This window comes from Roseovarius mucosus DSM 17069 (assembly GCF_000768555.3).
Lineage (GTDB): Bacteria > Pseudomonadota > Alphaproteobacteria > Rhodobacterales > Rhodobacteraceae > Roseovarius > Roseovarius mucosus.
In genome coordinates this window covers 228,506-284,017 of record NZ_KN293978.2, presented here as the reverse complement: position 1 = coordinate 284,017, position 55,512 = coordinate 228,506, and the positions used below count along the sequence as shown (strand labels likewise).

The 55,512-nt window shown below is 62.3% G+C and carries 59 protein-coding genes (2 of these 59 only partly in view); 10 read left to right on the top strand and 49 right to left on the bottom strand.

The window, feature by feature from the left end; all coding sequences use genetic code 11:
* From ROSMUC_RS08405 to ROSMUC_RS08395, 4 genes are all read right to left on the bottom strand, one after another.
* A protein-coding gene (locus ROSMUC_RS08405) for an OmpH/Skp family outer membrane protein (protein WP_037271659.1) crosses the window boundary here: on the bottom strand, window positions 1-63 show its beginning. The gene continues 513 nt to the left of window position 1, outside the view; 63 of the gene's 576 nt are visible here — the first part of the coding sequence; its start codon is at window positions 61-63; its stop codon lies beyond the left edge, outside the window.
* A 2-nt stretch (window positions 64-65) separates the two neighbouring features.
* Window positions 66-2,402: an outer membrane protein assembly factor BamA gene (gene bamA / locus ROSMUC_RS08400; protein ID WP_037271657.1), complete on the bottom strand. Its 2,337-nt coding sequence runs from the start codon at window positions 2,400-2,402 to the stop codon at window positions 66-68.
* Window positions 2,403-2,496: 94 nt separating this feature from the next.
* Complete coding sequence (locus ROSMUC_RS21555) at window positions 2,497-2,622, bottom strand: hypothetical protein (protein ID WP_281256589.1); 126 nt, start codon at window positions 2,620-2,622, stop codon at window positions 2,497-2,499.
* 115 nt (window positions 2,623-2,737) lie between these two features.
* Window positions 2,738-3,904, bottom strand: coding sequence for a pyridoxal phosphate-dependent aminotransferase (locus ROSMUC_RS08395; RefSeq protein ID WP_037271655.1), 1,167 nt, complete (start codon window positions 3,902-3,904; stop codon window positions 2,738-2,740).
* A gap of 62 nt (window positions 3,905-3,966) precedes the next feature.
* On the opposite strand from ROSMUC_RS08395, the gene ROSMUC_RS08390 reads away from it, so the two are divergent.
* The 3 genes from ROSMUC_RS08390 to ROSMUC_RS08380 are packed head-to-tail and all read left to right on the top strand — an operon-like array spanning window position 3,967 to window position 6,565.
* The gene (locus ROSMUC_RS08390) at window positions 3,967-5,289 is read left to right on the top strand and encodes a M48 family metalloprotease (RefSeq protein WP_037271654.1); all 1,323 of its coding nucleotides are present in this window, start codon (window positions 3,967-3,969) and stop codon (window positions 5,287-5,289) included.
* A complete protein-coding gene (locus ROSMUC_RS08385) occupies window positions 5,286-6,050 on the top strand; it encodes a DsbA family protein (protein WP_206018434.1) in 765 nt (254 codons plus the stop codon). The genes ROSMUC_RS08390 and ROSMUC_RS08385 overlap by 4 nt, the downstream gene beginning before the upstream one ends.
* A gap of 2 nt (window positions 6,051-6,052) precedes the next feature.
* Entirely contained in the window at window positions 6,053-6,565 is a 513-nt protein-coding gene (locus ROSMUC_RS08380; RefSeq protein ID WP_037271652.1) for a thioredoxin domain-containing protein, read from the top strand.
* A 54-nt stretch (window positions 6,566-6,619) separates the two neighbouring features.
* Here ROSMUC_RS08380 and nuoN read toward each other — a convergent pair whose 3' ends face one another.
* The 30 genes from nuoN to ROSMUC_RS08230 form a co-directional block, all read right to left on the bottom strand.
* Window positions 6,620-8,053 carry an NADH-quinone oxidoreductase subunit NuoN gene (nuoN, locus tag ROSMUC_RS08375; protein ID WP_037271650.1) on the bottom strand — a complete coding sequence of 478 codons (1,434 nt, stop codon included), beginning with the start codon at window positions 8,051-8,053 and terminating at the stop codon, window positions 6,620-6,622.
* Between the two features lie 17 nt (window positions 8,054-8,070).
* Complete coding sequence (locus ROSMUC_RS08370) at window positions 8,071-9,618, bottom strand: NADH-quinone oxidoreductase subunit M (RefSeq protein WP_037271648.1); 1,548 nt, start codon at window positions 9,616-9,618, stop codon at window positions 8,071-8,073.
* Window positions 9,618-11,723 (bottom strand): NADH-quinone oxidoreductase subunit L, encoded by a 2,106-nt coding sequence (gene nuoL / locus ROSMUC_RS08365; protein WP_037271646.1) that lies wholly within the window; start codon window positions 11,721-11,723, stop codon window positions 9,618-9,620. The genes ROSMUC_RS08370 and nuoL overlap by 1 nt, the downstream gene beginning before the upstream one ends.
* A gap of 4 nt (window positions 11,724-11,727) precedes the next feature.
* Entirely contained in the window at window positions 11,728-12,033 is a 306-nt protein-coding gene (nuoK, locus tag ROSMUC_RS08360) for an NADH-quinone oxidoreductase subunit NuoK (RefSeq protein WP_037271644.1), read from the bottom strand.
* Window positions 12,034-12,171: 138 nt separating this feature from the next.
* Complete coding sequence (locus ROSMUC_RS08355; protein ID WP_037271642.1) at window positions 12,172-12,780, bottom strand: NADH-quinone oxidoreductase subunit J; 609 nt, start codon at window positions 12,778-12,780, stop codon at window positions 12,172-12,174.
* Window positions 12,777-13,190, bottom strand: coding sequence for a carboxymuconolactone decarboxylase family protein (locus ROSMUC_RS08350; RefSeq protein WP_037271640.1), 414 nt, complete (start codon window positions 13,188-13,190; stop codon window positions 12,777-12,779). Before ROSMUC_RS08350 ends, ROSMUC_RS08355 begins: the two co-directional genes overlap by 4 nt.
* A complete protein-coding gene (gene nuoI / locus ROSMUC_RS08345; protein WP_037271638.1) occupies window positions 13,187-13,681 on the bottom strand; it encodes an NADH-quinone oxidoreductase subunit NuoI in 495 nt (164 codons plus the stop codon). Before nuoI ends, ROSMUC_RS08350 begins: the two co-directional genes overlap by 4 nt.
* Window positions 13,682-13,684: 3 nt before the next feature.
* Window positions 13,685-14,722, bottom strand: a complete 1,038-nt coding sequence (nuoH, locus tag ROSMUC_RS08340) for an NADH-quinone oxidoreductase subunit NuoH (protein WP_037271635.1) — start codon at window positions 14,720-14,722, stop codon at window positions 13,685-13,687.
* A 7-nt stretch (window positions 14,723-14,729) separates the two neighbouring features.
* A complete protein-coding gene (locus ROSMUC_RS08335; protein WP_037271633.1) occupies window positions 14,730-15,113 on the bottom strand; it encodes a lipoprotein in 384 nt (127 codons plus the stop codon).
* 2 nt (window positions 15,114-15,115) lie between these two features.
* Window positions 15,116-17,104: an NADH-quinone oxidoreductase subunit NuoG gene (gene nuoG, locus ROSMUC_RS08330; protein WP_037271630.1), complete on the bottom strand. Its 1,989-nt coding sequence runs from the start codon at window positions 17,102-17,104 to the stop codon at window positions 15,116-15,118.
* Window positions 17,105-17,110: 6 nt separating this feature from the next.
* A complete protein-coding gene (locus ROSMUC_RS08325) occupies window positions 17,111-17,521 on the bottom strand; it encodes a DUF5333 domain-containing protein (protein WP_037271627.1) in 411 nt (136 codons plus the stop codon).
* A 124-nt stretch (window positions 17,522-17,645) separates the two neighbouring features.
* The gene (locus tag ROSMUC_RS08320; protein ID WP_037271625.1) at window positions 17,646-17,999 is read right to left on the bottom strand and encodes a hypothetical protein; all 354 of its coding nucleotides are present in this window, start codon (window positions 17,997-17,999) and stop codon (window positions 17,646-17,648) included.
* Window positions 17,996-19,291, bottom strand: coding sequence for an NADH-quinone oxidoreductase subunit NuoF (gene nuoF, locus ROSMUC_RS08315; protein WP_037271622.1), 1,296 nt, complete (start codon window positions 19,289-19,291; stop codon window positions 17,996-17,998). The genes ROSMUC_RS08320 and nuoF overlap by 4 nt, the downstream gene beginning before the upstream one ends.
* Before the next feature lie 4 nt (window positions 19,292-19,295).
* Window positions 19,296-19,535, bottom strand: coding sequence for a DUF5337 domain-containing protein (locus ROSMUC_RS08310; protein ID WP_037271609.1), 240 nt, complete (start codon window positions 19,533-19,535; stop codon window positions 19,296-19,298).
* Entirely contained in the window at window positions 19,532-20,206 is a 675-nt protein-coding gene (locus tag ROSMUC_RS08305; protein ID WP_037271606.1) for an NADH-quinone oxidoreductase subunit E, read from the bottom strand. The genes ROSMUC_RS08310 and ROSMUC_RS08305 overlap by 4 nt, the downstream gene beginning before the upstream one ends.
* A gap of 35 nt (window positions 20,207-20,241) precedes the next feature.
* On the bottom strand, window positions 20,242-21,432 hold the full coding sequence (locus tag ROSMUC_RS08300) for an NADH-quinone oxidoreductase subunit E (protein ID WP_037271604.1): 1,191 nt from the start codon (window positions 21,430-21,432) through the stop codon (window positions 20,242-20,244).
* Window positions 21,433-21,434: 2 nt separating this feature from the next.
* Window positions 21,435-21,716, bottom strand: coding sequence for a hypothetical protein (locus ROSMUC_RS08295; protein ID WP_037271601.1), 282 nt, complete (start codon window positions 21,714-21,716; stop codon window positions 21,435-21,437).
* Window positions 21,713-22,465 (bottom strand): hypothetical protein, encoded by a 753-nt coding sequence (locus ROSMUC_RS08290; RefSeq protein WP_102105899.1) that lies wholly within the window; start codon window positions 22,463-22,465, stop codon window positions 21,713-21,715. Before ROSMUC_RS08290 ends, ROSMUC_RS08295 begins: the two co-directional genes overlap by 4 nt.
* Window positions 22,462-22,824, bottom strand: coding sequence for a hypothetical protein (locus tag ROSMUC_RS08285; protein WP_037271596.1), 363 nt, complete (start codon window positions 22,822-22,824; stop codon window positions 22,462-22,464). The genes ROSMUC_RS08290 and ROSMUC_RS08285 overlap by 4 nt, the downstream gene beginning before the upstream one ends.
* The gene (locus ROSMUC_RS08280; RefSeq protein ID WP_037271595.1) at window positions 22,824-24,044 is read right to left on the bottom strand and encodes an NADH-quinone oxidoreductase subunit D; all 1,221 of its coding nucleotides are present in this window, start codon (window positions 24,042-24,044) and stop codon (window positions 22,824-22,826) included. Before ROSMUC_RS08280 ends, ROSMUC_RS08285 begins: the two co-directional genes overlap by 1 nt.
* Window positions 24,044-24,646 (bottom strand): NADH-quinone oxidoreductase subunit C, encoded by a 603-nt coding sequence (locus ROSMUC_RS08275; protein ID WP_037271594.1) that lies wholly within the window; start codon window positions 24,644-24,646, stop codon window positions 24,044-24,046. Before ROSMUC_RS08275 ends, ROSMUC_RS08280 begins: the two co-directional genes overlap by 1 nt.
* Complete coding sequence (locus ROSMUC_RS08270) at window positions 24,643-25,176, bottom strand: NuoB/complex I 20 kDa subunit family protein (RefSeq protein ID WP_008281002.1); 534 nt, start codon at window positions 25,174-25,176, stop codon at window positions 24,643-24,645. Before ROSMUC_RS08270 ends, ROSMUC_RS08275 begins: the two co-directional genes overlap by 4 nt.
* Window positions 25,167-25,532, bottom strand: a complete 366-nt coding sequence (locus tag ROSMUC_RS08265; RefSeq protein WP_037271593.1) for an NADH-quinone oxidoreductase subunit A — start codon at window positions 25,530-25,532, stop codon at window positions 25,167-25,169. Before ROSMUC_RS08265 ends, ROSMUC_RS08270 begins: the two co-directional genes overlap by 10 nt.
* 231 nt (window positions 25,533-25,763) lie before the next feature.
* A complete protein-coding gene (locus tag ROSMUC_RS08260) occupies window positions 25,764-26,546 on the bottom strand; it encodes a crotonase/enoyl-CoA hydratase family protein (protein WP_037271592.1) in 783 nt (260 codons plus the stop codon).
* Complete coding sequence (locus ROSMUC_RS08255; protein WP_037271590.1) at window positions 26,539-27,042, bottom strand: DUF6653 family protein; 504 nt, start codon at window positions 27,040-27,042, stop codon at window positions 26,539-26,541. Before ROSMUC_RS08255 ends, ROSMUC_RS08260 begins: the two co-directional genes overlap by 8 nt.
* Window positions 27,039-27,890, bottom strand: a complete 852-nt coding sequence (locus tag ROSMUC_RS08250) for a hydroxymethylglutaryl-CoA lyase (RefSeq protein WP_037271588.1) — start codon at window positions 27,888-27,890, stop codon at window positions 27,039-27,041. The genes ROSMUC_RS08255 and ROSMUC_RS08250 overlap by 4 nt, the downstream gene beginning before the upstream one ends.
* A complete protein-coding gene (locus ROSMUC_RS08245; protein ID WP_037271586.1) occupies window positions 27,890-28,549 on the bottom strand; it encodes a glutathione S-transferase family protein in 660 nt (219 codons plus the stop codon). Before ROSMUC_RS08245 ends, ROSMUC_RS08250 begins: the two co-directional genes overlap by 1 nt.
* A complete protein-coding gene (locus tag ROSMUC_RS08240; RefSeq protein WP_037271583.1) occupies window positions 28,546-30,486 on the bottom strand; it encodes an acetyl/propionyl/methylcrotonyl-CoA carboxylase subunit alpha in 1,941 nt (646 codons plus the stop codon). Before ROSMUC_RS08240 ends, ROSMUC_RS08245 begins: the two co-directional genes overlap by 4 nt.
* Window positions 30,487-30,555: 69 nt before the next feature.
* Complete coding sequence (locus tag ROSMUC_RS08235) at window positions 30,556-31,023, bottom strand: thermonuclease family protein (RefSeq protein WP_052115291.1); 468 nt, start codon at window positions 31,021-31,023, stop codon at window positions 30,556-30,558.
* A gap of 136 nt (window positions 31,024-31,159) precedes the next feature.
* Window positions 31,160-32,764: a carboxyl transferase domain-containing protein gene (locus ROSMUC_RS08230; protein ID WP_037271992.1), complete on the bottom strand. Its 1,605-nt coding sequence runs from the start codon at window positions 32,762-32,764 to the stop codon at window positions 31,160-31,162.
* 137 nt (window positions 32,765-32,901) lie between these two features.
* Between ROSMUC_RS08230 and ROSMUC_RS08225 the strand changes: the two genes are divergently transcribed.
* Window positions 32,902-33,513: an OmpW/AlkL family protein gene (locus ROSMUC_RS08225; RefSeq protein WP_037271580.1), complete on the top strand. Its 612-nt coding sequence runs from the start codon at window positions 32,902-32,904 to the stop codon at window positions 33,511-33,513.
* Between the two features lie 71 nt (window positions 33,514-33,584).
* On the opposite strand, the gene ROSMUC_RS08220 is transcribed toward ROSMUC_RS08225, so the two are convergent.
* The 4 genes from ROSMUC_RS08220 to ROSMUC_RS08205 are packed head-to-tail and all read right to left on the bottom strand — an operon-like array spanning window position 33,585 to window position 37,090.
* A complete protein-coding gene (locus ROSMUC_RS08220; protein WP_037271578.1) occupies window positions 33,585-35,162 on the bottom strand; it encodes an AMP-binding protein in 1,578 nt (525 codons plus the stop codon).
* A complete protein-coding gene (locus ROSMUC_RS08215) occupies window positions 35,159-35,449 on the bottom strand; it encodes a hypothetical protein (RefSeq protein ID WP_037271576.1) in 291 nt (96 codons plus the stop codon). The genes ROSMUC_RS08220 and ROSMUC_RS08215 overlap by 4 nt, the downstream gene beginning before the upstream one ends.
* Window positions 35,450-35,453: 4 nt before the next feature.
* Window positions 35,454-35,930 carry a lysozyme inhibitor LprI family protein gene (locus ROSMUC_RS08210; RefSeq protein ID WP_037271573.1) on the bottom strand — a complete coding sequence of 159 codons (477 nt, stop codon included), beginning with the start codon at window positions 35,928-35,930 and terminating at the stop codon, window positions 35,454-35,456.
* Window positions 35,927-37,090, bottom strand: coding sequence for an isovaleryl-CoA dehydrogenase (locus ROSMUC_RS08205; RefSeq protein ID WP_037271571.1), 1,164 nt, complete (start codon window positions 37,088-37,090; stop codon window positions 35,927-35,929). The genes ROSMUC_RS08210 and ROSMUC_RS08205 overlap by 4 nt, the downstream gene beginning before the upstream one ends.
* A gap of 206 nt (window positions 37,091-37,296) precedes the next feature.
* Between ROSMUC_RS08205 and ROSMUC_RS08200 the strand changes: the two genes are divergently transcribed.
* Entirely contained in the window at window positions 37,297-38,103 is an 807-nt protein-coding gene (locus tag ROSMUC_RS08200) for an AraC family transcriptional regulator (RefSeq protein ID WP_037271570.1), read from the top strand.
* 93 nt (window positions 38,104-38,196) lie between these two features.
* The gene (locus ROSMUC_RS08195) at window positions 38,197-39,858 is read left to right on the top strand and encodes an ABC transporter substrate-binding protein (protein WP_037271568.1); all 1,662 of its coding nucleotides are present in this window, start codon (window positions 38,197-38,199) and stop codon (window positions 39,856-39,858) included.
* A 12-nt stretch (window positions 39,859-39,870) separates the two neighbouring features.
* Here the strand turns inward: ROSMUC_RS08195 and ROSMUC_RS08190 are convergent, their stop codons facing one another.
* Window positions 39,871-40,461 (bottom strand): lytic transglycosylase domain-containing protein, encoded by a 591-nt coding sequence (locus tag ROSMUC_RS08190; protein ID WP_037271566.1) that lies wholly within the window; start codon window positions 40,459-40,461, stop codon window positions 39,871-39,873.
* A gap of 193 nt (window positions 40,462-40,654) precedes the next feature.
* On the opposite strand from ROSMUC_RS08190, the gene ROSMUC_RS08185 reads away from it, so the two are divergent.
* The 3 genes from ROSMUC_RS08185 (at window position 40,655) to typA (ending at window position 44,060) form a co-directional block, all read left to right on the top strand.
* A complete protein-coding gene (locus tag ROSMUC_RS08185) occupies window positions 40,655-41,170 on the top strand; it encodes a single-stranded DNA-binding protein (RefSeq protein ID WP_037271564.1) in 516 nt (171 codons plus the stop codon).
* Between the two features lie 50 nt (window positions 41,171-41,220).
* On the top strand, window positions 41,221-42,153 hold the full coding sequence (locus ROSMUC_RS08180; RefSeq protein ID WP_102105898.1) for a GNAT family N-acetyltransferase: 933 nt from the start codon (window positions 41,221-41,223) through the stop codon (window positions 42,151-42,153).
* 86 nt (window positions 42,154-42,239) lie between these two features.
* The gene (gene typA, locus ROSMUC_RS08175; protein WP_037271560.1) at window positions 42,240-44,060 is read left to right on the top strand and encodes a translational GTPase TypA; all 1,821 of its coding nucleotides are present in this window, start codon (window positions 42,240-42,242) and stop codon (window positions 44,058-44,060) included.
* A 38-nt stretch (window positions 44,061-44,098) separates the two neighbouring features.
* Here typA and ROSMUC_RS08170 read toward each other — a convergent pair whose 3' ends face one another.
* From ROSMUC_RS08170 to recA, 5 genes are all read right to left on the bottom strand, one after another.
* On the bottom strand, window positions 44,099-44,644 hold the full coding sequence (locus tag ROSMUC_RS08170) for a histidine phosphatase family protein (protein WP_037271558.1): 546 nt from the start codon (window positions 44,642-44,644) through the stop codon (window positions 44,099-44,101).
* Between the two features lie 53 nt (window positions 44,645-44,697).
* Entirely contained in the window at window positions 44,698-44,985 is a 288-nt protein-coding gene (locus tag ROSMUC_RS08165; protein WP_037271555.1) for a DUF1330 domain-containing protein, read from the bottom strand.
* Between the two features lie 24 nt (window positions 44,986-45,009).
* A complete protein-coding gene (locus tag ROSMUC_RS08160; RefSeq protein ID WP_037271553.1) occupies window positions 45,010-45,294 on the bottom strand; it encodes a DUF1330 domain-containing protein in 285 nt (94 codons plus the stop codon).
* 10 nt (window positions 45,295-45,304) lie between these two features.
* Entirely contained in the window at window positions 45,305-47,980 is a 2,676-nt protein-coding gene (gene alaS, locus ROSMUC_RS08155; RefSeq protein WP_037271990.1) for an alanine--tRNA ligase, read from the bottom strand.
* Between the two features lie 137 nt (window positions 47,981-48,117).
* A complete protein-coding gene (recA, locus tag ROSMUC_RS08150; protein WP_037271551.1) occupies window positions 48,118-49,191 on the bottom strand; it encodes a recombinase RecA in 1,074 nt (357 codons plus the stop codon).
* Between the two features lie 191 nt (window positions 49,192-49,382).
* Here recA and ROSMUC_RS08145 point away from each other — a divergent pair, with 191 nt between their 5' ends.
* A complete protein-coding gene (locus tag ROSMUC_RS08145; RefSeq protein WP_037271548.1) occupies window positions 49,383-50,036 on the top strand; it encodes a hypothetical protein in 654 nt (217 codons plus the stop codon).
* 31 nt (window positions 50,037-50,067) lie between these two features.
* On the opposite strand, the gene ROSMUC_RS08140 is transcribed toward ROSMUC_RS08145, so the two are convergent.
* The 5 genes from ROSMUC_RS08140 to rnpA form a co-directional block, all read right to left on the bottom strand.
* Window positions 50,068-52,377: an ATP-binding protein gene (locus ROSMUC_RS08140; RefSeq protein WP_037271546.1), complete on the bottom strand. Its 2,310-nt coding sequence runs from the start codon at window positions 52,375-52,377 to the stop codon at window positions 50,068-50,070.
* 99 nt (window positions 52,378-52,476) lie between these two features.
* Window positions 52,477-53,628, bottom strand: a complete 1,152-nt coding sequence (locus tag ROSMUC_RS08135) for an RsmB/NOP family class I SAM-dependent RNA methyltransferase (RefSeq protein ID WP_037271544.1) — start codon at window positions 53,626-53,628, stop codon at window positions 52,477-52,479.
* A 39-nt stretch (window positions 53,629-53,667) separates the two neighbouring features.
* Window positions 53,668-55,116 (bottom strand): IMP dehydrogenase, encoded by a 1,449-nt coding sequence (gene guaB / locus ROSMUC_RS08130; protein WP_037271542.1) that lies wholly within the window; start codon window positions 55,114-55,116, stop codon window positions 53,668-53,670.
* 78 nt (window positions 55,117-55,194) lie between these two features.
* Window positions 55,195-55,443: a membrane protein insertion efficiency factor YidD gene (yidD, locus tag ROSMUC_RS08125; RefSeq protein ID WP_037271540.1), complete on the bottom strand. Its 249-nt coding sequence runs from the start codon at window positions 55,441-55,443 to the stop codon at window positions 55,195-55,197.
* A protein-coding gene (rnpA, locus tag ROSMUC_RS08120; protein ID WP_037271537.1) for a ribonuclease P protein component crosses the window boundary here: on the bottom strand, window positions 55,440-55,512 show its end. The gene runs 353 nt beyond the window's last position; only the last 73 of its 426 coding nucleotides appear in the window; its start codon lies beyond the right edge, outside the window; it ends in the stop codon at window positions 55,440-55,442. The genes yidD and rnpA overlap by 4 nt, the downstream gene beginning before the upstream one ends.

The following is a 55,512-nucleotide window of genomic DNA, read 5'->3' as shown; positions in this document are numbered from 1 at the left end:
AGGAAAGGCCGCGCCAAGGGACAACCCAAGGCACAGCCCCACCCCGGCAAGCGCCGCACGCATGCCTAGAATTCCGTGCGGACGGTCAGGTCGAACTGCTGTTCGATGTCACCGGGTTCCTTCTCCAGCGCCTTGGAGAAATTCATCCGGATCGGACCAAAGGGCGATGACCAAAACACCGAAAAGCCGATCACGTGCCGCGCCTTGAACCCGGTCGAGGACAGCGTGTTGCCCGGCGCAACGGAACCCCGGTTGCCAATCCCCCAGATCGAGCCGATATCGTAAAAGGCCCCCCCGGTGATGCCATATTCATCAGGCAGACCAAGCGGGAACTCCGCCTCGAACTTGAGCGCCGCAAAAAAATCACCGCCCAACAATTCGTTACCCTCGATTGGACCCATGCCATTCGGCTCGAACCCACGTATCACCTGAGATCCAAAGCGATTGAGGAACCGACTATCACGACTACCCGAGAAATTGAGCGCGCCACCTTCAAGGATTGCGCGGATCGTAACGTCCTCATTCAAGATCGCCGTCTGCCCCACCAGTCGCGCCGTGGTCTTGATGAAATCGTTGTCCCCGCCAAGCCCAGCAAATTCCTGACCAAAAGATAGGAGAATGCCAGCTTTTGGATTCAGACCACCCGCCCTCGTGTCATAGCTGAAATTATAGCCCACCGAACTGGTCCATAGCCCGCCTTGTGCAATCTCGTTCTGCAGAATGCCGGACGTGCCCTGATAATCCGTCATATCCTCGTAACTGACGTTGTAATAGAGGTTCAGGCGCGTATTCTCGCCGGTCGGAAAGGTCAGGCTGGGCCGGAATGTACCGATGGCCGTATCGAACAGGCTGTTGTCGCTTTCCGTTTCCTGAAAAGAGAAATCAAGCCCAAGCGCCACATCTCGCCCGAGAAACGCCGGCTCAACAAAACCCAAGTTGTAGTTGATGTTATCCGCCGTCGCCAGAATCTGCGCGGTCAATTGCTGACCACGACCGATGAAGTTGCGCTCAGAAAAGCCAAGCGAAATGCCAAGACCCGAGTTTGTCGAGAAACTTGCCCCGACCGACACAGTGCCGGTGGTGGTCTCCTCGACATCAGTTTCAATCACAACCTGATCGGGGCGCGACCCCTCGCGGGCGTTGACATCGACATCCTTGAAATAGCCCAAGGCGCGAATGCGGTCAGCGGCCTGTTGAATCGAGCGGGGATTGAACGGATCACCCTCGGCCTGATCAAACTGACGCCGGATGACCCGGTCGAGCGTGGTGGTGTTGCCCTCAATGTCGATCCGCTCGACAAAGATGCGCGGGCCGCGTTGGAGAACGAACTCAACATCCAGGGTCAGATCGCGGTCATTGCGGGTGATCCGCGGCTCGACACGCATGAAATCGACACCATTCTTGATCGCCAATCGCTCCATCCGGGCGATGGAACTTTCGACCAGCGTCGGCGAGTAGACCACGCCCGGCTTGATCTTGAGTGTGTCGTCATAGATCTCGGCCTCGACCCCGTTCATCTCGCTGACGGTCGTGATCTCACCAAAGCGGAACTGCTGACCTTCCTGAACGTTGAAGGTAATGAAATACGCATCCCGTTCACGTGCCAGTTCAGCGTTGGTGCCGGTCACGCGGAAATCGACAAAACCGCGCGAATTGTAGAAATCGGTCAACACCTGCCGGTCGAAATTGACCCTATCCTCAACGAAAGTATCCCGTTCGATCAATGCGCGCAGAATTCCGGTCTGCTTGCTCTCGACCACACGCCGCAGACGCCTGTCGGAAAATGCCTTGTTCCCGACAAACCCGATACGTTGAACCTCGATCTTGCGGCCTTCAAAGATTTCGAACACAAGATCAACGCGGTTGTCGCTCCGGCGGATCACCTTGGGCGTTACCCGTGCCGCGATGCGGCCGTTCTGACTATACGCTTCCGAGATGATTCCCGCGTCCCGCTCAGCCTGTGTCGGGCTGAACACCTGACGCGGCTTGCTCTGGATGAAACCAGCAAGGTCGTCATCCTTGATCTTGTCATTACCCTCGAAGGCGATCTGGTTGATCGTCGGAAACTCGACCACACGAATCAAGAGATTGCTTCCCTGCGGCACCAGTTCGACATCTTCGAAGAGGCCCGAGCCAAGGATCTTTTGATAGGCGTCATTCAACTGTCCCGCCGAGACAGTCTCATTGCGCGCGATACCCGCATAGGACAGAATCGTTCCCGTTTCGATCCGCTGGTTTCCCTCGATCGCAACAGAAGAAAAGCGGTAGGATTGCGCCTCAGCGCGCTGGCCCGTCCCGATCAGGAAAGCAACGAAAAAGAGCGCGAAGACAACACCCGCGCCTATCCGCGCCGCAAGAGAAAGAATACGGCTCTTCGGCCGGTCCACGTCGCGATCATTCATTGCTCAAACCCAGTCAGACATCCCATTAACGATGTCAGTAACCCGTCTGTCTGGCCTTGTCAAAATGCGAGTGCGGGCCTTGTTATGTCCGGGCCTAAAGCGTGCCGATATAGGCTGCTGCCAACAGAGCCGCCCCAAGGGTTGCGACAAAAAGCAGGAAATCCGCGTTCACGTGCAACAGCACGCGCGCCCCGTGATAACCATTTCTGATCTGTTGCATGTCCTGCCTCGGTATCGAAAGTTGTGGAACGCCACGAAAGTGGCACTGACATTCGGCGGTATCACGACCAGAATGTGGCAAAATTCTGACAAGCGGCCTCGGCGCGTGAAAAGTCTCAGGTATCTTGCGCTCCAGCCGGGCCACGTGCGGCCATAAAACGCCGCAGGCGCGCCAATCCTTCTTCAATATCCGCAGTGGCACGGGCATAGGAGAACCGCAGCGTGCCCGCCCCGCGTATCGGATCGAAATCCAGCCCCGGCGTTACCGCCACCCCCACCGCGTCCAGAATCTCCGCCGCAAAGGCCCGGCTGTCTTCGGTCAGATGGCTGACATCGGCATAGACGTAAAACGCCCCATCCGGCGGCGCGATACGGTCAAAACCAGCCTTGGGCAGCCCCTCCAGAATCAGCGCACGATTGCGCCGGTAGACCGCCATATTCGCCTCCAGTTCCTCGGAACAGTCCATCGCCGCAAGTGCCGCCACCTGACTGACATGGGGTGGGCAGATAAAGAGGTTCTGCGCCAGACGCTCGATGACGCGCACATGATCTTCGGGCACGACCATCCAGCCGATCCGCCAGCCGGTCATCGAGAAATACTTGGAAAAGGAGTTGATCACGTAACAGTCGTCGGTGATCTCCAAGGCCGATACCGCTCGGCGCTCGTATTCGATGCCGTGATAAATTTCATCGCTGATAAAGGCCGCCCCCTGCCCCTCTGCCGCCGCGATCAGCCCACCAAGCGCCGCGCGGTCCAGCATCGTGCCTGAAGGATTCGCAGGGCTCGCCACAAGAAGCCCCTTGAGGTCCCGCCCCGTCAGATCGTCCGGCACCGGCTGCAAGCGATTTTCCGCCGCCGTCTGAATATCCACCGGCACAAGATCAAGCGCACGCAAAATCTGCCGGTAGCTGGGATAGCCAGGTGCGCCGATCCCGACCCGGTCGCCCGCGTCAAAAAGCGCGGTAAAGGCAAGAATGAATCCACCAGAAGAACCGGGCGTGATCACCACGCGCTCGGGGTTCAGATCGACATCGTACCACTCTCCGTAGAGCTTCGCGATCCGCGCCCTGAGCGCCGGCAACCCAAGTGCCACGGTATAGCCCATGGCCTCTGTCGCCATGGTCCGGGCAAGGGCCGCTCGCGCGCCTTCCGGCGCGGGCGTGCCGGGCTGGCCCACTTCCATGTGAATAATATGACGCCCCTCGGCCTCGGCGCGGCGGGCGGCCTCCATCACATCCATCACGATAAAGGGATCAACTTGGCTCCGGGTTGAGTTCCGCACTGGTTTTCTCCTAGACTGACCCCACATGTGACCCGTCTCACTGGAAAAGGCCGCCAAGGTCAATGCTGCTTCTCCGTCTCGCCCTGCTCTCGCTCCTTCTGTCGCTGGCCCTGCCGGCGCGTGCCGTGACGTTGCTGCGCGATCCCGACATCGAACAGGCCCTGCGCGCTCTTGCAACGCCGGTCCTTCGGGCTGCGGGGCTCAGCCCTGCGCGCGTTGATATCCTGTTGATTGACGATTCGAGCATGAATGCCTTTGTCATCGACGCCGACAGTATCTTCATCCACTCCGGATTGATCCTGCGTATGGACACACCAGCCATGCTCCAATCGGTCATCGCCCATGAGGCCGCGCATATCGCCAATGGGCATCTGATGCGCCGCCCGATCAATGCCCGCAACGCCCGCACAGCGGCGGCCCTTGGAACCGCGCTTGCGGCAGTTGCGGGGGCAGCGGCGGGCAGCGGTGAATTCGCGGCGGGTGCCGCCGCCGGGCTTCAAGGGGCCGCGATACGCAGCTTCTTTTCACACACCCGCGCCGAAGAAAACGCCGCAGACGCCAGCGGTATGCGCTTTTTGTTGACCGCAGGCATCGACTTGCGCGGCGCGGTGCAGGTGATGGAGCTTTTCCAGGGGCAAGAGGCGCTTTCGGTCAGCCGCCAGGATGCCTATGCCCGCACTCACCCCCTCTCGCGTGACCGCTTTCGCCGGATCGCCCAATTGGCCGAAGCGCAGGGCAAAACCGTCGCCCCTGACCCCGAGGCGACCTATTGGTTTGCCCGCGCCAAGAGCAAGCTGTCGGCCTTTCAACGCTCGCCCAAATGGACCCTGACTCGCGCTGGCGAATATGGTTATCAAGACGTCAAACTGATGCGGCAGGCCATCGCCTATCACCGGCAGGCCGACCTGCGCCGCGCCCTGACGGCCATTGACGGGGCCGTAGCGCTGCGGCCCAACGATCCCTACCTGCACGAATTGCGCGGCCAGATCCTGATGGAAAGCCGTCAGATCAAACCCGCCGTCGCCGCCTATGCCCGCGCAGCCAACCTCGCCCCCAACAACGCGCTCATCCTTGGGGCCTATGGCCGCGCCCTCCTCGCGGACAATCAGACACAAAAAGCCGTGAAATTTCTCGAAACCGCCCGCAGCCGCGATGGCCGCGACATCCGTATCCTGCGTGATCTGGCCCAGGCCAATGCCAAGCTGGGCAACAACGGAATGGCCTCGGTGCTGACCGCCGAACGATATGCCATCGCAGGGAAGTTCAAAGATGCTAAGATCCACGCCGAACGCGCGTCTAATCTCTTGCCCCGTGGCTCTGCCGCGTGGCAAAGAGCGCAGGATGTGCTTTTCGCCGCAGAAGCCGAAGAAAAACGGAGAAAATGATCCCGATGCCACGCTCGATCCTGACCGCCGCCAGTCTTGGCCTCTGCTTAGCCCTCGCGCAGCCCGCCGCAGCCCTCGATCTAGAGAGCCTGACCGATGCCGAGCGCACGCTCTTGCGCGCCGAAATCCGCGACTACCTGCTCGCAAACCCCGAGGTGATCATGGAAGCGGTCGCCGTATTGGAACAGCGCGAGGCGCAGACCCAGGCACAGGCCGACAGTGATCTGGTCAAGGTCAATGCCGAAGCACTGTTCAACGATCCCAGCTCCTGGGTCGGTGGCAACCCGGAGGGCGACCTGACACTGGTTGAATTCATGGATTATCGGTGCAGCTATTGCCGCCGCGCCTTTGATGACGTCAAGGGTCTCTTGGCCGCCGATGGCAATATCCGCTTTATCATCAAGGAATTCCCGATCCTCGGCGAGGAATCGGTGCTGGCCTCACGCTTTGCCATCGCCACCCGTCAGGTTGCAGGGGACGAGGCCTATAAATCCGTGCACGATGCGCTGATGACCTATTCTGGCAGCATGAACGAAACCGGCTTTTCGCGGCTGGCCGACACCTTGGGCCTCGATGCCACGGCGATCCTCGCCGAGATGAACAGCGACGCGGTGACACAAGTGATTGCGGCAAACCATGCCCTTGGCCAGCGGATGCAGATCAGCGGCACGCCCTCTTTCGTTCTGGGCGACCAGATGCTGCGCGGCTACCTGCCGCAAGACGCCATGCAGCGCATCGCCGACGAGATCCGCGCGCAATAACCATGCGCAACCTGCCTCTATTGACCGCCCTCCTGCTGGGGGCGGCCACCTCTGCCTTTGCACAGGATCTGCCGCAGCAATCGCGCACAACCCTGGGCGAGGCGATCCGCGCGGTCTTGATCGACACGCCCAGCCTGCTTGCGCCGATCACGGACCCCGCGCCAATCACCGGCGCTGATCTCTATGCCGATGAGGCGACGCGCGATCTGGACCTGCTCGCGCAGGCTGCCCCGCGCCTCTTTGCCCCCGGCCTGCCCGGTTTCGGAGCGGAGGGAGCGACCCCGTCTATCGCCTTTTTCACTCAGACCGACTGTCCCGACTGCGCCACGGCCGAGGCCGAGTTGCGGGAGCTCGCGGCGCGCTTGGGCCTGCGGGTGAATGTCTTTGACCTGACCGAGAACACGCCCCTTGTCACCCCACTCGGCCTCGACATGGCCCCCTCTTACGTCCTGCCCGACATGATGCTGCGCGGGGCCATGCCCGCTATCGTGCTCGAAAAATACCTGCGCCCCTGAACGCAAGAGGCGCGCCACTTGGGCGCGCCTCTTGTTTGCATCTGTCATTCAGGCTCAGTTGACCAGCGTTGCCGCCGCCGCCTGTGCCATGGCCTCGATCCCGAACATATTGACGATGCCAAGCAGCATCACCGCCGCCGATCCCATCAGGAACAGCCACTGCACCGCGGAACGCCCGGTTTGAAGCCCCGTGCCCTCTTCGCCGAAATACATGTAGAATACGATCCGCAGATAGTAGAAGGCACCGATCACCGACGCGATCACCCCGGCAATCGCCAGCCATGCCAGCCCGCCCTCATAGGCCGCGCGCAGCACATAAAGCTTGCCGAAAAAGCCCAGGAGCGGCGGCACACCGGCAAGGCTGAACAACAGGATCAGCATGGCAAGCGCCCGGCCCGGTTCGGCGCGGGAATACATCGCAAGGCTGCGAATATCCGTGACCGGCTGCCCGTCCCGCTCCATCGACAGGATAAAGGCGAAGGTGCCTACGTTCATCGTCACATAAATCGCCATGTAGATCAGCATCGCCTGCACGCCAAAGGCAGTGCCCGCCGCCAGCCCCATCAGCGCATAACCCATATGCGCAATCGAGGAATAGGCCATCAGACGCTTGATATCGGTCTGACCAATCGCCGCCACCGCGCCCAGGAACATCGAAAGCAGCGCCAACAACGCCAGCACCTGCTGCCAATCCGCGACCACACCGCCAAACGCATCATGCACCACCCGGGCAAAGAGCCCCATCGCCGCCATCTTGGGCGCCGTGGCGAAAAACGCGGTGATCGGCGTGGGCGCACCCTCATAGACATCGGGTGTCCACATGTGGAACGGCACCGCCGAAATCTTGAACGCAAGGCCCGAGAGGACAAAGACCAGACCGATCAAAAGGCCAACAGGCGCCTGCCCATCTGCCGCCGCGATGATCCCGGAAAAGAGCGTGGTGCCCGCATAGCCATAGGTCAGCGATGCGCCATAGAGCAACAATCCTGACGACAGCGCGCCCAGAACGAAATATTTGAGGCCCGCCTCGGTCGATTTCGCACTGTCACGACGCAAGGAGGCCACGACATAGAGCGCCAGCGATTGCAACTCGAGCCCCATGTAGAGCGCCATCAGATCACCGGCGCTGACCATGACCATCATGCCCACAACGGCCAAGGCCACCAGGAGCGGATATTCAAACCGCAGGATACCGCGCCGCGACATGTAATCCTGTCCCAGCACCAGCACCGCCGCCGCCGACACAAGGATCGTGACCTTGGCAAAGCGCGCAAAGCCGTCATCGTTGAACATGCCGCCAAAGGCGGTGCGCGTGCCCTCTCCCGAGGCCCCAATCCACACCGCCAAGAGCGTGAAGAGACCCGCCGTCAGCCAGACCAGTGGACTCGCCATGCGGTCCTGTCCGGTATAGGCCACGCCCAACAGCGCCAAGAGCGCATAGACCGAGAGAACGATCTCGGGCAGGATTATGGATAGATCAGCCTGCATGTCTCAGGGCCTCCGGTTCAATGCGAGGTTTCGGCATGTTGCGTCGTGGTCTCAGCCATCGCCTGTGCCGTCTCAACGTTGGAAATCAGCGCCTCGACCGAGGGGCCGGTGATATCGGTCACAAGCCGGGGATAGATACCCAGCAAGAGCGTCATCACCACCAGCGGCGCAAAAATTGCCCGCTCGCGTTTGGTCATATCAGTGATCGTCCGCAGGCTCTCCTTGATCAGGTCGCCCATTACAACCCGCCGATAGAGCCAGAGCGCATAAGCGGCCGACAGGATCACACCCGTCGTGGCCACCGCCGCCACCCATGTGTTGACTTGGAAAATACCGACCAGTGTCAGGAATTCCCCGATGAAACCAGAGGTCCCCGGCAGGCCGACATTGGCCATGGTAAAGAACATGAAGATCAGCGCATAGGCCGGCATCCGGTTCACGAGACCGCCATAAGCGTCAATCTCGCGGGTGTGCATCCGGTCATAGATCACGCCCACGCAGAGAAAGAGCGCGCCCGAGATAAAACCATGGCTCAGCATCTGGAAAATCGCACCATCCACGCCCTGCTGATTGGCTGCGAAAATCCCCATGGTCACATAACCCATATGCGCCACAGACGAATAAGCGATCAGCTTTTTCATATCCGACTGCGCCAGAGCCACCAGCGAAGTATAGACAATCGCAATGGCACTCATCCACAGCACCAGCGGCGTCAGAACCTCTGCCCCCACCGGGAACATCGGCAGGCTGAAGCGCAAGAAGCCATAGCCGCCCATCTTCAAGAGGATCGCCGCCAGCACGACCGAACCTGCGGTCGGCGCCTGCACGTGGGCGTCGGGCAACCATGTATGCACCGGCCACATAGGCATCTTGACCGCAAAGCTGGCAAAGAATGCAAGGAACATCAACGTCTGCATGCCGCCGATCACATGCACCCCGAGGATCGAGAAGGTCTCGCTTTCGAACTCATGTTTCAGCAGTGCCGCAATATCCGTGGTGCCAGCATCCGAGAACATCGCAACCATCGCCACCAGCATCAGCACCGAGCCGAGGAAGGTGTAGAGGAAGAACTTGAACGACGCATAAATGCGTTCCTTGCCGCCCCAGATACCGATGATCAGGAACATCGGAATAAGCCCCGCCTCGAAGAAGAGGTAGAAAAGCACAAGATCGAGCGCCATGAACACGCCCAGCATCAGCGTTTCCAACAGGAGGAAAGCGATCATGTACTCCTTGACGCGCGTTGTCACGCCCCAGGAGGCCGCAATCGTGAGCGGCATCATGAAGGTGGTGAGCATGACAAAGAGCACGCTGATCCCGTCCACCCCCATCTTGTATTTCAGCCCCAAGAGCCACTCGCGGTCCTCGACGAACTGAAATCCGGTGTTCGAGGCATCGAACTCGAAAAGGATAAACAGGGACACGACAAAGGTCAGCGTCGTCGCGATCAGCGCCACCCATTTGGCATTGCGCTGCGCCGCCTCGTCCGAACCGCGCAGAAAGACTGCAAGAATTGCCGCCGCGACCGCCGGGATGAAGGTCACAATGGAAAGCAGGTTGTCCATTAGTTGGCTCCCCCGAAGATCGTCATCCAAGTCACCAGAACCGCGATTCCGATCACCATGGCAAAGGCATAGGTAAAGATGTAGCCGGACTGCGCGCGCCCTGCGAGGCGGGTGAACCACGGGATGATCCCCATCGCCACACCGTTGATCGAGCCGTCGATCACGTCCCCGTCGCCACGTTTCCACAACAGATGGCCAAGCGCCTTGGCGGGCCGCACGAAGAGAAAATCAAAGATCTCGTCGAAATACCACTTGTTGAGCAGGAAGAGGTAGAGCGGGCGATTTGTCTCGGCCACGCGCCGGGGCATCGCCGGATCCCAGATATAGAACCAGACCGCCGTCAGGAACCCGATCAGCATCGCAACAAAGGGGCTGACCTTGACCCATTTCGGCGCATGATGCGCCTCATCCATCACGTGATTGTCGGGGTGCATGAAGATGGCCCCTTGCGGTGCCGCGGCATGCGCCATGTCGGCTACGGCCTCGTGCCCCTCTTGCGTGGCAGCTTCACCATGACCCGTGCTTGCCTCGGCATCCGCCTCCGCACCATGCCCTTCAGAGGCCTCGACGTGGTGCGCCGGGATTCCAAAGAACTTGTTCACGGCCTCGTGGCTGCCAAAGAAGCTGTTGTACCAGACCATCCCGGCAAAGACCGCGCCAAGCGCCAAGACACCCAAAGGCACCAACATCACCATCGGGCTTTCATGCGCGTGCTCATGCGTGTGTTTGTCGCCGCGCGCCTCGCCAAAGAAGGTGAGGAAGATCAGACGCCAGCTGTAGAAGGAGGTAAACAGCGCCGCAATAACCAACATCCAGAAGGCATAACCGCCTTGTGTCCCGGCCCAGGCACTCTCGATCACAGCATCCTTGCTGAGGAACCCGGCAAAACCGATATGGGTAAGCGGAATGCCCACGCCGGTGATGGCCAGCGTCCCGATCATCATTGCCCAGAACGTATAAGGCAGCTTTTTGCGCAGACCGCCATAGTTGCGCATGTCCTGCTCGTGATGCATCCCGTGGATGACCGAACCCGCGCCCAGGAACAGCATGGCCTTGAAGAAGGCATGCGTGAAGAGGTGGAACATCGCCACCGAATAGACGCCCACGCCAGCGGCCACGAACATATAGCCAAGCTGCGAGCAGGTCGAATAGGCGATCACGCGCTTGATGTCATTCTGCACCAGGCCGACGGTCGCGGCGAAGAACGCGGTCGTCGCTCCGAGGAAGACGACAAAGCTCATCGCCTCGGGCGCGTATTCCATCAGCGGCGACATGCGACATACGAGGAAGACACCCGCTGTCACCATGGTCGCCGCGTGAATGAGCGCCGACACCGGGGTCGGGCCTTCCATCGCGTCCGGCAACCAGGTGTGCAGGAACAGCTGCGCCGATTTACCCATGGCCCCCACAAAGAGCAGGAAGGCAATCAGATTGGCAGCGTTCCATTCGGTCCACAGGAACGTCAACTGCGTTTCCGCCAGCATCGGGGCCGCGGCAAAGATGTCGTCGAACTTGATCGAGTCCGTCAGGAAGTAGAGCGCCATGATGCCAAGCGCAAAACCGAAATCCCCCACCCGGTTCACCACGAAGGCCTTGATCGCGGCGGCATTGGCACTGGGTTTGCGGAAATAGAAGCCGATCAGCAGGTAAGAGGCAACGCCCACACCTTCCCATCCAAAGAACATCTGCAAGAGATTATCCGACGTCACCAGCATCAGCATCGCGAAGGTGAAGAACGACAGATAGGCAAAGAACCGCGGCCGATAGCTCTCGTTCTCGCGGAAATTGTCGTCATGCGCCATGTAGCCCATGGAATAGAGATGAACGAGCGCCGAGACGGTGGTGATCACGATGAGCATGATCGCGGTCAGCCGGTCCAGTCGGATCGCCCAGGCTGTATCCAGCGTGCCCGACTGTACCCAGTCGAGGATATGCACCTGATGCGTGACGCCGTCATGCCCCAGAAATACAATCCAGCTTAGGATGCAGGACAGGAACAACAGTCCGGTGGTCAACCATTGCGCGCCCTTGTCGCCAAGGATGCGCCAGCCAAAACCCGCTAGAAGCGCGCCCACGAGAGGCGTGAAGAGGAGAGTGGTTTCCATGGCTTCAGCCTTTCATCACATTGGCGTCTTCGACGGCGATCGTGCCGCGATTGCGGAAGAAACAGACAAGAATTGCGAGGCCGATGGCGGCCTCTGCGGCAGCGACGGTCAGCACAAAGAGCGTGAACACTTGCCCTACCATGTCCCCCAGATGCGCCGAAAACGCCACAAGGTTGATATTCACCGAAAGCAGCATAAGTTCGATAGACATCAACAGGATGATGACATTCTTGCGGTTCAGAAAGAGGCCAAAGATGCCGATGACGAACAGCGCTGCGGCCACCGTCAGATAATGTTCAAGTCCGATCATCGTTTCACCCTCTGACCCTCAATCTTCTTCTTTTCACGATGCGCAGGACGTACGCGCCCAGCAGCATCTTAACACTCCAAATCGCGGCTAACCCCGCCAGCCCGACGGCAGAGACCGCGTGATGCAGCAGGTCCGCCATCAGAGCCCCTGCCCCGGCTTCACATCCCTGAGCTCCATCGCCTTGGCTGGGTCGCGATACATCTGCGCCAGCACATCCTGTCGCTTGACATCCGTCCGGTGCCGCAGCGTCAGAACAATCGCGCCAATCATGGCAACCAGCAGGATCAGACCCGAAAGCTGGAACAGTATGAAATAGGTGTCATAGAGCAACAGCCCCAAGGCGGCGGTATTCTCGACCCCGTCGGGCGTCACCGCGCGGCGCGCGGCCTCAGCCCCATCCGCCATCTGCCAATTGCCGAACGCCAACCCGAATTGCATGAGCAGGATGACCCCGATCAACAGCGCCAGCGGCATGTATTTCGCCATTTCCGCCTTCAACTCGGCGAAATCTACATCAAGCATCATCACCACGAAGAGGAAAAGCACCGCAACCGCGCCCACGTAAACGATGATGAGCAGCATCGCCACAAACTCGGCCCCCAACAGCACGAACAGCCCCGCTGCGCTGATAAAGGACAGGATCAGCCACAGCACCGAATGCACCGGGTTGCGGCTGACAACCGTCATCAACCCGCCGGTCAAGAGCGACACTGCAAAGAGATAAAAGGCCATGGCCGCAAACGTCATTTGTCTTTTCCTTCCTTGTCGCCTTGGTCCATGACCTCTCGGGCGAAATCCATGGCGCGCGTCATCGAGGGGATACCGGCGAACATCGCCATCTGTGCGATGGTCTCGGCAATCTCATCGCGGGTCGCCCCGGCCTCAAGTGCATGGCGCACGGTCATGCGGATTTGCGTGTCGCTCTGTGCGCCCAGCATGGTCAACCCCGCAAGCGTCAAGAGCAGGCGCGTCTTGGCATCCAGCCCCTCCTTGTTCAACCCCTTGCCAAAGCTCATTTCCATGAAATCCTTGGGCATGGTCGGCCAGAGGGTCTCGAACCCTTTGGGCGAAAAGGATTCAAGCGCCGGGTTGAGCGCCTTGGCCATTTCCTGCGCCTGACGCATCATCATCTCGAAGGGGTTGGTGGGATCGCTCATCGGTAGGGTGCATCCATCTCGAGGTTGCGGGCAATTTCGGCCTCCCAACGGTCGCCATTGGCCAAAAGCCGCGCTTTGTCATAGAACAATTCTTCGCGGGTTTCGGTGGCGAACTCGAAATTCGGCCCCTCGACGATGGCATCCACGGGACAGGCTTCCTGACAGAAGCCGCAATAGATGCATTTCGTCATGTCGATGTCATAGCGCGTGGTGCGGCGGCTGCCGTCGTCTCGGGGTTCCGCATCAATCGTGATTGCCTGCGCCGGGCAGATCGCCTCGCAGAGCTTGCACGCGATACAGCGTTCTTCGCCATTGGGGTAGCGGCGCAACGCATGTTCGCCCCGGAACCGCACCGAAAGCGGGCCTTTTTCATGCGGATAATTCACAGTGGCCTTGGGCGCGAAAAAGTATTTCAGCCCCAGCTTGAACCCTTTGAAGAAGTCGGAGAGCAGGAAATACCCCGCCGCGCGTCCGTAATCAATCTTGGTCATGGATCAGCCTCCAATCGCCCAGCGGGCCCAAAAGCCGCCCAGCACTTCGAATTTCGCAAGAAACGCTACGATCACTACCCAGCCCAAGGACATGGGCAAAAACACTTTCCAACCGATCCGCATCAGCTGATCGTAGCGGTAGCGCGGCGTGATCGCCTTGACCATGGCGAAGAGGAAGAAGAAGAACGCCATCTTGGCGATCATCCACAGCACGCCATCCGGCAGCCCGGGAATGGGCGAGAGCCAGCCGCCAAAGAACAAGAGGCTCATCAGCGCACACATCAGGAAAATCGCGATATATTCCCCCGCCATGAACAAGAGGAACGGAGTCGAGGAATATTCCACCTGATAGCCCGCCACCAGTTCCGACTCGGCCTCTGGCAGGTCAAAGGGCGGGCGGTTCGTTTCGGCCAAGGCGCTGATAAAGAACAGGAACACCATCGGCAGATGCGGCAGCCAGTACCAGCCAAAGAACCCATAGGCGGTGTCCTGAGCGCCAACGATGGCACTGAAATTGAGAGAACCCGTGGAAATGATCACGCCAATGATGATCAAACCCAGAGACACCTCATAGGAAATCATCTGCGCCGCCGAACGCAACGACCCCAGGAACGGGTATTTCGAGTTCGACGCCCAGCCCCCCATGATCACGCCATAGACCTCAAGCGAGGACACGGCAAAAACAAAGAGGACCGCCACGTTGATATCCGACAAAACCCAGCCGTCGTTCATCGGGATCACGGCCCAGGCCAGCACCGCCAGCACGAAACTCGTCATCGGGGCCAGCATGAACACCGCCTTGTCGGCCCCCGCCGGCACGACGACCTCCTTGACCACGTATTTCAGCGCGTCTGCCACGGTCTGCAAAAGGCCCCAGGTGCCCACCACATTGGGGCCCCGGCGCATCTGCACGGCGGCCCAGATCTTGCGGTCGCCATAGACGAGGAACAAGAGCGAGACCATGACAAAGCCCACCACCGCGAGGCATTGCGCCAGGATGATCACAAAGGTTCCCAGCGGGGTTGTAAAGAATTCAGCCATCAGGTCCTCACACCATCGGTATTCCGTTTTCCGCACAGTTTGCGGCGACGACTTCAGCGTCGATTGTCAGTAGCCCCCGGGGCAAGGCCGCCGAGATCGTATAAACCGCATCGCCCTGCCAGATGCCAGCCTCTTCCGAGACACTTGTGCGCAGGTGACGCGCAAATCCGTAACCCCGGATCAGCGCATATTGCGCAGCGGCACATTCGGCATATCGCTCTACGTCGCCAGGATCACGCGCGCCACGCATGCTGACGTGGAAATTCACCAGATCCCCATCCAGAAGCCGCGTCTCGATCCCGCGATACTCGGGCGCAAAGGGCACGGGTGCCGTGCTGTCCGCACAGCCCGCCAGCCCAAGCGCCAGAGGCGATATGACGGCCATGACCATCCTCACTCTGCCGCCATCGGCTGCGCACCGCGCGCCTTGGCATTGGCGCTCAGTTCCGCCATCAGCTCGCTTGCACGGGCAATCGGATTGGTCAGGTAGAAATCCGCAAGTGCAAGCCGGAAATCGGCCTTGCCAAGCGCGTCTTTTTCCAGTGGCTGCCAGTCATTCTCGGGAACCTGATCCACCTTCTTCAGATGCGGCACCGCCTTGACCAGCGCCTGACGCAACTGGGCGATGCTGTCATAAGGCAACACAGCGCCCATTTCCCCAGAGAGCGCGCGCAGGATCGCCCAGTTTTCCTTGGCTTCACCCGGCGCGAACCCTGCACGCAGCGCAAGTTGCGGGCGGCCTTCGGTGTTGACGAACAGGCCCTGCTCCTCGGTATAGGCTGCCCCCGGCAGGATCACATCGGCCCGGTGCGCACCACGATCTCCATGGCTACCCTGATAGATCACGAAGGGTCCCGCCGCGATCTCGACCTCGTCCGCACCGAGGTTGTATATAACATCCGCACCCTCAATCGCGGCATCTAGCCCGCCTTCGGTTACGGCGCCCACATCCATCGCGCCCACACGGCCCGCCGCCGTATGCAACACCAGCATTCGCCCGGACAGCGCCATCGCAGCAGCCAACACCGCCGCGCCATCGGCCTCGCGCAGCGCGCCCATACCGACGATGACAATCGTATCCTCGGGCACACTCAGCCCCGCAAGGGCGGCACGATCCGTGCCCGCGTGGGTATAATCATAGGTCAGATCGACCTTTGGGCCGACCAGCGTGATGTTGGCCCCCTTGATCCACGCCTTACGCAAACGCGCATTGAGCACCGGTGCCTCAACCCGCGGATCGGTGCCGATCAGCACCACATTCCTGGCCGTGTCGAGATCCTCGATAGCGACATTGCCGACATAGCCGCTGCGGTTGCCCACAGGCAGCCGCGCCTTGTCGGTGCGGCATTCCACAGTCCCGCCCTGCCCTTCGATCAACCCCTTGAGGGCAAAGGCCGCCTCGACAGAAACCAGATCGCCAACAAGACCCGCCAGCTTCTTGGCACCCTTGACCGCCTCCGCCACCTTGGCCAGGGCCTCGGGCCATGTGGCCACGCGCAGCTTGTCGTTCTCGCGGATATAGGGCCGGTCCAGACGCTGCCGCCGCAACCCATCCCAGACAAAGCGCGTCTTGTCCGAAATCCACTCCTCGTTCACGCCGTCATGGTTACGCGGCAGGATGCGCATGACCTCGCGCCCCTTGCAATCGACACGAATGGATGACCCGAGCGCATCCATCACGTCGATGGTTTCCGTCTTGGTCAATTCCCAAGGGCGCGCGGTAAAGGCATAGGGTTTGCTCACAAGCGCACCCACCGGGCACAGGTCAATGATATTGCCCTGCAAATTGCTGTCGAGCGTCTGACCCAGATAGCTGGTGATCTCGGCATCCTCGCCGCGCCCGGTCTGGCCCATCTGCATGATCCCAGCCACCTCGGAGGTGAAGCGCACACAGCGCGTGCAAGAGATGCAGCGCGTCATATGGGTCTCGACCAAGGGGCCAAGATCCAGATCCTCGCTCGCGCGCTTGGGTTCGCGGTAGCGGCTGAAATCCACACCATAGGCCATGGCCTGATCCTGCAAGTCGCACTCGCCGCCCTGATCGCAGATCGGGCAATCGAGCGGATGGTTGATGAGCAGGAATTCCATCACGCCCTCACGGGCCTTCTTGACCATCGGACTGTTGGTCTTGACCACAGGCGGCGTGCCGTCCGGACCGGGCCGCAGGTCCTTGACCTGCATCGCACAGCTTGCCGCAGGCTTGGGCGGGCCGCCGACGACCTCAACAAGACACATCCGGCAATTCCCGGCAATCGACAACCGCTCGTGGTAGCAGAACCGTGGCACCTCGACCCCGGCCTGCTCGCAGGCCTGGATCAGGGTCATCGCGCCCTCGACCTCGATCTCGTGATCGTCGATGATGATCTTGCGTAGGTCAGACATGGTATCTCACTTTGCTTTCAGAAACTTGCCGATCGGGCTCTGCTTTGCGATTTCGGCGCGACCTAGATCGCACAGGCTCGGCTCGTCGTTGGGCATGGCACCCTGCGACCGGATATAGTCGTCACTGCGCCCGCGAATCTTGCGCTTTTCGTCCTTGTCCGAGATGTAAGCCTCGATCTCGTCTTCGGTGTAGCCGCGCGACTGCGCCTCATCCTTGAGCGCGCGCATATAGGCAAGGGCGGTAAAGACACGCGGCGAGATGTCGCCGCAGCGTTTGCGGATTTCATCCGCGACAGCCATATAGAACAGGCCCTGGTTGATATCGGCCTCTTGTGCCAACGACCCGGCGCTGGCCGAGGCCACGCCACCCGAGGCCCCCAAACCAAGGCTCAGAACAAAAGACAGGATCACACGCATCGGATCATTCCTTTCATATCAGTGCGGGGGCAGGCCATCGTGGCTCGCCCATCTGCATCGCAGATGGGTTCCACGCCGCCTGCTATGCAATAGCAGGCGGGCCAAGCCCCTGATATGAAACGGTTTATGACCATATGATGCAGCGTCCCGTTACCGATACCGTATCCCCGGACCGCGCATAGACCGGCCCTTTGTCCCCCTCGGGCACACCCACCCAAGCAATTTCGGAGGTGCCGAAATTGTCCAGGCAATAGCGCGTCGCCTCATAGAGCGCCGCCTGCTGTGCCCCCTCGATGCCCCGCCCGGCCCGCCGCACAGAAGCCGTGAAATTACGCCGATCCTGCTTTTCCGCTCGCGCCTTGCCGGGATAGTAATTGCCGTTGAACAGCACCCGCTCTTCGCGCTCGGCGCAACCAGCCAGCACAGTCAACGCGATCAGCACCAGCCCCGCGCGGCGATATGATGCAAGCGCCCTCATTCCGCCGCCACAGCGCTCACGCGGCCAGTGCGCTTGGCCTTGATCCGGTCCTCGATCTCGTCGCGGAAATTGCGGATGAGGCCCTGAATGGGCCAGGCCGCCGCATCGCCAAGCGCACAGATCGTGTGGCCCTCGACTTGCTTGGTCACGTCGAGCAGCATGTCGATTTCCTCGACCTCGGCCTCGCCGCGCACCAGACGATCCATCACCCGCATCATCCAGCCGGTGCCCTCGCGACAGGGCGTGCACTGACCGCAGCTCTCATGCTTGTAGAATTTCGACAGACGCCAGATCGCCTTGATCATGTCAGTCGACTTGTCCATCACGATCACCGCCGCCGTGCCAAGACCCGACCGCTGCTCGCGCAGGTAATCGAAATCCATGATCGCCTCGCGCATGAATTCACCGCGAATACAGGGCACCGAAGACCCCCCGGGAATGACGGCCTTGAGGTTATCCCAACCGCCGCGAATACCGCCACAGTGTTTCTCGATCAACTCTTCAAAGGTGATCGACATCGCCTCTTCGACGACGCAGGGGTTGTTCACATGGCCTGAAATCGCAAAGAGCTTGGTGCCCGAATTGTTGGGTCGGCCAAAGCCTGCAAACCACTCGGGCCCGCGCCGCAGGATGGTCGGCACCACGGCAATCGATTCCACGTTATTCACCGTCGTGGGACAGCCATAGAGCCCCGCACCCGCCGGAAACGGCGGCTTCATCCGGGGCATGCCCTTCTTGCCCTCAAGGCTTTCAAGCAGCGCGGTTTCCTCGCCGCAGATATAGGCGCCCGCCCCGTGATGCAGGTAAATATCGAAATCCCAGCCGGATTTGCAGGCGTTCTTGCCCACAAGCCCCGCCGCATAGGCCTCATCAATCGCGGTCTGAAGCGCCTCTTTCTCGCGGATATATTCCCCGCGAATGTAAATATAACACGCATGCGCGTTCATCGCGAAGCTGGCGATCAGACAGCCCTCGATCAGTGTATGCGGATCATGGCGCATGATCTCGCGGTCCTTGCAGGTACCGGGCTCGGATTCATCGGCATTGACCACCAGATAGCTGGGCCGCCCGTCGCTTTCCTTGGGCATGAACGACCATTTGAGACCAGTGGGAAAGCCCGCACCGCCGCGACCGCGCAGGCCGCTCGCCTTCATCTGGTTCACGATCCAATCGCGACCATTCTGCAATATCTTGGCCGTGCCATCCCAATGCCCACGCGCCAAGGCACCTTTGAGGCTGCGATCATGCATCCCGTAGAGATTGGTAAAGATACGGTCCTGGTCCTTGAGCATTCCGCTACCCCTGATTGTCCCGGCGCATGCGCCAGATTTGATAAGTCACCACCAACGCCCAGAAAAAGGCGGCAATGGCGGCCAGATCGAACAGAAAGACGAACCGGATCGGCCATCCCATCTGAGCGCCCAGCCATTGCGCAGCCATCCAGATCAGCATGGTCGCCGCAATCACCACACCCACGGTGCGGCCCTTGCGTGCCATTAGCCGATCTTTGTCCTGACTGCGCATCGCTTGCATCATTCCTCGTAAACGCCGCCCGATGCGACGCGTTTGGAAAACTCTGTCTCGCCACCAGCGGCGAGGGTCTTGGCCTGCTCGACCCAATTGTCGCGGCTCACCCGCCCTTTGAACCCTTTGAGGTTCTCGTCCACCCAAGCCACCTCTGCCGCCGACCATCCCGCGATCTGGTCAAAGTGGTAAAAACCCAACGCGTGACAGAGCTCCTCAAGCTTGGGGCCCACCCCCTTGATCTGCTTGAGGTCATCCGCCGCTCCACCCCGCGGGGCCGAGAGCGCTTCGGGCTTCGTCCCCAATTCCGCGCCTTCGTACACCGCCTCTGTCTTCGCCTCAGACACAACCGCCGCCGATTGCGCCGGGGTTGCCACCGGGGAGGATACCGGCGCGGACGCCTCGTCCTCCACATCCGGCGCCTTGTAGCCGGTGATCCCCGTCACGCCCCGCAACGTCGCCTCGACATCGCGCGCCTCGATCCCGCGATCGTCGGGGCGATACCCGGTGCAGACCAGACCCGAGATCACGAGGCCAAAGAACACCGCAAAGGCCACTCCCAACAGCAACGCGGCAAAGACCCCGACCGCTCCGGCTGTGGACCAGACCACCAGAACCCCGGACAAGAGCGCGAGGCCCCAGCTTATGATCTGGCAAGTGCTCAGTTTCGACGTATCAGACATGACAGTAACCCCCTGTTGTGTTCAGACAGGCGTATTCAGTAAACGCCACCTTTCTTGGCACGGGCAGAGAACTCCGTCTCTTTGCCGTCCGCCAGCAACTTTGCCTGCTCAACCCAGTTGTCCCGGCTGACCCGTCCCTTGAAACCCTCAAGGTTCTGATCGACCCAACTGATCTCTTCCTCCGTCCATTTCGCGATCTGATCGAAGTGGTAAAAGCCCATGCTGTGCAATAGCTGCTCCAACTTTGGGCCAACCCCCTTGATCATCTTGAGGTCATCCGGACCGCTCTCGCGCGCAGCGCTCAGCACTTCGGGCTTTTTGCCGGGTGCGGCCTCGGCTGCCGCTTTCGCGGGCTTGGCCGCCGGCTCCGCATCCGGTTTCGCCGTCGATTTGGCCTGCGCCTCGGCCTTGGTCGCACCGGTCGCATCTGCGGGCGTGCCCGCTGCCACCTTGGTCACAATGGCCACCGGCTCGGCGTTCTGCTTAACCGCCGAAGGGGCGGGTTTATGCATCGCCCCCTTGTCGCGCCACGGCGTCAAGAGCGGCACCTCGGTGCCGTCAATCCGCTTGACCGTGTCGCCGATATCCACCGCCGCCTGCGCGCTGGCGTTATACTGCGCGCGACCGCTGTCGAACTCCTGCAGGCTGGTCAGCCCCGATTTCGGCTCAGCGGCATAACGACCATTCTGCGGCCCCGGCACCGGCACCTTGCCTGCCGCCAACTCGTCGATGATCTCCGCGAACCGCGCGGCGGTCAGATCTTCGTAATAATCCTTGCCGATCTGCGCCATGGGGGCATTGGCGCATGCGCCCAGACATTCAACCTCTTCCCAGGAAAACTTGCCATCCGCCGACAATTCAAACGCCTTGGGCGCGATCTTGTCCTTGCAGACCGCAATCAGATCCTCGGCACCACAGATCATGCAGGTCGTCGTGCCGCAAATCTGGAAATGCGCCACACTGCCAACCGGCTGCAACTGGAACATGAAATAGAATGTCGCCACTTCCAGAGCGCGGATGTAATCCATGCCCAGCATGTCCGCCACATGCTCGATCGCCGGACGGCTCAACCAGCCCTCTTGCTCTTGAGCCCGCCACAAGAGCGGGATGATCGCGCTGGCCTGACGTCCCTCGGGATATTTGCTGATCTGCCCCTCGGCCCAGGCCTGATTGGCGGGGCTAAAGGCAAAGCTCTCGGGCTGTTGATGATAAAGGCGACGTAGCATTCTCAGGCACAGGCTCCTGTAGTCAGTTTCACGCCCCCATCAGGCAGCCGAACGGCTCCGCCCGAGGACAGTTTATAGGCGGTTATATCCAGCAGTTGCTGCCGCTTCAGCCCGGTCTGGATCTCAGCGGCCAGATAGTCGGGCTCGGTCACAAGCTGGCATCCCAGCGACTTTGCCGCCGCATCATAGCGCGCGATGCCCTCTTGGCCCACACCTTCGGGCGGCAGGGCACAGCCTGCAAGAAAACCAAACGCGGCCAGTGCCGCAATCCGTACGGTGATCATTGCGAACACACCTCTTCTGAAAGCGAGAGCGAGTCATCCGCGGTGTTCATCACCGCCTCTCCCTCTTGCAACATCTTGCCAATGACCGGGCGTAATTCCTTGGTGGTAAACCCGGCCGCCGGCAATTGGCTATCGGCCTCTGCCCGGCTCAGACGACACCCAGCGCTTTTCATGTAAGCGATGAAATCGGCACGCAGCTCGTCGGGCCCACGTTGCGGCGCGGTGATCTCGGGGTTGCTGGCGATCATATCCGCCGACAGGCCCTTGAATTTCTCGCACAGGCTCGGCTCCAGAAATACCGCCTTTTGATCCGCAGACACACGGATTTCCGCCATCCGCTCCATCTTGTCCATCAAGAGCTGGACCTCGGTCATCTCAACGCCCACACGCGGCAACAAGAGCTTGGCCTCGTCGATGGTCATCACACAATTATTGTCGGCAATCGCAGCAAAGAAGCGTTCGCGCCCCGAATAATCCAGCTTGCCACCACAGACACCGCCAAAGACCACAAGCTGCCCATCGAGGATGCGCGCGCGCTCTTCGCTAACCAGCTGCTCAGTGATGGCCTTGGTCTCGTCCTTGTCGGCGAATCCTGCCTCGGGCATCACCTTGTCGGCCTGATAGGGCGACATGCGACAGCCATACTGCGCCATGACTCCCACAAATTCCTCGATCCGTTCCGAGGACACAGCTTGCGCTTGGGCCATGACCGGCAAGGCACAAAGCACCAGTGTAACCAAACCCCTCATCCAGCCTGCCCCATCGCCAAACTCGCCACTAGAACCACGATCAGCGCGGCAACGCCTGCGCCGATATGCTTGCCCACTGCTTGCCCCGCTCGCGCGTAAATCCAGGCATCGTGAAAGGCCATATAGGAAAAGGCTGCAAAGAGCAGCGCAATCGCCTTCAGATCCCCATAGAGGGTCGCGCCCAACGCAAGCACCAGCATCGCGACATAGCGATTGGCCATGACTTGCGGCAATTGCTCGGCGCGATGGCCCGTGGCCACCATGCCCGCCACCGGGTCGCGCAGGAAAAGGGCGGCCAAAGCCCCCGTCACCAGCACCCCCGCGCCCGAAAGCGCTATGGCAAGGCTTGCCCAGCTCATTACCGGTCAATCTCCCCAAAGACGACATCCATCGTCCCGATGATCGCCGCCACATCGGCCAGTTGATGCCCCTTGGCGACATGATCCATCGCCTGCAAATGCAGGAACCCCGGCGCGCGCAGCTTGGCGCGATAAGGCCGATTGGTGCCATCCGCTACAAGGTAAACACCAAACTCCCCCTTGGGGGCCTCGACCGCGGCGTAAACCTCGCCTGCTGGCACGTGGAACCCTTCGGTATAGAGCTTGAAGTGATGAATCAGCGCTTCCATCGAGCGTTTCATCTCGCCGCGCTTCGGTGGGGTGATCTTGCCCCGCGCCAGAATATCGCCTTGGCCCTCGGGCGCGCGCAGCTTGGCAATCGCCTGATGGATGATACGGAGAGATTGGCGCATTTCCTCCATCCGGCACAGGTAGCGATCATAGCAATCGCCATTCTTGCCGACGGGCACAAGGAAATCGAACTCGTCATAGCATTCATAGGGCTGCGACCGGCGCAAATCCCAGGCCATGCCAGAACCGCGCACCATCACACCGCTAAAGCCCCAGTCGAGCGCCTCTTGCTGACTGATCACGCCGATATCGGCGTTGCGCTGCTTGAAGATCCGATTCTCAGTCAAGAGACCGTCGATGTCATCCAGCACACTCGGGAATTCGTTGGCCCAGGTCTCGATGTCGTCGATCAACTCGGGCGGCATGTCCTGATGGACACCGCCTGGACGAAAATAAGCCGCATGCAGACGCGCGCCACAGGCCCGCTCGTAAAACACCATCAGCTTTTCACGCTCTTCAAAGCCCCAGAGCGGCGGCGTGAGCGCGCCCACGTCCATCGCCTGCGTGGTGACGTTCAGGAGGTGGTTCAGAATGCGGCCAATCTCGCAGTAAAGAACCCGAATGAGGCTCGCACGGCGCGGCACCTCGACGCCGGTCAGCCTTTCAATGGCCAGACACCACGCATGTTCCTGGTTCATCGGCGCCACATAATCCAGCCGGTCAAAATAAGGCAGGTTTTGCAGATAGGTGCGGCTCTCCATCAACTTTTCGGTGCCGCGATGCAGTAGGCCAATATGCGGATCGCAGCGTTCCACCAATTCCCCGTCCAGTTCCAACACCAGACGCAAAACACCATGCGCCGCAGGGTGTTGCGGGCCAAAGTTGATGTTGAAATTGCGGATTTTCTGCTCGCCGGTCAGGGCGTCATCGAAACCTTTGGTGCCGTCCATCACTTCGCCCCCTTCTCATCACCCGGCAGGATGTATTCGGCACCCTCCCAAGGGCTCATGAAATCGAACTGCCGATATTCCTGCACAAGGCTCACAGGCTCATAAACCACGCGCTTTTGCACCTCATCATAGCGCACCTCGGTATAGCCCGTGGTCGGGAAATCCTTGCGCAGCGGATGACCGCGAAACCCGTAATCGGTCAGAATACGGCGCAGGTCGGGATGACCCGAAAAGAGGATGCCAAACATATCGAACACTTCACGCTCGAACCAGTTGGCCGCCGGATAGGCCTCGGTAATCGAGGGCACCATATCCTCTTCGCGCACTGACACACGCAGACGAATGCGATGGTTCTGATACATGCTGAGGAAATGATAGACCACGTCGAACCGCTTGGCCCGATCCGGGTAATCCACCGCGGTAATATCAACCAGCGTGGAAAAGGCGCAGTTTTGATCGGTTTTCAGAAACTCCGCCAACCCCGCGATATGGTTCAGTGCCACATCCACCGTCAATTCGCCAAAGGCCACGTCCCAGCCCAGCACGCAATCACCGCGCTTATGCTCGATATAGCCGCCCAGTTCCTTGAGAGAAGCGCTCATCTGACAATCGTCCCCGTGCGGCGAATCTTGCGTTGCAATTGCAGGATGCCATAGACCAACGCCTCGGCGGTCGGCGGGCAGCCCGGCACATAGATATCGACCGGCACGATCCGGTCACAGCCGCGCACGACCGAATAACTGTAGTGATAATAGCCCCCGCCATTGGCGCAGGACCCCATCGAGATCACATAGCGCGGCTCGGGCATCTGGTCATAGACCTTGCGCAGCGCGGGCGCCATCTTGTTGGTCAGCGTGCCGGCCACGATCATCACGTCGGATTGACGAGGGCTGGCGCGCGGGGCAAAGCCGAACCGCTCCACATCATAGCGCGGCATCGCGGTATGCATCATCTCGACCGCACAGCACGCCAGACCAAAGGTCATCCAGTGCAAGGACCCGGTGCGCGCCCAATTGATGATATCCTCGGTCGAGGTCAGCAGGAATCCCTTGTCCTGCAACTCGGCGTTCAGCGCCTGCGTCGCCACTTCGCGATCCGGCCCTGCGGTATGGGCCCCCGTCATCACTGCCATTCCATCGCTCCTTTGCGCCACTCATAGGCGAAGCCGGCGGTCAGAACGGCCAGAAACACCATCATCGACCAGAACGACGCCATGCTCAGATCCTGAAAGGCCACGGCCCACGGAAAGAGCAGCGCGATTTCGAGATCGAAGATGATGAACAAGATCGACACGAGATAGAATCGCACATCGAACTTCATCCGCGCGTCGTCAAAGGCGTTAAAGCCACATTCATACGCGCTGACCTTTTCAGGATCGGGGTTGCGCACGGCAAGAACGACAGCGGCAAGGATAAGAACAAGGCCCAATCCTATGGCAACGGCCAGGAAAACGAGGATGGGAAGGTATTCCCTCAGCATCTCTTCCACGAGGTGGCTCCTTTCATGCGCATGGATCGGCGCATCAAGATGGCTGCATGACTATGCCGGGTTTAAACCCGCCCCGTGCAGGGGTCAACCGAGCGCGCGCAGGTTTGGCCCCCCCAAACACCGGATTTTCATGTTTTGCATACGACGGTATGCTGTATGGGACGCAATTCGCACGTCCCCCCGGCACCTTACACGCCGCAACGCGGCAAATGCGCGCGACTCAGGCGGGTCTCAGCCCTGCCAACGCGGCGTGCGCCGCTCGAAAAAGGCACCGATGCCTTCGCGCGCTTCCGCCCCCTCCCAACAGGTCGTCAGCGCCGCGATGGTCATGGCAATCGTGTCCTCGTCAATACGTGGCCCAAGCGCCCGCACCAGCGCCTTGGCCTGCCCCACTGCCCCCGGTGCACACTCCAGATAGGGCGCGACCTCGGCCTCAACCGCGGCATCCAGATCGCCCTCGGGCACAGCGCGGGCCAGCAATCCAAGCTGCACCGCCTCGGCAGCATCGAACCTGCGCCCGGACATGAACACGCGCCGCGCCCTTGCCGCACCCATCCGCGCCACCACATAGGGGCCGATGGTGGCCGGGATCAGGCCCAACCGCGTCTCGGTCAGCGCCATCAGCGCATGATCCGCGCCAATCGCCACGTCGCAGACACTCATCAGGCCGATACCCCCGCCAAAGGCATTGCCCTGCACCCGCCCGATCAACGGCTTGGGTAGGGTATCGAGCGCGTGCAGCATCTGCGCCAGCTTGGCCGCCTCCCGCCCACGCGCATCCGGCTCCGCCTCGAACTGCTCCCGCATCCAGCCCAGATCGCCACCCGCGCAGAATGTCTTGCCCTGCGCCGCCAGCACGACCACGCGCACCCCCGCATCCGCGCCCAACGCCTCGGCGGCCCTGTGTAATTCGGCAATCATCTGCGCCGACATGGCGTTGTGCTTTTCCTCTCGCGCAAGCGTGAGGGTCGCCACTCCGCGCGCGTCGGTCTCGAGTCTGATGGTTTCAAACATTGCCCAGCTCCTTGCCTGTTTGCCGCAACCAATCCGCATAGACCCAGTTCATGCGATCCACGAACCAGATCTTCGGCACCATCATCAGGATCGTGCCGAACACCGTCCACACCGCATCGAGCCGCCACAGGCCAACCGCCATGATCAGAGCTCCGGGCAGCGATGCCGCCGATAAAAGTGCTGCCCAATGCCGGTGATGGGCGGCGACCTCGTCGGGGCGTTTCAGAAACACCCGTTCCCCCAACACCCCGCGCGAGGCCCAGTTGTCCAGCGACGCAGGCGGCGGGAACGCGCGCGGATTGACCCAAACCCAGATCATCACGGCGAGCAATCCCGCCCAGGCCCAACCGCCGACCCAGACCCTGGACCAGATCGCGAGAGCAAGAAGCGGCAGCATCGTGAAACGGGTGTAGACCGACCACGGATTAGCATGACGCGCCCAAGTGGCGCCGTTCATCCCCATCGCACGTTCGGCAACCCGGTAGATGCCGCTCATCCCCGCATCGCCCGCGCCATATCTGCCGCCCGCGCCAGCACGCCGGCATCCAGCCCGGTCTCATAGCCAAGCGTGCTGAGGCGCGCATTCACCGCCTCTGTCGCCACATTGCCCGCCGCGCCCGGCGCATAGGGGCAGCCCCCCAAGCCACCCACGGCGGCATCGAAGACCCGCACGCCCTGCGCCAGCGCCACCTCGATATTGTCGAGCGCGTGACCCGACGTGTCGTGGAAATGCCCCGCCAATCGCCCGACCGGCACCACGTCCCGAACCGCCGCCAGCATTGCGGCAACCGCTTCCGGCTTTCCCCGTCCGATGGTATCGCCAAGGCTGATCTCGTAACAGCCCATGGCCCAGAGCGCCTCGGCCACCCGCGCCACCTCGGCCGGGGCCACCGGCCCGTCATAAGGGCATTCGACCACGCAAGACACATAGCCGCGCACGCGCAGCCCCTCTGCCCCCGCCGCCTCCATCACCGGCGCGAACCGCGCAAGGCTCTCCTCGATCGAGGCGTTGATATTGGCGCGTGAAAACCCCTCAGAGGCAGAGCCAAACACAGCCACCTCATCCGCCCCCGCATCGAGCGCGTCACTCAGCCCACGCATATTCGGTGTCAGAGCGGCATACCGCACCCCCGCCGCGCGCTGGATACCACGCAGAACCTCGGCGCTGTCGGCCATCTGCGGCACCCATTTGGGGCTCACGAAACTCGCCACTTCGATCCGCGAGAATCCTGCGCCGCTCAGGCAATCCACAAGCGCGATCTTGTCCCGCGTGGAAATGTGCCGCGCCTCGTTCTGCAACCCGTCGCGCGGACCCACCTCGAAAATCTCGACACGCTCGCCCATCACGCCCCCTCCGGCACCGGATAAAACTCCTGGATATAGATATCCTGCTCTCCATCCCGCGCCTTGGCCCGAATATAGGCAGGCCGCGCGCGCAACCGCGCCCAATAGGCCATAAGGCGCGGATAGGTGTCCAGATCGACGTAATACCGCGCCAATTCAAACCCATAGGCAAACATCACATCCGCCGCCGAAAACCCGGAAGGCAAGAGATACTCGCCGTCCATCCGCGCCTCCATCGCCGCAAGGCTCGCGCGCAGCCGCGCGTTCAGCAGCTTGATCACCGCCGCGGATGGCTGTGCGGGCGGGCGCAGGAACACCTGGTTGAGGTTGAGATTTTCCAAGAGGCACCCCACCGTTTCGGCGTAGGCAAACACCTCAAGCGCGCGCGCCCGCTCGGGGCTGCCGGGTTCAGGCAGCAATCCGGCCTCCGGGTAGGTCTCGCACAAGAGCTGCACAATCGCCCCACTCTCGAACCACACCGCGCCCTGATGCTCCAGCACCGGCACGCGTCCGGCTGGCGACAAGGCCAGAAACTCCGGGCTGCGCATCGATCCATCGCGGATCGAATAATACGCGACCTCATAGTCCAGCCCCAACTCCTCCAACAGCCACATGACGCGCAGCGACCGCGCCAGCGGCACATGATGCAGCCGGATCATGCGCTCTCCTCCTCCAACCGCACCAGCGCCGCACCGGCGCTCACCTGATCGCCCGCGGCGACCAGCACTTCGGCCACAACCCCGTCGCGCGCCGCCAGAAGGCTATGCTCCATCTTCATCGCCTCAAGCACCGCCAGCCGGTCGCCCTTGGCCACCGCCTGCCCCGGCGCGGCATAGACCGCCTTGACCAATCCCGGCATCGGCGCCTCGATCAAGGTGGCATCGCCTCCCGCGGCGCCTTCCCGCGCCAGAGGGTCAACCAGATCAAACGTCAGCCCATAGCGGGCAAAAACCGTGATTCGGTTGCCATCAACGGCGACGCCGGGCGCAGGTTGCCCATCCAGCCGCCAGCGCCCATCCACGCGCCGCGCCGCGATCACCGCGTCACCCACCCGCAGATCATGGGCGTCCGCACCCAGTGTCACCTGGCGAACAGAAATTTCCGCGCCGCCATGGATGAGCCGCACCTCGCGCTCCAGCGGCGACCACAGGACAAAGCCCGCATCAGGCTGCATGTCCCCAAGAAGATCCAGACCCGCCAGCGCCGCCAAAGCCACCTCACGCGGCCCCGCCTCGGGCACCTCCACCAGCGCTTCGAGGTCGCGCGCGATCAACCCGGTGTCCACCTCGCCAGCCGCGAATCCCGCGTGCCGCGCCAACGCCCCCAGAAACCCGAGATTCGTCACCGTTCCGGCGACCTCTGTCCCCTCCAGCGCCGCCGCCAGTCGCCGGAGCGCCACGGCGCGCGTCGGACCATGGGTGATCACCTTGGCGATCATCGGATCGTACCAGGGACTGATCTCGTCGCCAGCCCGTACACCACTATCGGCGCGGGCGATTCCCGGAAACGCCAGATGCGAGAGCGTTCCCGTGGCCGGCAGAAACCCTTTGGGCACATCCTCGGCATAGAGCCGCGCCTCAAAGGCATGTCCGTTGATCGTCAGATCCTCCTGACGCGCCGGCAGACCTTCGCCCGCCGCCACGCGCAATTGCCACTCCACCAGATCGACGCCGGTGATGGCCTCCGTGACCGGATGCTCGACCTGAAGGCGCGTGTTCATCTCCATGAACCAGAACCGATCAGCGCGCAGCCCCTCAGAGCCATCGACGATGAATTCGATCGTGCCCGCCCCCGCATAGCCAATCGCCTCCGCCGCGCGCACCGCCGCCTGCCCCATGGCGGCACGCACCTCGGGCGTCATGCCGGGGGCCGGGGCCTCTTCGATCACCTTCTGATGCCGGCGCTGGAGCGAGCAATCGCGTTCAAAAAGATGCACGGCCCGCGTGCCATCGCCAAAAACCTGCACCTCGATGTGCCGGGGCTTCTGGATATATTTCTCGATCAGCACGGCAGCATTGCCAAAGGCCGTGCGCGCCTCGCCCTGCGCACTCTCCAGCGCCTCGGCAAAGCGCTCGGGCTGCTCCACCAGACGCATCCCCTTGCCGCCGCCGCCCGCCACGGCCTTGATCAGCACCGGATAGCCAATCGCCTCCGCCGCGCCCGCCAGATGCTCAGGGTCCTGGTTCGCGCCATGATACCCCGGCACCACCGGCACGCCCGCCTTTTCCATCAGCACTTTCGCGGCATCCTTGAGCCCCATCGCACGTATGGCCCGCGCCGAGGGTCCGATAAAGACCAACCCCGCCGCCTCAACCGCCTCGACGAAATCGGGGTTTTCGCTCAGGAACCCATAGCCGGGATGAATGGCCTCTGCCCCCGTCTCAAGCGCTGCCGCGATGATCGCATCGCCCCTCAGATAACTTTCAGACGGGGCCGCCCCGCCAATCCACACCGCCCGGTCGGCCAGCGCCACATGCGCGGCACCCCGGTCGGCATCGGAGTAAACAGCCACCACCTCGACGCCCATCGCCCGAGCTGTGCGCATGATCCGGCAGGCAATCTCGCCCCGGTTCGCGATCAGGATACGTTCAAACATGGCCCACGCCCCCGCGTTCATCGTTCTTCAAATACTCAAATTCCACGGCTCGTCCCATATTGCGTCCTCTCAGCACCATCCCAGCCTCGCCCCGCCATCATAGGGCCGCGCCAACCCGGACTCGATCATGGCACGCGCCACCGGAACACCGTCCGCCGAGGCAAAAACCAGAGCGCGCCCATAGTCATCGGTTCCCTCGCGCACGAATTTCACGTCCTGAGAAGTCATCAACATCCATCTCAGCCCCCATTTCGCGCGCAAAGCGTCCCTGAATTCAGACGCGCATTTTGCCGAGAACAATTCCGGCGTGTCGAACCCAATAAGCCGAGCAGAAATGAGCCCTCTACTCGCGCAATACAGCCGAACCGTGTCGCCATCGGTCACACCAGCCAATCGACAGCCGGGGCTCTTAGCCCCCAAAACCGTCATCGCGCCAATGCGCGCCGTGGTCACAATATCTGCCCCGATCGGCAAACCGACAAAAGCAACCAACCCGGCCACCACAACTCCGCGCAGATACAACGTGGGATCGGCCACTCTATCACGCCACCTGCGTCGCGCAGGGTGCAATGGCGAGCGGCCGCGCGGATTTGGGGGCGTTCCAAGGTCCCATTTTGGATGTCGGCGCGCACCTCTGTAGAAATGGATAAGCTTTCCCTTGCGCATAGCCCCCTCACATCCGAAACACGCCAAAGCGCGTCTCTTCCACCGGGGCGTTGAGGGCCGCGCGCAGCGACAGCGCCAGAACATCGCGGCTCTTGCGGGGGTCCACAATCCCGTCATCCCAGAGCCGGGCAGAGGCATAGAGCGGGTGCGACTGCCGCTCGAACATCTCGACCGTGGGGCGTTTGAACTCGGCCTCGTCCTCGGCCGACCAGCTGCCGCCCTTGCGCTCGATGGCGTCACGCTTGACCGTGGCCAGCACCCCCGCCGCCTGCTCTCCCCCCATCACCGAAATCCGGCTGTTGGGCCAGGACCACATGAAGCGCGGTTGATAGGCGCGCCCCGCCATGCCGTAATTGCCTGCGCCAAAGGAGCCCCCCACCACCATCGTGATCTTGGGCACAGAGGTTGTCGCCACCGCCGTCACCATCTTGGCCCCATGCCGCGCGATGCCCTCATTCTCGTATTTGCGGCCCACCATGAAACCGGTGATGTTCTGAAGAAAAATCAGCGGCACCTTGCGTTGACTGCAGAGCTCAACGAAATGCGCGCCCTTTTGCGCGGCCTCAGAAAATAGGACGCCGTTATTGGCGATGATCCCCACCGGACAGCCCTTGATATGGGCAAAACCCGTCACCAGCGTCTCGCCGAACCGCGCCTTGAACTCATCCAGCCGCGAGCCATCGACAACCCGCGCGATCACCTCGCGAATGTCGTAGGGCGTGCGCAGATCGGCGGGCACCACGCCCAAAAGCTCCTCGGGATCATAGGCCGGCTCCTCGGGTGTCTCCCACCGTAGGGTGGGTGCCAACCCACCGCCCAAAGACCCCACGGCACGCCGCGCCAGGGCCAGCGCATGCCCGTCATCCTCGGCCAGATAATCCGCGACACCCGACAGGCGCGTATGCACATCTCCGCCGCCCAGATCCTCGGCGCTGACAACCTCGCCCGTCGCGGCCTTGACCAATGGCGGCCCTGCCAAAAAGATCGTCCCCTGATCGCGCACGATGATTGTGACATCGCTCATCGCGGGCACATAGGCACCGCCTGCGGTGCAGCTCCCCATCACCACGGCAATCTGTGCGATGCCCTTGGCGCTCATCCGCGCCTGATTGTAGAAAATCCGCCCGAAATGATCGCGGTCCGGGAACACCTCATCCTGATTGGGCAGGTTCGCGCCGCCGCTATCCACCAGGTAGATGCAGGGCAGATGACACTCCTCGGCGATCTCCTGCGCGCGCAGGTGTTTCTTGACCGTCATGGGATAATAGGTGCCGCCTTTGACGGTGGCGTCGTTGCACACCACCATGCAATCACGCCCCATCACGCGCCCCACGCCCGCGATCACCCCGGCACAGGGGGCCGCGCCATCATAAAGCCCATGCGCCGCCGTGGCCCCCACCTCCAGAAACGGGCTGCCCGGATCGAGCAACCCCGCCACCCGGTCACGCGGCAGCATCTTGCCACGCGATACATGCCGCTCACGCGCCTGATCGCCGCCCCCCGCTGCCGCCCAATCTGCGGCCTCGCGCACCACGCGCAGCGCCTCCAGATGCCCGGCCCGATTGGCCTTGAACGCCTCGGACCCTGTCAGAACAGATGATGTCAGACGCATGAACGCGCTCCTCGTCTTGGCACAGTTGTTGTATATTTGCCGCATCGTTGCGGCCGTCGGGCAATTTGACCCATATCAAAGTTTTCCGAGTCGGATCGGCGCATACCCCGCCTTGTAAGAACAAGAGTGGACAGACCATGAAACATTTTAACGCCCTCACCCTTTCGGCCCTGCTTGCTTCTGCAGCAGTTCCTGCCCTCGCTCAGGAAAAAGGCGATTTCCTGCTCGGCCTCGGTCTCGGCTGGATCGAACCCGATAGCGCCACGACGACCGCCGTGGGTCGCGTCAGCGCCGATGGCGCGCTCAGCCCGACGATCACCTTGGAATATTTCATCGCCAAGAACGTCGGTGTCGAGCTTCTGGCGTCGCTGCCCTTCGAGCATGACGTGGATCTGGCCGGTGCCGGTCAGGTTGGCGAGACCAAGCACCTGCCGCCGACCCTCTCGCTGCAGTACCACTTCACCAATTCCAGCGCCTTCACCCCGTTTGTCGGCGTCGGCATCAACTACACCTACTTCTTCGATGAAAAGGGCAAAGGCCCGCTCGCCGGTGTCTCGCTTGATCTCGACGACTCTTGGGGTCTCGCGCTGCATGCCGGTGCCGATTACGCCATCAGCGAAAAATCCGCTGTGCGCCTTGACGTGCGTTACATCGACATCGAAACCGACGTCAAAGTTGGCGGCGCGCAGATCGGCAAGGTCAAGATCGACCCGTGGGTCTTCAACGTCGCCTATGTGATGAAATTCTGATCCCCTCCCAAATCGGATCGGACGCTGAGGGCTGGCCATCGCGCCAGCCCTTTTTTCATGGATGAAACACATCATGCCTGCCCCTCTGCCGCAGCCCGCGCCTTGAGCTCCTTGCGGATCACCTTGCCGGTGACGGTCATCGGCAGCGCGTCGAGAAAGGCGATCTCGCGCGGATAGGAATAGCCCGCGAGCCGCGCCTTGACATGCGCCTGCAATGCACCTGCCAGCGCCTCTGACGGCACCTGCCCGGCCTTCAACACCACATAGGCTTTGACGATCTCGGTACGCAGGGCATCCGGCTTGCCCACCACGCCCACTGTCGCCACCGCCGGGTGGGTCAGCAGGCAATCCTCGATCTCTGCCGGGCCGATGCGGTAGCCCGCGCTCGTGATCACGTCATCCTCGCGCCCGACAAAGCGGATATGCCCACCCTCGATCACCCCCCGGTCGCCCGTGAGCAGCCAATCGCCACAGAATTTCTCCGCCGTCTCGCGGGGGCGCCCCCAGTATTCCAGCATCATCGAGGCTGACCCGCGCCGCACCGCAATCTCACCCTCGCCCTCCGTGACGCGGCCCTTGGCATCAATCACCGCCACATCATGCCCCGGCACCGCCCGACCCAGACTGCCCGGCACCGGCGGATAGAGCGCGGCACAGGACGTGCCCACCATGTTGCACTCGGTCTGCCCATAGAATTCATTGATCGTCACGCCAAAGGCGCGCCGCCCCCAGTCGAGCATTTCTGCGCCCAGCGGCTCGCCACCACTGGCCACGCTGCGCAAACCCTCCATGCGCGCATCTGCCGCCTTGAGCATCCGCAGCGCGGTGGGTGGGAAAAACACATTCCTGACAGCGCCTTGCGCGATGATCCTGCCGCATTCCTCGGGCGAGAACTTTGCCATCCGCGCGGCCACCACCGGCACGCCGATCGCCAGCCCCGGCATCAGAACGTCAAACAGCCCCCCGATCCACGCCCAATCCGCCGGCGTCCACAGGCAATCCCCCGGCTGCCCCAGAAAATCATGGCTCATCTCGACGCCGGGCAAATGCCCGGTCAGAACCCGATGCGCATGCAGCGCGCCTTTGGGGCTGCCCGTGGTGCCGCTGGTGTAGATCAACACCGCAGGCTCTTCAGCCCCGGTTTCCGCTGTCGCGAAGCCTCCTACGGGCAATGTCTCGTCTTCGGGGATCAGCGCCGTCACCTCCGGCAGGGCCTCCAGCATCGCGGCCCCCTCGGCATCGGTCACAACCACCTTTGCCCCGGCATCGCCCACCCGGCTGGTCAATGCATCTTGTTTGAAGAGCTTGAAAAGAGGGATCGAAATCGCGCCGATCTTCCAGATGGCGATATGCGCCGCCGCGCACCACGCGCCTTGACTGCGCAGCACGCCCACCCGGTCGCCCCGCCGCACACCGCGCGCGACCAGACCATGCGCCAGCCCATCCGCCATGGCCAGCAGCGCGCCATAAGTCACATCGCGCGACCCCTCACCCGAGAGGTCGATGATCGCCACACGCCCAGGCTCTGCCTTGGCCCAGACATCGCACACCTGCGCCGCCATGTTCAGCCGCGCCGGAATATCCCAGCGAAACCCGGCATAAAGCGCGTCATAAGGCGCAGACCGCAGCAAGGGGCGCATCCCGCTCATGACGCGGCCCCTGCCACATTCACATGCGCCACCCGCCCATAGGCATCGACGAAATACTCATAGCGCCCGCAGACCACCACTAGCCACAGATCAGCGCTTGTCGCAGGGCGCGCCGCGCAATCGCTGCGCAGCGCCCCTTGCCCTGCATCCGCAAGATACCGCGACGCGACGCGCTCGATCACCTCTGTCTCGGTCGTCAGCACCGCCCGTCCGCCCAGCAACAGGCCGATACCGGCCACCGCCGCGATCAGTGCCAGCACCGGCAAGAACAAGAGGCGGCGCGGCATGGGATCACTCCCCGAATTGGCTCGATTGCAGATAGAACAGCTGACTCGCGGTCTCATGCAGATGACAGCTGACCGACGCCGGACCGGCCCCCGTGCCACCACCCCATTGCGACGCGACATAGGCGCATTTCGCATCGCGGAACCCGATCCAGGCCCGCTGCATCTCGCGCAAGGCGTCAGCCTGCTTGGGAGCATAGGACATGGCCTCGGCATCCTGCGCCTTGAGCTTGATCATCAGCGCCTGATATTCCTCATTCAGCCACCTGTCCCAGACGGCGCGCTCGTAATCGGTGCAGGCCCCCATGCCGACAGTGGTATAGCCATCAGAGGTGGCGTTGATGCACGCCTCCGCCGCGAGGCCGGGGCACATTTGGCCGCCCCCCGTCGCCAGACAGGTCTCGACCGGCGCGATGTCGAAAACAAGGTTCTGCGCCATCGCAGGCCACGGCAGGATCAGCGCCGCAACAAGAAGCCCTCTCATGCCATTGCCCCCATCAACTCGCGGCCAACCAGCATGCGCCGGATCTCCGAGGTGCCCGCCCCGATCTCCATCAGCTTGGCGTCGCGGAAAAGCCGCGCGACAGGTGCATCGGCCAGAAATCCGGCACCGCCCATCGCCTGCACCGCCTGATGCGCCTGAACCATCGCCTGCTCGGAGGCGTAAAGACAACAGGCCGCCGCATCCTGACGGGTCACATCGCCCCGGTCGCAGGCCTTGGCCACCTCATAGACATAGGCGCGCGCCGAATTCATCGCCGTGTACATATCGGCGATCTTGCCCTGCATGAGCTGGAAATTCCCGATCGGCTGACCAAACTGCTTGCGCTCCGCGAGATAGGGCATGATCTCGTCGAGACAGGCCGCCATGATCCCCGTGCCGATCCCCGCCAGCACGACGCGCTCGTAATCGAGGCCCGACATCAGCACGCGCACGCCCTTGCCCTCTTCGCCCAGAACGTTCTCGAAGGGCACTTCCACATCGTCAAAGATCAACTCGGCCGTATTGCTGCCGCGCATCCCCAGCTTGTCGAAATGGGGCGAGGTGCTGAACCCCGTCATCGTTTTCTCTATCAGAAACGCCGTGATCCCCTTGCTGCCCGCCTCTGGATCGGTCTTGGCATAGACCACCAGGGTATCTGCATCCGGCCCGTTGGTGATCCAGTATTTCGTGCCATTGAGAACGTAGCGATCATTCCGCTTCTCGGCGCGCAGTTTCATGCTGACCACATCGCTGCCCGCCCCCGCCTCGGACATGGCCAGCGCGCCGACATGCGCGCCACTCACCAGACCCGGCAGGTATTTTGCCTTTTGCGCCTCGGTGCCGTTCAGCTTGATCTGGTTTACACAGAGGTTGGAATGCGCCCCATAGCTGAGCGAGACAGAGGCAGAGGCCCGCGCGATTTCCTCGACCGCGATGACATGCGCGAGATAGGTCATCCCCGCCCCGCCATATTCCTCGGGCACGGTAATGCCCAAAAGGCCGAGATCCCCCATTTCCTGCCAGAGCGTGTTGGGAAAGGCGTTGCTGCGATCCACCTCTGCGGCCATCGGCTTGACCCGCTCCTGCGCCCAGCGATGCACCATCTCACGCAGGGCATTCACATCCTCGCCCAAATCAAATTGCATGACCGCATTGAACATCGCGCTTCCTCCTCCGAAACGGATTTATTGAACACTTGTTCATTTTATACACAGTTGCCCCCACCCGTCAATCACAAGCCTGCGCAGACCTTGGGCAGAGCACCGCCGACACGAGCCCATTTTTTAGATTTTTCAGACTTTCTCCCCTAACTTGCCATATTCAGGGTGTAATAGTTGCCTAATCCCGACTTTTGAGGCCCCTCAGAATGGCACATGCAGAGATCAAGACCGTGGTTCAATGGGCGCGGGGCACCGATTGGCGCCTCACGCTTCAGCATTCATGCCCGGATCACGCGTTGATCTGGATCACCCGTGGCCAGGGAATCGCCATCATCGACGGGGTACGGCGCGGCGTCGGCGTGCACAACGCGCTGGCCATCCCAGCAGGGACCATGTTTTCACTCGATCTTGGCAAGACCGGCTTTGGTCAGGTCTGCCTCTTGCCTGCGGGTGGCCCGATCCTGATGCCAGACCATGCCCAACACCTACGTATCCGCGACGTAACCGGTCAGAACGAACTCACTGCCATCCTCGAGGCAATGCAGCGCGAACAATCCGCACACCGCGATTTCATGGACGAGGCGCTCAATGCTCAGGCGCGGATGCTCACCGTCTGGCTGCGCCGCACCATGATTGCCCAAGGCCCGCAGGAACGGCCCAATTCCAGCGCCCGGTTGATGCAGGCCTACGCCGCTCTTGTGGCCCGCGATTACACCAGTGGGCGCGCCATGGCGGTCTATGCCCGCGCGCTGGGCGTGACACCCACCCATCTCACGCGCGTCTGCAAACAGGCCTCGGGCCTCACCGCCGCCGACCTTCTGACCGAACGAAGCCTGCACGCGGCCCGTGATCTGCTCGAAGCAAGCGACTTGCCGATCGGCCAAATTGCAGCGAGCCTCGGGTTTGGCAGCGCCGCCTATTTCTCGCGCTTTATACTGCAACACACGGGCCTCACCCCCTCGGCGCTGCGACAGGCCGCGGCGACGCGCAAACCGATGGCCGCAGCACACTGATCGCAAAGGATGCCGCGCGACGGGTTGCGCTTTGAGCACGCCCATTATCTAATGGTCCAGGACCGATTGCCCCGCACTCCACGAAAGCCCCCGATGCCGCGCCAGATCCCGACCGCACCGCACCCCGCCACTCTCCGCGATGCCGAGGCGTTGCGCGCAGGCCGGATGCATCGACGCGAGTTTCTGACGCGCGCCACAGCCCTCGGGCTCAGTGCCTCTGCGGCCTATGCTCTTGGCGGTCTCACACCCCCCGCCAAGGCCCAGACCACACCGACCCAAGGCGGCACCCTGCGCATTCAGCAGAATGTGAAACCTCTCACCGATCCGCGCAGCTATGACTGGAGCGAACTTGGCAATCAGACCCGTGGATTCCTGGAATATCTCGTTGAATATCAGAGCGATGGCACCTTTACAGGCATTTTGCTCGACCGCTGGCAGGTGAATGAGGATGCCACCCGCTATCTCCTCCATCTGCGCGCCGACGTGACCTGGAACAATGGCGATCCCTTCACCGCACAGGATGTCGCCCGCAACATCGCACGCTGGTGCGACACCACGGCCGAGCGCAATTCCATGGCCGGACGCTTCGCCGGGCTGATCGACCCCGACACCGGACAGGCGCGCGCGGGGGCCATCACCGTGCTCGACGATCTCACCCTCGTGCTCAGCCTCTCGCAACCCGACATTTCGGTCATCGCCAATATGGCCGACTATCCCGCTGCCATCGTGCATAATAGCTATGAGGGCGGCGATCCCTTTCTCAATGGCATCGGCACGGGCCCGTTTCGCCCCGTCAGCCTCGTGCCGGGGGAACGGTGCGTGCTCGAACGCCATCCCGATCACCGCTGGTGGGGGACCGACGTATTCGGCGGGCCCTATCTGGACCGCGTCGAATTCATCGACCTCGGCCTCAACCCCTCGGCGTGGCTCGGGGCTGCGGAACGCGGCGAGATCGACCTTCTCTATGAAACCGTCGGTGATTTCATCGACGCCATGGATGGCATCGGCTGGACCCGCACCCGCACCGAAACTGCCGCCACCACCGTCATTCGCGCATCGCAAACTGCACGTGTCGTTGGCACCAACCCCTATCTCAACCGTGACATTCGCCGCGCCATGGCGCTCGCCGTCGATAACGCGATCTGTCTTGAACTGGGCTATGACGGGCGCGGCACTGTGGCCGCCAATCACCACGTCAGCCCGATCCACCCCGCCTATGCCGATATCGGCCCCGCCCCTTATGACCCAACCGAGGCGCGCGCCATCGTAGAGGCGGCAGGCCTTCGCGGCTTTGAACATGAGCTTGTGACCGTGGATGATGAATGGCAGCGCAACACCGGCGATGCGGTCGCCGCGCAGTTGCGCGACGCTGGCCTAACCGTGCGCCGCCGCATCCTGCCCGGCCCGGACTTCTGGGCCAATTGGCGCGAGTTTCCCTTTTCCGCGACCCAGTGGAACCACCGCCCGCTTGACGTGCAGGTGCTCAGCCTCGCCTATCGCTCCAACGCCGCCTGGAACGAGAGCGGCTTTGCCAATGAGGAATTCGACACACTGCTCAACGAGGCCAACCGCCTCAGCGACCCAGACCGTCGCCGCCCGGTCATGGCCCGTCTGCAAACCATCCTGCGCGACGAGGGCGTGATCATCCAGCCCTACTGGCGCGCGCTCTTCAATCACCACAACGGACAAGTGGTCAACGCCGAAAAGCATCCCGCCAACGAAATTCACCTCTACAAGATCGGATTTGCCGCCTGATCCCGCGCGGACTCAGCTTCCCAGGATCACCTTGACGTAATTGCGCGTCTCTTCATAGGGCGGCACGCCTCCGTGTTTTGTCACGGCGCCCGGCCCCGCATTATAGGCCGCCAGCGCCAGCCGCCACGACCCAAAGGTGCGATACTGCTCCGCCAGATAGCGCGCGCCGCCCTCGAGGTTCTCGCGCGGATCATGCGGGTTGACCCCCAGATTGCGCGCGGTCTCGGGCATCAACTGCGCCAACCCAATCGCCCCCTTGTGCGACCGCGCATCCGCCCGCCAGCCCGACTCCTGCTGCACCAGCCGCAGGAACAGGTCCTCGGGCACCTGATAGCGCCGCGCCGCCTGCTTTGCCATGTCGAGATAGGGCCCGCGATAGACACCCCGGAAAACCGGGCTCAGATCATCCCACATCGTTGGCGTCTTGACCCGCTCCGGCTGAAGCCGCACCGAATTGTTGTATTGCTGACGCGCGCGGGTATCGAGAACCTTGGTCTGAGATTTGAAAAGGCTAACCCGGCTCTTGCTCGAGAGCACATCCGCCTCCGCAAAACTCGGCACAACCAGCCCAAAGGCCACAAGCGCGCTTGCGATCCACCGCATTCCTGTCCTGCCCCCATCCGTCTATCTGGCCGCATTATAGGCAATTCGACACGGAATTCGAGACTTCTTTTGCCGCTTTGCCCCGCATCGGCAGGTTTCGTCGCATTTAACGACAATTTTTAACCTTTCCTTCACGCCGATGCGGTGGTGTAACCGTCAGACGCGAACCACGGCATGATTCAAGGAGGGCGCGATGTCCGGCTCTGTCAACAAAGTAATTCTCATCGGCAATCTGGGCCGCGACCCCGAGGTCCGGACGTTTCAGAACGGCGGCAAGGTCTGTAACCTGCGCATCGCCACCTCCGAAACATGGAAGGACCGCAACACCGGCGAACGCCGCGAGCGTACCGAATGGCACACCGTCGCCATCTTCTCCGAAGGGCTGGTGCGCGTGGCCGAACAGTATCTGCGCAAGGGCTCCAAGGTCTATCTCGAAGGCAAACTGCAGACCCGCAAATGGCAGGATCAATCCGGTCAGGACAAATACAGCACCGAAATCGTTCTTCAGGGCTTTGACGCAACCCTCGTCATGCTGGATGGCCGTGGCGAAGGCGGGGCCTCCGGCGGTGGCGGCGGCAGCTATGGCAGCGGTCAGGATCAGGGCTACGGCGGCGACTATGGCGGCGATTACGGCTCTGCCCCGGCGCCCGCGTCAGGTGGCGGCGGTGCCCGACCCTCTCGCGACATGGATGACGACATCCCGTTCTGAAGCCCGAGCTTTAACGCGCCCTTAACGGTCCCTGCGCTCTGATCGGGCGCATGGACCTGTACCTCTGCGATCCCTCCCCGCCCCCCGGCATGGCCCCGCTGCATCAGCAGCCGCACTATGCTCGCGCGCTCCGCGCATTAGGGGTCACCGTAGAGACCATTCGCGCCACGCAAGGCGGCCAATCGATCGCTCAGGCGCAGGTGGTGCGCCGCCGCCTTGGCCCACTCTCCTTCACATGGATGCCGCGCGGTCCGATCTGGGCATCGGATCTACCTGGTCCTGACTGCGATGCCTTTCTCCGCGCATTGCCCCAGACCCTGCCCGGTGGCGCCTGGCTGGCCAATGCCGCCAGCGCAGACGAGGGCGATTGCCTCGCCCGCCATGGCTACCGCGCGCTCATCCCCGGTCAGACACTGGCCAACCTCGATCTTCGCCCGCCGCGCGCCGCACGGCTCGCCGCCCAACACGGCAAATGGCGCAACCGCCTGCGCCATGCTCAGGGCGCGGGGCTGATCCTCCATGAATCCGCATTCGATCCCGCCACGCACCGGGATCTGCTCAGCCAAGAGGTCGCGCAACAGCGCGCGCGCCGATACCGCGCCCTGCCCGCGGCCTTTACGCTGGCCTATGCCGCGCAAAACCCAGGGGCCGCGCGGATCTGGTCGGCGCAGCACTGCGGGCAGCATGTGGCGCATCTGCTGATCCTCACCCATGGCGACACTGCCACCTATCACATCGGGTGGACCGGCCCGGAGGGACGTCGTCGCTCGGCGCACACACTCCTTCTCTGGCAGGCCGCCAATGCCCTGGCGGATCGCGGCATTGCGCGGCTCGATCTCGGCCCCGCAGATACCACGCACGCTCCGGGCCTTGCACGCTTCAAGCTGGGCAGCGGTGCCTTGGCACAACGCCTCGGTCCGAGTATGCTGGCGCTGCCCCGTGTTACCCCCCTGTTCCCAAAGCGACACAACCACGCGGCATGATCCAACCTCAGGGGCGCTTTGCCTCTGGTCTTTCCGCGTCGCGGCGTATAGGGCGCAGGCGAACAATGTCAGGACAGCTACACCCCATGGATCTGCGCAATATCGCTATCATCGCCCACGTCGACCACGGCAAAACCACGCTCGTCGACCAATTGCTGAAACAATCCGGCGCTTTTCGCGCCAATCAGGCCGTGGACGAACGCGCCATGGACAGCAACGATCTGGAACGCGAGCGCGGCATCACCATCTTCGCCAAACCCACCAGCGTCCTCTATAAAAAGACGCGCATCAACATCGTCGATACCCCCGGCCACGCCGATTTCGGCGGCGAGGTCGAGCGTATCCTGTCCATGGTCGATGGGGTTGTCCTTCTGGTCGACGCCGCCGAAGGCCCGATGCCGCAAACGAAATTCGTGACCTCCAAGGCGCTCCGCCTCGGGTTGCGTCCCATCGTCGTGCTCAACAAGGTCGACAAACCCGATGCCGAACCCGACCGCGCGCTGAACGAATGTTTCGATCTCTTCGCCTCGCTCGATGCCAATGACGATCAGCTCGACTTCCCGCATATGTATGCCTCGGGCCGCGCCGGCTGGGCCGATCACGAGCTTGAGGGCCCGCGCAAGGATCTCTCCGCGCTGTTCGAACTGATCGTGAACCATGTGCCTGCGCCGAAACAACTCGCGCATGTCGACGAGGATTTCCGCATGTTGGCCACCACGCTCGGGGCCGATCCCTTTGTCGGTCGCCTGCTCACGGGCCGTGTCGAATCGGGCCGCCTCAAGGTGGGTCAGACCGTGCAGGCCCTCAGCCGCATTGGCCAGAAAATCGAACAATTCCGCGTAACCCGGATTCAGGCCTTCCGCGGCCTCTCCAGCCAGGACATCGAAGAGGCCACTGCCGGTGATATCGTCAGCCTCGCAGGCATGTCCAAGGCGACCGTCGCGGATACAATCTGCGCCCTCGCGGTCGAGGAACCGATCGAGGCGCAGCCGATTGATCCGCCCACCATCACCGTCACCTTCGGCATCAACGACAGCCCGCTTGCCGGACGCGAAGGCAAAAAAGTCCAGAGCCGGGTGATCCGCGAACGCCTGATGAAAGAGGCCGAATCGAACGTCGCCATCAAAGTGACCGACACACCGGGCGGCGACGCCTTCGAGGTGGCCGGGCGCGGCGAATTGCAGATGGGCGTGCTGATCGAGAACATGCGCCGCGAAGGTTTTGAGCTCAGCATCTCCCGCCCGCAAGTTCTCATGCGCGAAGGCGACAAGGGCGAGCGGCTGGAGCCGATCGAAGAAGTCACCATCGACGTGGACGACGAATACACCGGCGCCGTGATCGAAAAGATCACTGGCCCCCGCCGCGGCGATCTGGTCGAAATGAAACCCTCGGGCGCGGGCAAGACCCGCATCATCGCCCATGTGCCCTCGCGCGGCCTCATCGGCTATCATGGCGAATTCCTCACCGACACGCGGGGCACGGGCGTGCTCAACCGGGTGTTCCATTCTTGGGCCCCGCACCGCGGCCCGATCCCCGGTCGGCGCGCCGGCGTGCTCATTTCGATGGAGAATGGCGAGGCTGTCGCCTATGCCCTCTGGAACCTCGAAGAGCGGGGCCGCATGTTCCTTGGCGCACAGGCCAAGGTCTATACCGGCATGATCATCGGCGAGCATAGCCGCGACAACGACCTCGAGGTGAACCCCCTCAAGGGCAAGAAGTTGACCAACGTCCGCGCCTCCGGCACAGACGAGGCCGTGCGCCTGACCACGCCAATCACCATGAGCCTGGAAGAGGCCATCGCCTATATCGACGATGATGAATTGGTCGAGGTGACACCGCAGTCGATCCGCCTGCGCAAACGCTATCTCGACCCGCATGAGCGCAAGCGCATGTCGAAAAAGGACTGACACCAATCGCCCCGGCCCTCGTGCCGGGGCTTTTGCTTTCAGGGGGCAATCATAGAGCGGCCCACGGGGATCAGCCCGTATGGACCCCGCCGCGTCACGATGATCTCGCCCGATCCCACACCAAGACCGGTAAGCGCCGTGATATTGACCTGATGGGTTACGATCAGCACCCGCGCAGCGTCTGGCAGCGCCTCGATCATCCGCAATGTCGCTTCGGTTTGCCCCTCGGCATCGCCCCAACCTGCATAAAAGGAATCGAGCGGTGGCTGTTCCACCACCCGCCCCATATCCATCAACCGCGCCGTGTCACGCGCCCGGCACCAGCGGCTTGACCAGACGTGATCAAACGCCACCCCCGCGGCCCGCAATGCCGCCCCGGTCTCTCGTGCCTGCGCCCGCCCCCGCGCATCCAGATTGCGCTGCGTCGCACAATCGCCCAATTGAAACGCCGCAGGATCACCCGTCCCTGGCGCCAAGGCATGCCGCATCAAGGCGACGACACCCGGCGCCTTGAGCGCGGATAGCTCCGCAGCCCCGGCCAGGTTGCCCGCCACCAGCAGCCAAATTGTCAATAAAATACGCATCGCCCACTCCTGCTTCTACGCAGGACCTAGGGCCAGACGTCATCCGGTCCAGACTATTCCGTGATCTCGACGATCACCAATTCCCGCTCGGATGCGCCCCGCGCATGATCGAGCGCGGCCTGATACTCGGGGCTGTGGTAACAGGCCTCAGCATCCTCAACACTCGGGAACCGCGCCACCACATTGCGTGGACGCTCCTTGCCCTCCAACTGCACGAACCGGCCCCCACGGGCGATGAACACGCCGCCATGCTTGGCAATCGCCGGTCCGGCCAGAGCGGCATAGCGCCCATAGGCCTCGCTATCGGTCACGGTCACATGGGCAATCCAGAGGGCTGGCATCGCATAAATCTCCTGTTTTTTCAGTTAAATACCATCCACGAGGACAATATCACGCTCGCTGCTGTTCAGCGCCAGCGGCAAGATGCGCCGATAGGCGTCAGAGCCATACCACGCCAGCGCCGTCGCCCGGTCGGGGAATTCGATGATGACATGCCGGTCGGGACAATTGCCCTCCAGCACCTCTTGCGCGCCTCCCTTGACCAGAAACCGCCCGCCGAATTTCTCTGCTGTCGCTACGGTCTGGCTGGCATAGGATTGATAATCCTGCGGATTTGTCACGGTAATCCGGGCAATGATATAGGCGCTCATCCATCCTCCCCTAGGAGGTCATGACCCCCTCGATAACCCCGGTCGCCGCCGCAATCGCCGCCTCGGCCCCGTCCATGCTCGTGCCGCCGCCCTGCGCCATGTCCGGGCGGCCACCGCCGCCCTTGCCGCCCAGTTCGGCCACCGCCGCGCGCACCATCTCGACCGCCGAAATCCGGTCGGTCAAATCCTCGGTCACGCCCGCCGCCACAGCCACCTTGCCGCCGGTATCCGCAATAAGCAAGACCGCACCAGAGCCAAGCCGCGCCTTATGCTCGTCAATCAGCGGCGGCAGATCCTTGCCCTGCACCCCCGAGAGCACCTGCGCGATAACCTTGACACCGCCCACCTCAAGCGGCGCGGCACCGCCACCTTGCCCGGCCCCGCCCGACATCGCCAGCTCGCGGCGCAGTTGCGCCACCTCATTGGCCAGCGCGCGCCGCTCGTCCATCAGCGCCTTCACGCGCTCTGCCACATCCTCGGGCCGCGCCTTCAACTCCGAGGCCACCTGCCCCAGACGCGCCGCCTGCCCGCTCAGATAGTCGAACGCCGCCGCCCCGGTCAGCGCCTCGATCCGCCGCACACCGGCACTCGACGCCGAGTCGCCAAGTGCGACGAAGACACCGATATCGCCCGTGCGCCGCACATGCGTGCCGCCACACAGCTCGATCGAATAGGTCCGCCCATCGGCCCCCTTGCCCGATCCCTCGGCCTGCCCCATCGACACGACCCGCACCTCGTCGCCGTATTTCTCACCGAATAGCGCCTGCGCCCCAAGTGCCCGCGCGTCATCGGGGGTCATGATCCGCGTCTCGACCGCCGCATTCTGGCGGATATAATCGTTGACCTCGCGCTCGACCCGCTCCAACTCCTCGGCACTCAGCGCCTTGGTGTGGCTGAAATCGAACCGCAACCGATCCTCGGCATTGAGCGATCCGCGCTGCGCCACGTGCTCGCCAAGCGCACCGCGCAACGCCTCATGCAAGAGATGCGTCGCCGAGTGATTGGCCCGGATGGCGCTGCGGCGGGTGTGATCCACCTCCAACTGAGCGGCCTGCCCCGCCTTGACCTCGCCCGTTTCCACCACGGCAACATGCACGAAAACACCTGCCACTTTCTTGGTGTCGGTCACACGCACCTGGCCACTCTCGGTCTTGAGCAGGCCACTATCACCGACCTGCCCGCCGGATTCCGCGTAAAACGGCGTCTGGTTCAACACGATCTGCACTCTTTCTCCTGCGGCCGCCACGGTCACGCGCGCCCCATCACGCACCAAGGCCACGATCTGCCCCTCGGCCCGCTCCGTGTCATAGCCGAGGAAATCCGTTCCGCCTTTTTCCTCTGCAATATCGAACCACACGGCCTGATCTGCCGCCTCGCCGGTGCCGGCCCAGGCCGCCCGCGCCTTGGCCTTCTGCTCGGCCATCGCGGCGTCAAAACCGTCGGTATCCACCTCGCGCCCCTTCTCGCGCAGCGCATCCTGCGTGAGGTCGAGGGGGAAACCATAGGTGTCATAGAGCTTGAATGCCGTTGCCCCCGGCAGCGCCGCCCCCTCTTCCAGCCCTGTCACCTCTTCATCAAGCAGGCGCAATCCGCGCTCCAGCGTCTGCTTGAACCGCGTTTCTTCCAGCTTCAGTGTCTCTTCGATCATCGCCTGCGCCCGACCCAGTTCGGGGAATGCCTGCCCCATCTGCGCCACCAGCGCCGGCACCAGCCGATGCATCACAGGATCCTTCGCGCCAAGCATATGCGCATGCCGCATCGCCCGCCGCATGATCCGCCGCAGCACATAGCCGCGTCCCTCGTTCGAAGGCATCACCCCATCCGCCATCAGGAACGAGGTCGAGCGCAGGTGATCCGCGATCACCCGATGATGCACCCGGCCCGGTCCATCGGGGTCCTGGCTCGTCACATGCGCGCTCGCCTCGATCAGGCTGCGCATCAAATCGGTGTCGTAATTGTCGTGCTTGCCCTGCAAGAGCGCCCCGATCCGCTCAAGCCCCATGCCCGTGTCGATCGACTGCATGTCAAGCGCCCGCATCGAGCCATCCTCGAACCGCTCGTTCTGCATGAAGACGAGGTTCCAGATTTCGATGAACCGGTCACCATCTTCCTCGGCGCTGCCCGGAGGGCCGCCCCAGATGCTGTCGCCATGATCATAGAAAATCTCGGTGCAGGGGCCACAGGGGCCGGTCGGGCCCATCGACCAGAAATTGTCATCCGTCTTGATCCGGATGATCCGGTCATCGCTGAGGCCCGCGTATTTCTTCCAGATGCCCGCCGCCTCGTCATCGGTATGGTAAACCGTGACCAAGAGCTTGGATTTGTCGATCCCGAAATCCTTGGTCAAGAGGTCCCACGCATAGGGGATCGCCTGTTCCTTGAAATAATCGCCAAAGCTGAAATTGCCCAGCATCTCGAAAAAGGTGTGATGCCGCGCGGTATAGCCCACATTGTCCAGATCGTTATGCTTGCCACCCGCACGCACACATTTCTGGCTGGTGGTGGCGCGCACGTAATCACGATGCTCTACCCCCGTGAAACAGTTCTTGAACTGCACCATGCCGGAATTTGTGAACATCAACGTCGGATCGTTGCGCGGCACAAGCGGCGAGCTGTCGACAACACGGTGATCGTTGCGCTCGAAGAAGCTCAGAAAGGTGGAACGGATTTCATTCAGCGTGGGCATGGGCATCTCTTTCCGGGGCGTGTGTGGGCCTGCGTTCCGCTGATTTAACGGGGCCGTCCGGGCATGTCCACCGCAAGAAAAAGGCCCGGGCATCGCCCGAGCCTTTTGAGGTCTGTCACGATTTGCCCAAGCGGCGCTCAGGCTTCCATGATATCGCCGTCGTCAGAGCTATCGCTCATGTGGAAATCAAGCCCATGCGAGGCTCGGATCTTGTCCTCGATCTCAATCGCGAGGGCAGGATTGTCACGCAGAAAGGTCTTGGTATTCTCACGCCCCTGCCCAATCCGCTGGTCGCCATAGCTGTACCAGCTGCCGGATTTATCGACCACGCCGGCCTTGACCCCGAGATCAATCAATTCTCCCGTCTTGCTGATCCCCTCGCCGAACATGATGTCGAATTCAACCTGCTTGAAGGGCGGTGCCACCTTGTTCTTGACCACCTTGACGCGGGTCGAGTTGCCCACCACCTCGTCGCGATCCTTGATCGAGCCGATGCGCCGGATATCCAGACGAACGGAGCTGTAGAATTTCAGCGCATTGCCCCCGGTGGTGGTTTCAGGGCTGCCGAACATCACGCCGATCTTCATGCGGATCTGGTTGATGAAGATGACGGTGCAATTGGTGCGGCTGATCGACCCCGTGAGCTTGCGCATTGCCTGACTCATCAGACGGGCATGCACACCGACGCTGCTGTCGCCCATGTCCCCCTCAAGCTCCGATTTGGGTGTCAGGGCGGCCACGGAATCGACCACAATCATGCTCACCGCACCCGAGCGCACCAATGTATCGACGATCTCGAGTGCCTGTTCGCCCGTATCCGGTTGTGAAATCAGCAATTCGTCCAGATCAACCCCGAGCTTGCGGGCATAGACCGGATCAAGCGCATGTTCGGCATCGACAAAGGCGCAAACCCCGCCTTTCTTCTGCTCCTCCGCCACGCAATGCAGCGTGAGTGTGGTCTTGCCAGAGCTTTCGGGGCCATAAATCTCCACGATCCGCCCTTTGGGAATACCGCCGATGCCAAGGGCAATATCAAGGCCCAGCGATCCGGTCGATGTGGCCTCGATGTCCTTGATGACATTGTCGCCGCCCAGCTTCATGATCGAGCCTTTACCGAACTGTCGTTCGATCTGCGCCAGCGCGCTGTCGAGCGCCTTTTGCTTGTCCGCGTTCCGCTTGTTGTCCATCGAGAGAAGATCTGCCGTTGCCATTTGTTCAGCCCCTTATTCCACACCCTGTCACGGGCAGCAATCATTGCCTGCGTTCACCTCTTGTTCTCACCTCTATGCGGACAAAATGCGAACATTTCAAGAAAATTCTGGTGGCCCCACTTTCCGCTCGCAAGATTAACAAGTAGTTTACACAAGTCGAAACCGATGTAATTTCAGGGCGAGAGGCGCAAATGTTGGTGTTTTCCAAGGCGCGGTTGGTGCTCCTGTCGGTTCCCAAGACCGGCAGCACCGCCTATGAGACCGCCCTCGCCCCTTATGCCGCCATGGCCGTTTCGGCCCCGCCCGAGCTCAAACATGCGCCGGTGTTTCGCTACAACCGATTCTTTCGCCCGATGATCGAGCGGTTCTTTGACGGGGCGTTTGACATTGCGGCCGTGATGCGCGAACCGCGCGACTGGCTCGGGAGTTGGTATCGCTACCGGCAGCGCCCGGAGCTTGCCGGTCACGCCAACAGCACCGAGGGGCTCAGCTTCGATGACTTCGTGAGCGCCTATTGCACCGGCGAGCCGCCGCCCTGCGCACGGGTCGGCAGTCAGGCCAAGTTCCTGGAACCCCAACGCAGCGGGGCCCATGTCACCCATCTTTTCCGCTACGAGGATCAGGCGGGGCTGCGCAGCTTTCTCTCCGCCCGGCTTGGCGTGGCGGTCGAGCCCGCGCCGCTCAACCGCTCACCTGCCCTGCCACTTACCCTCTCGCCCCGAATCGAGGCGCGGTTGCAACGCAAATATGCCGCGGATTTCACGCTCTGGTCCGGGATCGGTGCAGGTGGCAACTACACGCCTCTGCCCGCCCGAGAAAAACCAGAGCCAGACGCGCAGACCTGAGCATCGCGCCCCTCCACCTCCGCCGTCAGCGTCACATCAACTGGCGCTGCACCGTCTCTGTCAATTCATTGAGCGAAAAGGGTTTGGGCAGGAACACCGACTGCGGAATACACGCCTGCCGGTCGCCGAAGGTTTCTTCGGCATAGCCTGACATGAACACAACCCGCGCCGCAGGCCGGCGCGTCAGCGCCTGCCGCACCCAGCCGGGCCCGTCGATCCCGGGCATCACCACATCGGTGACAAACACATCCACATGCAGGTCCGCATCGTCGAGGATTTCCAGCGCATCTTCGGCCGACTCCGCCTCGAGCACGGTAAAGCCACGCAGTTGCAGCGCCCGGCTGGCAAAGGCCCGCACCGGAGCCTCGTCCTCCACCAGCAGCACCACGCCACTGCCACGTGTCTCAGAGGGGGCCAGACGCGGCCCCTCATGGGGGCCACGTTCCTCGCCCGCATAGGCCGGAAACAGCAATTGAAAACAGGTGCCCTCTCCCGGCGTGCTATCCACAAAGATGAACCCGCCGGTCTGCTTGACGATGCCATAGGCGGTAGAAAGGCCAAGCCCGGTGCCCTCGCCGAGACGTTTGGTGGTAAAAAACGGCTCGAACACCTTTTGCAGCTTGTCCGGCGCGATCCCCGCGCCTTCGTCGATCACCTGCACTGAGACATAGCGCCCCGGCTGCACCACCGCCCGGTCCCGGCACAGCGGCTCGGTCAAGGTCACATTCTGGGTGACGATCCGAATATCGCCCCCCGTCGGCATCGCATCGCGCGAATTCACCACGAGGTTCATCAACACCTGTTCCAACTGTCGCTTGTCGGCGCGAATAGCCGCCAGCGTTGGATCGTGGCTGAGCGAGAGGGCGATCTTCTCCCCCACCAACCGGTTGAGCAGATGCGTGAGGTCCGCCAGGGTGTCGCGCAGATCGATCACTTCGGGGCGCAGCGTCTGCTTGCGCGAATAGGCCAGCAATTGACTGACCAAGGCGGCTGCACGGTTGGCATTCTGATTGATCTGCATGAGATCACCGAAATCGGGATCCCCCTGATCGTGCCGCAAGAGCAAGAGGTCGCAATGCCCTGAAATCGCGGTCAGGAGATTGTTGAAATCATGCGCAACCCCCCCGGCGAGTTGGCCGATCGCCTGCATCTTCTGGCTTTGGACGAATTGCGCCTCCAGCGTCTTGAGCTCGGTCGCATCGCTCAGCACCGCGATCAAAACCGGCTCCTCCGCCTCCATCGTGCGGTTCAGCGTGACCTGCACGAAGACCTCGCGGTCCTCTCGACGCACGCGCAGAAATTCGGCATGGACCGTGCCGCGCCCCGCCGCCGCATCCCCCAACCAGTCGGTGATCGACCGCCCCAACCCCTCCAGCGTATCGCCCAGGCTCAGGTCGGCCACGCTCTCAAGCCCCAGCAATTCGCGCGCGGGCCGGTTCGAGAGCTGGATCAACCCCTGCGCCGAGAGCTTCAAGAGAGGGACCGGCAAGGCATCGAAAAATGTCCAGCCGTCCGGCGCACGCGCGCCCTCCTCGACCCCGGGCAAGAGGAAAATCTCACGTCGCCCCGCCGTGCCCTCGCGCACCACCACAAGGCAGGGCGCGGGGCCGTCAGGGGTGGCGATGTCATTGACCTCACCGGGGCGCAGCGGCGGCGTGACGCAAAGCCGGTCCAACGTCCGCACCCGTTCCCCCACCAGATCACGCGCCGCAGCATTCATGAACAATACGGCGTCGCGACGGCCAAGGGTCAGCATCGGCAGGGTCTGCGCCTCGGCGTCGCGCGGGGTATGCTCGGTGGATGTCTCGATCCGCCACAGAAAATGATCGGCCCCCGAGCGATGCACGCTGATCCGCAGATGCCCGCCCCGGGTCACAAGATCCTCGACCGACGCCCCCTTGGCCAAGGCACGCGTTTCCATCCGAAAGAGAATAGGGCCGGGATTGGCCATAACCTCGCGCAGCGCCCCCGCGAGCGTGGTGGCCCGGTCCGCCGCCAATAGCCGCCGCGCGGCGGCGTTGGCATGAACGAGACGCCCTTCGACCTCGGCCAGAACAAGCGGCACCGGGTCCGCCTCGAGCATCTCCTGTGCCAGGCCCGTAACCACCTGCCGTTGCCCCGCGGCGCGCTGTTTGCTGCGTGCGTTGATCATCACGATCCACAGTGCGGCAAACCCGAGCGTGGCCCCCACCAGCCAAAGCAGCCGCTGGCCCTGTCCGGGCGGCAGCAGCAGCGCCGTGACCGCAAAGAGCACCGCCGCCAGCCCCAATATTCCCGCACGCGGGCCAAGCCGCAGCGCCGCTTGCTGAAACTGCCCCCCTGACTGCGGGAAAAACGCCACGCCGTGCCCTCGCTTCACGATTCCTGCACCCTGTCTAAGGGCCAAGAGTTAAACGAGACTTAACGGCCGCCAAAACCACACGTCAAGGTTGATGGTCCATCAAGAAACCCTTCTGAGTTGCGCAAGATAGAATCCATCTCCCGTTTCCGAGATCGGCCAATGCCGGGTATCACGCAGCACCCATTCAGAATTTTCACTTAAGAAACGATTGATAACCTCTTGGTTTTCCTCTTTTAAAACAGAGCATGTCGCATAGGCCAACAGCCCGCCCGATGCGATCAGGGATGCCGCCTCTGACAGAATCTGCCTCTGGATTTCGGTCAATTCCGTCAGCCGCGCGGGCGTCAGAGCCCATTTCGCCTCGGGGCTGCGCCGCCAGGTGCCACTGCCCGAGCAAGGCGCATCGCATAAAACCACGTCAAAGAGCCCCTCCGGCTGCGTGACAAGACACACCTCAGCCCCCGCACGCGCCGCCCGCAGGGGCAGGTCGCGCATCCGTTGCGGGGCCACGTCATGGGCAAAAAACGCACCGTCCATGCGCGCCGCCAAGGCCAGCGCTTTCCCACCGCCGCCCGCGCAATAATCCAGCACCCGCGCGCCCTCCGGCACCTCAAGCGCCTCCATTGCCGCTTGGCTGCTGCCATCCTGAAGCTCGATCCAACCCTCGGCATAGCACTGCGAGGTTGTAATTTTTCGCTCGCCTTCAATGACTTGCAGCGCGGTCTTGGCAATATCCACCGGCTGCGCAACGACGCCCTCAGCCGCCAACCGCGCCTGCGCCGCTTCGCGCGTCGCGCGCCGCGCATTCACCCGGAGCATGATCGGCGCCCGCAGGCGCAATGCGGCCGCAGCGGCCTCCGCCGTGGCCCCCAAAGACGCCTCGAACCGCGCCCAGAGCCAATCCGGCAGATCACGCGCCGCGGCCGCATCCGGCACACCCGCCACGCGCTCGGCCTCCGTCAGCCGTGCGGGCGCATGTCCCTCACCTGTGAAAAGCTCATCCGGATCAATCCCTTGCCCGCGCAAACTGCCCAGCATCAGCGCGCGCCCATCCGCGCCGCCGCCGCGCGCAGCACAAGACCGCCAACAGCGCAGCACCGAGAACACATGATCGCGCAGCGCCGCGCGGTCTTTGGACCCGGCATAGCGCGCACCCCGCGCCCAATTGGTCAGCGCCCTTTCCGCAGGCTCGCCCGCGCGGATCCGTTCCAACACCTCGATCGCGGCGGAAACCCGCGCGCCGGGAGTCATCGCACCACCTCAAGAGTGCCGCGCAACAGCCTGAAACCCTTAGCCAATCCGATAATTCGGGCTCTCGCGAGTGATCTGCACATCATGCACATGGCTTTCCTTGAGGCCCGCGCCGGTAATCCGCACGAATTGGCAATTGTGGCGCATTTCCTCGACTGTGGCACAGCCGGTATAGCCCATCGCGGCCCGCAACCCGCCGACAAGCTGATGGATCACGCTGCCCGCAGCCCCCTTGTAGGGCACCTGCCCCTCGACCCCTTCGGGCACCAGCTTGTCGCTCGCCGCATCCTTCTGGAAATACCGATCCGCCGAGCCGCGCGCCATGGCGCCCAGACTGCCCATGCCGCGATAGGCCTTGAACGACCGCCCCTGATAGAGAATGACCTCACCGGGGCTCTCATCCGTGCCCGCCAGCATGCTGCCCACCATGGCACAGGAGGCGCCAGCCGCAATCGCCTTGGCGAAATCGCCCGAGAACTTGATCCCGCCATCGGCGATCACCGGCACGTCACCGGCGGCGCGCGCGCAGTCCATCACAGCGGTCAGCTGCGGCACACCCACGCCCGCGACCATCCGCGTGGTACAGATGCTGCCCGGGCCAATACCCACCTTGACCGCATCGGCCCCCGCCCCGATCAGGGCGCGCGTGGCCTCGGCGGTGGCAACATTGCCCGCCACCACCTGCACGGCATTGGTCAGCGCCTTGATCCGCTCGACAGCGCGCGCCACGCCCTCGGAATGGCCATGCGCGGTATCGATCACCACCATATCGACGCCCGCATCAATCAAAGCCTGCGACCGCTCGAACCCGGCATCGCCGACCGTCGAGGCCGCAGCCACCCGCAAGCGCCCCAGATCATCCTTGCACGCCGTCGGATTGAGCACCGCCTGTTCTGTGTCACGCAGCGTCAAGAGGCCCGTCAGCTTGCCCGACTTATCCGTCACCAGCAGTTTCTCGATCCGCCGCGCCTTCATCAGGCTCTTGGCCTCGTCGCGATCGGCAGGCTCTTGCAGGATCGCCAGATCGTTGCTTGTCATCATCACCCGCACCGGGGTGCGGTCATCCTCGGCAAAGCGCATGTCGCGATTGGTCACGATCCCGACCACGCGCCCTGTCTCATCCACCACCGGAAAGCCGGTGACGTTGTAACGGTCCTGCAGCGCCTTGGCATCGGCCAGCGTCTGATCGGGCGTGAGCGTGATCGGGTTATAGACGATCCCGCTCTCGAACCGTTTGACGCGGCGCACCTCGCGGGCCTGCTCCTCGATGGTCAGGTTGCGGTGAATCACCCCCATGCCGCCCGATTGCGCCATCGAAATCGCCATGCGCGCCTCGGTCACGGTATCCATGGCCGAGCTCAGTAGCGGGATGTTGAGCGTGATGGATTGCGTCACGCGCGTCCGTGTGTCCGCCGTATTGGGCAGCACAGTCGATGCCGCCGGCACCAGCAGAACATCATCAAAGGTGAGGGCCTCGCGAATCTCCATCGCATATCTCCATGGACAGCTCGTTTGGCGCTTCCCTATTGCATGGATAGGCTTGGGGTAAAAGGGCGATTCGACCTTTTATTCCGCGCGGTGCCGCCTCTGCCGCGGCTCCGGCACCGGGTCATGGCCACACTGTCCCCAAGGGTTGCAGCGCAGGATGCGCCAGCCCGCCAACAGGCCCCCGCGCAGCGCGCCGTGCTTCTCGAGCGCCTCCAGCGCATAATGGCTGCAGGTCGGGTGATAGCGGCAATGCCAGCCCACCCAGGGGCTCAGGATCAAACGATAGGCCCGGATAGGCAGCGCCAGCACATGCGCAAACGGGCTCATGCCCCGCCCGCCAGCTTGCGCAACGCGTAGCACAGGTCACGTCTGAGCGCGTCATAAGGGCGCGCGCCG

Bases quoted from the DNA above. Each gene is read 5' to 3' on its own strand.
- ROSMUC_RS08255 (WP_037271590.1), bottom strand. From the start codon at position 27,042: ATGAGCGGCATCTACCGGGTTGCCGAACGTGCGATGGGGATGAACGGC.
- ROSMUC_RS08320 (WP_037271625.1), bottom strand. From the start codon at position 17,999: ATGAGGGCGCTTGCATCATATCGCCGCGCGGGGCTGGTGCTGATCGCG.
- bamA (WP_037271657.1), bottom strand. From the start codon at position 2,402: ATGAATGATCGCGACGTGGACCGGCCGAAGAGCCGTATTCTTTCTCTT.
- ROSMUC_RS08145 (WP_037271548.1), top strand. From the start codon at position 49,383: ATGTTGGTGTTTTCCAAGGCGCGGTTGGTGCTCCTGTCGGTTCCCAAG.
- ROSMUC_RS08240 (WP_037271583.1), bottom strand. From the start codon at position 30,486: ATGTTTGAACGTATCCTGATCGCGAACCGGGGCGAGATTGCCTGCCGG.
- guaB (WP_037271542.1), bottom strand. From the start codon at position 55,116: ATGGAGATTCGCGAGGCCCTCACCTTTGATGATGTTCTGCTGGTGCCG.
- ROSMUC_RS08310 (WP_037271609.1), bottom strand. From the start codon at position 19,535: ATGATGCAAGCGATGCGCAGTCAGGACAAAGATCGGCTAATGGCACGC.
- ROSMUC_RS08325 (WP_037271627.1), bottom strand. From the start codon at position 17,521: ATGCGTGTGATCCTGTCTTTTGTTCTGAGCCTTGGTTTGGGGGCCTCG.
- ROSMUC_RS08355 (WP_037271642.1), bottom strand. From the start codon at position 12,780: ATGACGTTTGCGGCCATGGCCTTTTATCTCTTTGCAGTGTCGCTCTTG.
- ROSMUC_RS08335 (WP_037271633.1), bottom strand. From the start codon at position 15,113: ATGGTCATGGCCGTCATATCGCCTCTGGCGCTTGGGCTGGCGGGCTGT.
- nuoN (WP_037271650.1), bottom strand. From the start codon at position 8,053: ATGCAGGCTGATCTATCCATAATCCTGCCCGAGATCGTTCTCTCGGTC.
- ROSMUC_RS08195 (WP_037271568.1), top strand. From the start codon at position 38,197: ATGCCGCGCCAGATCCCGACCGCACCGCACCCCGCCACTCTCCGCGAT.
- ROSMUC_RS08200 (WP_037271570.1), top strand. From the start codon at position 37,297: ATGGCACATGCAGAGATCAAGACCGTGGTTCAATGGGCGCGGGGCACC.
- ROSMUC_RS08390 (WP_037271654.1), top strand. From the start codon at position 3,967: ATGCTGCTTCTCCGTCTCGCCCTGCTCTCGCTCCTTCTGTCGCTGGCC.
- ROSMUC_RS08205 (WP_037271571.1), bottom strand. From the start codon at position 37,090: ATGTTCAATGCGGTCATGCAATTTGATTTGGGCGAGGATGTGAATGCC.
- ROSMUC_RS08165 (WP_037271555.1), bottom strand. From the start codon at position 44,985: ATGCCAGCCCTCTGGATTGCCCATGTGACCGTGACCGATAGCGAGGCC.
- ROSMUC_RS08135 (WP_037271544.1), bottom strand. From the start codon at position 53,628: ATGACTCCCGGCGCGCGGGTTTCCGCCGCGATCGAGGTGTTGGAACGG.
- ROSMUC_RS08215 (WP_037271576.1), bottom strand. From the start codon at position 35,449: ATGCCGCGCCGCCTCTTGTTCTTGCCGGTGCTGGCACTGATCGCGGCG.
- ROSMUC_RS08290 (WP_102105899.1), bottom strand. From the start codon at position 22,465: ATGAGGGGTTTGGTTACACTGGTGCTTTGTGCCTTGCCGGTCATGGCC.
- ROSMUC_RS21555 (WP_281256589.1), bottom strand. From the start codon at position 2,622: ATGCAACAGATCAGAAATGGTTATCACGGGGCGCGCGTGCTGTTGCAC.
- ROSMUC_RS08260 (WP_037271592.1), bottom strand. From the start codon at position 26,546: ATGTTTGAAACCATCAGACTCGAGACCGACGCGCGCGGAGTGGCGACC.
- ROSMUC_RS08350 (WP_037271640.1), bottom strand. From the start codon at position 13,190: ATGAGCGATCCCACCAACCCCTTCGAGATGATGATGCGTCAGGCGCAG.
- nuoH (WP_037271635.1), bottom strand. From the start codon at position 14,722: ATGGCTGAATTCTTTACAACCCCGCTGGGAACCTTTGTGATCATCCTG.
- nuoF (WP_037271622.1), bottom strand. From the start codon at position 19,291: ATGCTCAAGGACCAGGACCGTATCTTTACCAATCTCTACGGGATGCAT.
- nuoG (WP_037271630.1), bottom strand. From the start codon at position 17,104: ATGTCTGACCTACGCAAGATCATCATCGACGATCACGAGATCGAGGTC.
- ROSMUC_RS08190 (WP_037271566.1), bottom strand. From the start codon at position 40,461: ATGCGGTGGATCGCAAGCGCGCTTGTGGCCTTTGGGCTGGTTGTGCCG.
- ROSMUC_RS08185 (WP_037271564.1), top strand. From the start codon at position 40,655: ATGTCCGGCTCTGTCAACAAAGTAATTCTCATCGGCAATCTGGGCCGC.
- nuoK (WP_037271644.1), bottom strand. From the start codon at position 12,033: ATGATCGGACTTGAACATTATCTGACGGTGGCCGCAGCGCTGTTCGTC.
- ROSMUC_RS08370 (WP_037271648.1), bottom strand. From the start codon at position 9,618: ATGGACAACCTGCTTTCCATTGTGACCTTCATCCCGGCGGTCGCGGCG.
- ROSMUC_RS08245 (WP_037271586.1), bottom strand. From the start codon at position 28,549: ATGATCCGGCTGCATCATGTGCCGCTGGCGCGGTCGCTGCGCGTCATG.
- nuoL (WP_037271646.1), bottom strand. From the start codon at position 11,723: ATGGAAACCACTCTCCTCTTCACGCCTCTCGTGGGCGCGCTTCTAGCG.
- nuoI (WP_037271638.1), bottom strand. From the start codon at position 13,681: ATGACCAAGATTGATTACGGACGCGCGGCGGGGTATTTCCTGCTCTCC.
- ROSMUC_RS08380 (WP_037271652.1), top strand. From the start codon at position 6,053: ATGCGCAACCTGCCTCTATTGACCGCCCTCCTGCTGGGGGCGGCCACC.
- ROSMUC_RS08280 (WP_037271595.1), bottom strand. From the start codon at position 24,044: ATGGACGGCACCAAAGGTTTCGATGACGCCCTGACCGGCGAGCAGAAA.
- ROSMUC_RS08225 (WP_037271580.1), top strand. From the start codon at position 32,902: ATGAAACATTTTAACGCCCTCACCCTTTCGGCCCTGCTTGCTTCTGCA.
- ROSMUC_RS08170 (WP_037271558.1), bottom strand. From the start codon at position 44,644: ATGCGTATTTTATTGACAATTTGGCTGCTGGTGGCGGGCAACCTGGCC.
- ROSMUC_RS08160 (WP_037271553.1), bottom strand. From the start codon at position 45,294: ATGAGCGCCTATATCATTGCCCGGATTACCGTGACAAATCCGCAGGAT.
- ROSMUC_RS08295 (WP_037271601.1), bottom strand. From the start codon at position 21,716: ATGATCACCGTACGGATTGCGGCACTGGCCGCGTTTGGTTTTCTTGCA.
- recA (WP_037271551.1), bottom strand. From the start codon at position 49,191: ATGGCAACGGCAGATCTTCTCTCGATGGACAACAAGCGGAACGCGGAC.
- ROSMUC_RS08220 (WP_037271578.1), bottom strand. From the start codon at position 35,162: ATGAGCGGGATGCGCCCCTTGCTGCGGTCTGCGCCTTATGACGCGCTT.
- ROSMUC_RS08180 (WP_102105898.1), top strand. From the start codon at position 41,221: ATGGACCTGTACCTCTGCGATCCCTCCCCGCCCCCCGGCATGGCCCCG.
- ROSMUC_RS08230 (WP_037271992.1), bottom strand. From the start codon at position 32,764: ATGCGTCTGACATCATCTGTTCTGACAGGGTCCGAGGCGTTCAAGGCC.
- alaS (WP_037271990.1), bottom strand. From the start codon at position 47,980: ATGCCCACGCTGAATGAAATCCGTTCCACCTTTCTGAGCTTCTTCGAG.
- yidD (WP_037271540.1), bottom strand. From the start codon at position 55,443: ATGAGCCCGTTTGCGCATGTGCTGGCGCTGCCTATCCGGGCCTATCGT.
- ROSMUC_RS08250 (WP_037271588.1), bottom strand. From the start codon at position 27,890: ATGGGCGAGCGTGTCGAGATTTTCGAGGTGGGTCCGCGCGACGGGTTG.
- ROSMUC_RS08210 (WP_037271573.1), bottom strand. From the start codon at position 35,930: ATGAGAGGGCTTCTTGTTGCGGCGCTGATCCTGCCGTGGCCTGCGATG.
- ROSMUC_RS08385 (WP_206018434.1), top strand. From the start codon at position 5,286: ATGATCCCGATGCCACGCTCGATCCTGACCGCCGCCAGTCTTGGCCTC.
- ROSMUC_RS08275 (WP_037271594.1), bottom strand. From the start codon at position 24,646: ATGAGCGCTTCTCTCAAGGAACTGGGCGGCTATATCGAGCATAAGCGC.
- typA (WP_037271560.1), top strand. From the start codon at position 42,240: ATGGATCTGCGCAATATCGCTATCATCGCCCACGTCGACCACGGCAAA.
- ROSMUC_RS08305 (WP_037271606.1), bottom strand. From the start codon at position 20,206: ATGTCTGATACGTCGAAACTGAGCACTTGCCAGATCATAAGCTGGGGC.
- ROSMUC_RS08300 (WP_037271604.1), bottom strand. From the start codon at position 21,432: ATGCTACGTCGCCTTTATCATCAACAGCCCGAGAGCTTTGCCTTTAGC.
- ROSMUC_RS08270 (WP_008281002.1), bottom strand. From the start codon at position 25,176: ATGGCAGTGATGACGGGGGCCCATACCGCAGGGCCGGATCGCGAAGTG.
- ROSMUC_RS08285 (WP_037271596.1), bottom strand. From the start codon at position 22,824: ATGAGCTGGGCAAGCCTTGCCATAGCGCTTTCGGGCGCGGGGGTGCTG.